Source organism: Streptomyces sp. NPDC000941 (genome assembly GCF_053599555.1).
In genome coordinates, this window is record NZ_JBSFMM010000046.1 from 1 (window position 1) to 56,941 (window position 56,941).

Annotated in this window: 50 protein-coding genes; 33 read left to right on the forward strand and 17 right to left on the reverse strand. The window is 70.4% G+C overall.

The genetic code is table 11. The features are described 5' to 3' along the window. Positions 1-39 precede the first annotated feature (39 nt). The gene (locus tag ACWDSL_RS17190) at positions 40-396 is read right to left on the reverse strand and encodes a carboxymuconolactone decarboxylase family protein (RefSeq protein ID WP_450486122.1); all 357 of its coding nucleotides are present in this window, start codon (positions 394-396) and stop codon (positions 40-42) included. A gap of 194 nt (positions 397-590) precedes the next feature. Between ACWDSL_RS17190 and ACWDSL_RS17195 the strand changes: the two genes are divergently transcribed. Beyond that, positions 591-1,706: an NAD(P)/FAD-dependent oxidoreductase gene (locus ACWDSL_RS17195; protein ID WP_450486124.1), complete on the forward strand. Its 1,116-nt coding sequence runs from the start codon at positions 591-593 to the stop codon at positions 1,704-1,706. 16 nt (positions 1,707-1,722) lie between these two features. Here the strand turns inward: ACWDSL_RS17195 and ACWDSL_RS17200 are convergent, their stop codons facing one another. Further along, complete coding sequence (locus ACWDSL_RS17200; RefSeq protein ID WP_450486126.1) at positions 1,723-3,354, reverse strand: GMC oxidoreductase; 1,632 nt, start codon at positions 3,352-3,354, stop codon at positions 1,723-1,725. A gap of 166 nt (positions 3,355-3,520) precedes the next feature. Here ACWDSL_RS17200 and ctaD point away from each other — a divergent pair, with 166 nt between their 5' ends. The 3 genes from ctaD (at position 3,521) to ACWDSL_RS17215 (ending at position 6,374) form a co-directional block, all read left to right on the forward strand. Further along, the gene (ctaD, locus tag ACWDSL_RS17205) at positions 3,521-5,191 is read left to right on the forward strand and encodes an aa3-type cytochrome oxidase subunit I (protein ID WP_450486128.1); all 1,671 of its coding nucleotides are present in this window, start codon (positions 3,521-3,523) and stop codon (positions 5,189-5,191) included. Between the two features lie 6 nt (positions 5,192-5,197). Then, positions 5,198-5,563, forward strand: a complete 366-nt coding sequence (locus ACWDSL_RS17210) for a hypothetical protein (protein ID WP_450486130.1) — start codon at positions 5,198-5,200, stop codon at positions 5,561-5,563. A gap of 151 nt (positions 5,564-5,714) precedes the next feature. Then, positions 5,715-6,374, forward strand: a complete 660-nt coding sequence (locus ACWDSL_RS17215) for a TetR/AcrR family transcriptional regulator (protein ID WP_450486209.1) — start codon at positions 5,715-5,717, stop codon at positions 6,372-6,374. 17 nt (positions 6,375-6,391) lie between these two features. Here the strand turns inward: ACWDSL_RS17215 and ACWDSL_RS17220 are convergent, their stop codons facing one another. Continuing rightward, positions 6,392-7,054, reverse strand: a complete 663-nt coding sequence (locus ACWDSL_RS17220) for a hypothetical protein (protein ID WP_450486132.1) — start codon at positions 7,052-7,054, stop codon at positions 6,392-6,394. A gap of 8 nt (positions 7,055-7,062) precedes the next feature. Continuing rightward, positions 7,063-7,569 (reverse strand): matrixin family metalloprotease, encoded by a 507-nt coding sequence (locus tag ACWDSL_RS17225; RefSeq protein ID WP_450486134.1) that lies wholly within the window; start codon positions 7,567-7,569, stop codon positions 7,063-7,065. Between the two features lie 196 nt (positions 7,570-7,765). Here ACWDSL_RS17225 and ACWDSL_RS17230 point away from each other — a divergent pair, with 196 nt between their 5' ends. Next, entirely contained in the window at positions 7,766-9,784 is a 2,019-nt protein-coding gene (locus ACWDSL_RS17230; RefSeq protein ID WP_450486136.1) for an AMP-dependent synthetase/ligase, read from the forward strand. A 106-nt stretch (positions 9,785-9,890) separates the two neighbouring features. Here the strand turns inward: ACWDSL_RS17230 and ACWDSL_RS17235 are convergent, their stop codons facing one another. Next, positions 9,891-10,094, reverse strand: a complete 204-nt coding sequence (locus tag ACWDSL_RS17235) for a cold-shock protein (RefSeq protein ID WP_014178671.1) — start codon at positions 10,092-10,094, stop codon at positions 9,891-9,893. A 292-nt stretch (positions 10,095-10,386) separates the two neighbouring features. On the opposite strand from ACWDSL_RS17235, the gene ACWDSL_RS17240 reads away from it, so the two are divergent. From ACWDSL_RS17240 to ACWDSL_RS17265, 6 genes are all read left to right on the forward strand, one after another. Continuing rightward, the gene (locus ACWDSL_RS17240; RefSeq protein ID WP_450486138.1) at positions 10,387-11,319 is read left to right on the forward strand and encodes a menaquinone biosynthetic enzyme MqnA/MqnD family protein; all 933 of its coding nucleotides are present in this window, start codon (positions 10,387-10,389) and stop codon (positions 11,317-11,319) included. A 154-nt stretch (positions 11,320-11,473) separates the two neighbouring features. Then, positions 11,474-13,201: a protein kinase domain-containing protein gene (locus ACWDSL_RS17245; protein WP_450486140.1), complete on the forward strand. Its 1,728-nt coding sequence runs from the start codon at positions 11,474-11,476 to the stop codon at positions 13,199-13,201. 169 nt (positions 13,202-13,370) lie between these two features. Then, complete coding sequence (mqnC, locus tag ACWDSL_RS17250; RefSeq protein WP_450486142.1) at positions 13,371-14,570, forward strand: cyclic dehypoxanthinyl futalosine synthase; 1,200 nt, start codon at positions 13,371-13,373, stop codon at positions 14,568-14,570. A gap of 49 nt (positions 14,571-14,619) precedes the next feature. Further along, the gene (locus ACWDSL_RS17255) at positions 14,620-15,069 is read left to right on the forward strand and encodes an imidazolonepropionase-like domain-containing protein (RefSeq protein WP_450486144.1); all 450 of its coding nucleotides are present in this window, start codon (positions 14,620-14,622) and stop codon (positions 15,067-15,069) included. Between the two features lie 67 nt (positions 15,070-15,136). Then, on the forward strand, positions 15,137-15,829 hold the full coding sequence (locus tag ACWDSL_RS17260) for a demethylmenaquinone methyltransferase (RefSeq protein ID WP_450486146.1): 693 nt from the start codon (positions 15,137-15,139) through the stop codon (positions 15,827-15,829). 104 nt (positions 15,830-15,933) lie between these two features. Further along, entirely contained in the window at positions 15,934-17,340 is a 1,407-nt protein-coding gene (locus ACWDSL_RS17265; RefSeq protein ID WP_450486148.1) for a geranylgeranyl reductase family protein, read from the forward strand. A gap of 22 nt (positions 17,341-17,362) precedes the next feature. Here ACWDSL_RS17265 and ACWDSL_RS17270 read toward each other — a convergent pair whose 3' ends face one another. After that, positions 17,363-18,148, reverse strand: a complete 786-nt coding sequence (locus ACWDSL_RS17270) for a VOC family protein (protein WP_450486150.1) — start codon at positions 18,146-18,148, stop codon at positions 17,363-17,365. Between the two features lie 310 nt (positions 18,149-18,458). On the opposite strand from ACWDSL_RS17270, the gene ACWDSL_RS17275 reads away from it, so the two are divergent. Further along, positions 18,459-18,875 carry a CBS domain-containing protein gene (locus ACWDSL_RS17275; RefSeq protein WP_014178679.1) on the forward strand — a complete coding sequence of 139 codons (417 nt, stop codon included), beginning with the start codon at positions 18,459-18,461 and terminating at the stop codon, positions 18,873-18,875. Between the two features lie 108 nt (positions 18,876-18,983). On the opposite strand, the gene ACWDSL_RS17280 is transcribed toward ACWDSL_RS17275, so the two are convergent. Continuing rightward, positions 18,984-19,820, reverse strand: a complete 837-nt coding sequence (locus ACWDSL_RS17280; RefSeq protein ID WP_450486152.1) for a C40 family peptidase — start codon at positions 19,818-19,820, stop codon at positions 18,984-18,986. Between the two features lie 727 nt (positions 19,821-20,547). Here ACWDSL_RS17280 and ACWDSL_RS17285 point away from each other — a divergent pair. Genes ACWDSL_RS17285 through nuoN form a run of 14 tightly spaced genes read left to right on the forward strand, consistent with a single transcriptional unit; the run spans position 20,548 to position 36,653 of the window. Next, positions 20,548-20,907 (forward strand): NADH-quinone oxidoreductase subunit A, encoded by a 360-nt coding sequence (locus ACWDSL_RS17285; protein WP_089509764.1) that lies wholly within the window; start codon positions 20,548-20,550, stop codon positions 20,905-20,907. A gap of 37 nt (positions 20,908-20,944) precedes the next feature. Then, positions 20,945-21,499, forward strand: coding sequence for a NuoB/complex I 20 kDa subunit family protein (locus ACWDSL_RS17290; RefSeq protein ID WP_385613702.1), 555 nt, complete (start codon positions 20,945-20,947; stop codon positions 21,497-21,499). Continuing rightward, positions 21,496-22,230, forward strand: coding sequence for an NADH-quinone oxidoreductase subunit C (locus ACWDSL_RS17295; RefSeq protein ID WP_450486154.1), 735 nt, complete (start codon positions 21,496-21,498; stop codon positions 22,228-22,230). Before ACWDSL_RS17290 ends, ACWDSL_RS17295 begins: the two co-directional genes overlap by 4 nt. Next, complete coding sequence (locus tag ACWDSL_RS17300; RefSeq protein ID WP_450486156.1) at positions 22,230-23,573, forward strand: NADH-quinone oxidoreductase subunit D; 1,344 nt, start codon at positions 22,230-22,232, stop codon at positions 23,571-23,573. Before ACWDSL_RS17295 ends, ACWDSL_RS17300 begins: the two co-directional genes overlap by 1 nt. A 17-nt stretch (positions 23,574-23,590) precedes the next feature. Beyond that, entirely contained in the window at positions 23,591-24,337 is a 747-nt protein-coding gene (gene nuoE / locus ACWDSL_RS17305) for an NADH-quinone oxidoreductase subunit NuoE (protein ID WP_450486211.1), read from the forward strand. Continuing rightward, a complete protein-coding gene (nuoF, locus tag ACWDSL_RS17310) occupies positions 24,337-25,728 on the forward strand; it encodes an NADH-quinone oxidoreductase subunit NuoF (RefSeq protein ID WP_450486158.1) in 1,392 nt (463 codons plus the stop codon). Before nuoE ends, nuoF begins: the two co-directional genes overlap by 1 nt. Further along, positions 25,725-28,220: an NADH-quinone oxidoreductase subunit G gene (locus ACWDSL_RS17315; protein ID WP_450486160.1), complete on the forward strand. Its 2,496-nt coding sequence runs from the start codon at positions 25,725-25,727 to the stop codon at positions 28,218-28,220. The genes nuoF and ACWDSL_RS17315 overlap by 4 nt, the downstream gene beginning before the upstream one ends. Then, positions 28,217-29,584 carry an NADH-quinone oxidoreductase subunit NuoH gene (gene nuoH / locus ACWDSL_RS17320; protein ID WP_450486162.1) on the forward strand — a complete coding sequence of 456 codons (1,368 nt, stop codon included), beginning with the start codon at positions 28,217-28,219 and terminating at the stop codon, positions 29,582-29,584. Before ACWDSL_RS17315 ends, nuoH begins: the two co-directional genes overlap by 4 nt. Then, entirely contained in the window at positions 29,577-30,188 is a 612-nt protein-coding gene (gene nuoI, locus ACWDSL_RS17325) for an NADH-quinone oxidoreductase subunit NuoI (RefSeq protein ID WP_450486164.1), read from the forward strand. Before nuoH ends, nuoI begins: the two co-directional genes overlap by 8 nt. A 5-nt stretch (positions 30,189-30,193) precedes the next feature. Continuing rightward, entirely contained in the window at positions 30,194-31,141 is a 948-nt protein-coding gene (locus ACWDSL_RS17330; RefSeq protein WP_450486213.1) for an NADH-quinone oxidoreductase subunit J, read from the forward strand. Next, on the forward strand, positions 31,138-31,437 hold the full coding sequence (gene nuoK / locus ACWDSL_RS17335; protein WP_014178692.1) for an NADH-quinone oxidoreductase subunit NuoK: 300 nt from the start codon (positions 31,138-31,140) through the stop codon (positions 31,435-31,437). The genes ACWDSL_RS17330 and nuoK overlap by 4 nt, the downstream gene beginning before the upstream one ends. 15 nt (positions 31,438-31,452) lie before the next feature. After that, complete coding sequence (nuoL, locus tag ACWDSL_RS17340) at positions 31,453-33,348, forward strand: NADH-quinone oxidoreductase subunit L (protein WP_450486166.1); 1,896 nt, start codon at positions 31,453-31,455, stop codon at positions 33,346-33,348. Between the two features lie 3 nt (positions 33,349-33,351). Further along, a complete protein-coding gene (locus ACWDSL_RS17345) occupies positions 33,352-35,001 on the forward strand; it encodes an NADH-quinone oxidoreductase subunit M (protein ID WP_450486168.1) in 1,650 nt (549 codons plus the stop codon). Further along, the gene (nuoN, locus tag ACWDSL_RS17350; RefSeq protein ID WP_450486169.1) at positions 34,998-36,653 is read left to right on the forward strand and encodes an NADH-quinone oxidoreductase subunit NuoN; all 1,656 of its coding nucleotides are present in this window, start codon (positions 34,998-35,000) and stop codon (positions 36,651-36,653) included. The genes ACWDSL_RS17345 and nuoN overlap by 4 nt, the downstream gene beginning before the upstream one ends. An 87-nt stretch (positions 36,654-36,740) precedes the next feature. On the opposite strand, the gene ACWDSL_RS17355 is transcribed toward nuoN, so the two are convergent. Then, on the reverse strand, positions 36,741-37,238 hold the full coding sequence (locus ACWDSL_RS17355) for a hypothetical protein (RefSeq protein ID WP_450486171.1): 498 nt from the start codon (positions 37,236-37,238) through the stop codon (positions 36,741-36,743). 49 nt (positions 37,239-37,287) lie between these two features. Further along, entirely contained in the window at positions 37,288-38,517 is a 1,230-nt protein-coding gene (gene fahA / locus ACWDSL_RS17360; RefSeq protein WP_450486173.1) for a fumarylacetoacetase, read from the reverse strand. Between the two features lie 219 nt (positions 38,518-38,736). Between fahA and ACWDSL_RS17365 the strand changes: the two genes are divergently transcribed. The 6 genes from ACWDSL_RS17365 (at position 38,737) to ACWDSL_RS17390 (ending at position 46,011) form a co-directional block, all read left to right on the forward strand. Continuing rightward, a complete protein-coding gene (locus tag ACWDSL_RS17365; protein WP_450486175.1) occupies positions 38,737-39,993 on the forward strand; it encodes a carboxylate--amine ligase in 1,257 nt (418 codons plus the stop codon). Between the two features lie 55 nt (positions 39,994-40,048). Next, a complete protein-coding gene (locus ACWDSL_RS17370) occupies positions 40,049-41,251 on the forward strand; it encodes an FAD-dependent oxidoreductase (protein WP_450486177.1) in 1,203 nt (400 codons plus the stop codon). A gap of 311 nt (positions 41,252-41,562) precedes the next feature. Then, positions 41,563-42,573 carry a polyprenyl synthetase family protein gene (locus ACWDSL_RS17375; RefSeq protein ID WP_450486179.1) on the forward strand — a complete coding sequence of 337 codons (1,011 nt, stop codon included), beginning with the start codon at positions 41,563-41,565 and terminating at the stop codon, positions 42,571-42,573. A gap of 262 nt (positions 42,574-42,835) precedes the next feature. Next, a complete protein-coding gene (locus ACWDSL_RS17380; protein ID WP_450486181.1) occupies positions 42,836-44,044 on the forward strand; it encodes a LolA family protein in 1,209 nt (402 codons plus the stop codon). Between the two features lie 22 nt (positions 44,045-44,066). Then, positions 44,067-45,089, forward strand: coding sequence for an ABC transporter ATP-binding protein (locus ACWDSL_RS17385; protein WP_450486183.1), 1,023 nt, complete (start codon positions 44,067-44,069; stop codon positions 45,087-45,089). After that, complete coding sequence (locus ACWDSL_RS17390) at positions 45,076-46,011, forward strand: ABC transporter permease (protein ID WP_450486185.1); 936 nt, start codon at positions 45,076-45,078, stop codon at positions 46,009-46,011. Before ACWDSL_RS17385 ends, ACWDSL_RS17390 begins: the two co-directional genes overlap by 14 nt. A 53-nt stretch (positions 46,012-46,064) precedes the next feature. Here ACWDSL_RS17390 and ACWDSL_RS17395 read toward each other — a convergent pair whose 3' ends face one another. From ACWDSL_RS17395 to ACWDSL_RS17405, 3 genes are all read right to left on the reverse strand, one after another. Then, on the reverse strand, positions 46,065-47,051 hold the full coding sequence (locus ACWDSL_RS17395; protein WP_450486187.1) for a M28 family metallopeptidase: 987 nt from the start codon (positions 47,049-47,051) through the stop codon (positions 46,065-46,067). A 298-nt stretch (positions 47,052-47,349) separates the two neighbouring features. Further along, positions 47,350-48,348, reverse strand: a complete 999-nt coding sequence (gene rarD / locus ACWDSL_RS17400) for an EamA family transporter RarD (protein ID WP_450486189.1) — start codon at positions 48,346-48,348, stop codon at positions 47,350-47,352. 195 nt (positions 48,349-48,543) lie between these two features. Beyond that, positions 48,544-49,401, reverse strand: coding sequence for an SDR family oxidoreductase (locus ACWDSL_RS17405; RefSeq protein ID WP_450486191.1), 858 nt, complete (start codon positions 49,399-49,401; stop codon positions 48,544-48,546). Between the two features lie 100 nt (positions 49,402-49,501). On the opposite strand from ACWDSL_RS17405, the gene ACWDSL_RS17410 reads away from it, so the two are divergent. Then, complete coding sequence (locus ACWDSL_RS17410) at positions 49,502-49,918, forward strand: winged helix-turn-helix transcriptional regulator (RefSeq protein WP_450486193.1); 417 nt, start codon at positions 49,502-49,504, stop codon at positions 49,916-49,918. 63 nt (positions 49,919-49,981) lie between these two features. Here the strand turns inward: ACWDSL_RS17410 and ACWDSL_RS17415 are convergent, their stop codons facing one another. From ACWDSL_RS17415 to ACWDSL_RS17435, 5 genes are all read right to left on the reverse strand, one after another. Beyond that, entirely contained in the window at positions 49,982-51,091 is a 1,110-nt protein-coding gene (locus ACWDSL_RS17415) for a 2-oxoacid:ferredoxin oxidoreductase subunit beta (RefSeq protein ID WP_450486195.1), read from the reverse strand. Then, on the reverse strand, positions 51,084-53,036 hold the full coding sequence (locus ACWDSL_RS17420; RefSeq protein ID WP_450486197.1) for a 2-oxoacid:acceptor oxidoreductase subunit alpha: 1,953 nt from the start codon (positions 53,034-53,036) through the stop codon (positions 51,084-51,086). Before ACWDSL_RS17420 ends, ACWDSL_RS17415 begins: the two co-directional genes overlap by 8 nt. 329 nt (positions 53,037-53,365) lie before the next feature. Beyond that, positions 53,366-54,025 carry a response regulator transcription factor gene (locus ACWDSL_RS17425; protein ID WP_014178710.1) on the reverse strand — a complete coding sequence of 220 codons (660 nt, stop codon included), beginning with the start codon at positions 54,023-54,025 and terminating at the stop codon, positions 53,366-53,368. 127 nt (positions 54,026-54,152) lie between these two features. After that, on the reverse strand, positions 54,153-55,493 hold the full coding sequence (locus ACWDSL_RS17430) for a sensor histidine kinase (protein WP_450486199.1): 1,341 nt from the start codon (positions 55,491-55,493) through the stop codon (positions 54,153-54,155). A 165-nt stretch (positions 55,494-55,658) separates the two neighbouring features. Beyond that, entirely contained in the window at positions 55,659-56,867 is a 1,209-nt protein-coding gene (locus ACWDSL_RS17435; RefSeq protein ID WP_450486201.1) for a sensor histidine kinase, read from the reverse strand. Between the last annotated feature and the right edge of the window lie 74 nt (positions 56,868-56,941).

Sequence of the window (56,941 nt, forward strand, 5' to 3'; positions counted from 1 at the left end):
CCGCTCTCGGCCGAGAGCGGGGCGACGCGTTTTATGCGCTCAGGACTTGCTCCGGTGCCGGGCGTCGGCCTCGGCTATCGCCGCGGCATCGGCCTCGGCCAACGCGATGGTGAAGCCGAGCGCCTTGGTGATGTGACTCGCGGCCGACATGACGCGCGCCGTGCCCACGACGGGGGCGATCGCGACGAGAACGTCTTGCAGCTGCTCGGCTGTCAGGTTGGCCTTGACCGCGGGATCGACGTGGGCGAGGTAGGAGATCCCCGGTGCGTCCATGGCGACGAGCGCGGCGAGGCGGGTGAGGATGAGCGTGCGGTCGTCCAGGCTGCAGCGGTCGATCGAGTCGACTGTCATGGCGGCGAGCGTGTCGAGAACGGGCGTTTCCGATGTTGCGGCCATGTCCGTATCGCCTTCCAGTGCTGTACGGAGCCGATGCGCGCCCCCGCTGACCACGGGAATCCCCACGCGTTCGGCGGCTTGCTCCTTCACGGTAAAGGCCCCCTGAGGCTCACGCCTGCTGGGCTGCTCGGGTGAACTTTGCTGGATTGGCAAGAGAGCTGGCCGTTCTGGCATGCGGCGCGCACGGTGGGTGTATGAGCGTGAACAAGGTTTCTGAAGACAAGATTTCCGAAGAGTTCGATGTCGTGGTGGTCGGAGGGGGTGCCGCCGGGCTGTCGGGGGCGCTGACGCTGGCGCGGGCCCGGCGGTCCGTGGTGGTGATCGACTCCGGTGAGCCGCGCAACGCGCCCGCCGCGGGGGCGCACGGGCTGCTGTCGCGCGACGGAGTATCGCCGCTGGAGCTGTTGCGGATCGGCCGGGAGGAGGTGGCCGGGTACGGCGGGCAGGTCGTGTCCGATCGGGCGGTCTGCGCCCGGCGGGTGGCGGGCGGCTTCGTCGTCGAGGCCGGGAGCGGTCGCCGCTTCCGGGCGCGGCGGCTGCTGGTGACGACCGGGCTGGTGGATGAGGTGCCGGAGGTGCCGGGGCTGCGGGAGCGGTGGGGGCGGGATGTGCTGCACTGCCCGTACTGCCATGGCTGGGAGGTCCGCGACGCGCCCATCGGCGTGCTCGCCGTCAGTCCGCTCTCCGTGCACCAGGCGTTGCTGTTCCGGCAGTGGTCGGATCGGGTGACGCTGTTTCTGCACACCGGTGCCGAGTTGGCCGAGGACGACTGGGAGCGGCTGGCCGCGCGGGGGATCGCCGTGGTCGACGGCGAGGTGACGGGTCTCGAGGTGGTGGCGGACCGGCTGGCCGGGGTCCGGTTGGCCTCGGGGCGGCGGGTGCCGGTGGAGGCCCTGGTGGTGGCGACGCGGATGGTGGCGCGCGGCGAGGTCCTGGCGGGCCTCGGGCTGAGCGCGGTGGAGCATCCCATGGGGGTCGGGACGTATGTGCCGTCGGACGCGAGCGGGCTCACCGAGGTGGCCGGGGTGTGGGCGGCGGGGAACGTCACCGACCTGCTGGCCAACGTCCCGGTCGCGCAGGCGGCCGGGTTCCAGGCCGCGGCGGCGATCAACGCCGATCTGGTGGTCGAGGACACCGACGCCGCCGTGGCCCGCCGCAGGTCCGCGGCCCTCCCGACAGCTGGTTCCGAAGCCGTCTCCGGGGGCGTTTTCGGTCCGGCCGATGAGGCCGAGGTCTGCGCGCGGGTCCTGGGCGAGCGCCGGCACGGTCTCGACCCGCTGCCGCGCTCCCAAGGGCCCGCGCGGCCGTAGGAGTGGCGGTGACCCGTCAGCCCACGCCGTCCTCGGCCAGGACGCGGGCCATGGTGCGCTCGGCCAGGGCCGTGATGGTCACGAAGGGGTTGACGCCGATCGAGCCCGGGATGAGCGAGCCGTCGGTCACGTACAGCCTGTCGTAGCCGACGGCCCGGCCGTACGCGTCCGTGGCGCGGCCCAGGACGCAGCCGCCCAGGGGGTGGTAGCAGAAGTCGGCGGCGAAGGCGCGGGTGTCGCCGAAGAGGTCGTAGCGGTAGATGGTGCCGTTGGCGGAGTTGAGGCGGTCGAAGAGGGATTTGGCGGCGGCGACGGAGGGGGCGCTCTGGGTGCCGGTCCAGTTCAGGACGGCGGCGTCCTTGGCCGCGTCGTAGGTGAAGGTGCCGCGCTCGGGGTTCTTGGTGATGGCGAGGTAGAGGCTGGCCCAGGTCTCGGTGCCGGCCGGGAGCGGGGCGATCTCGGCGAAGACGGGGTTGGTGGCGTTGGACCAGTCGTCGATCCCCATCACCGGGATCGTCGACTGGTTGGCGCCGGTCGGGTTCCATATGTGGTTGGCGCGGCCGAGCATGACGTTGCCGTTGCCGCCCCAGCCGCGGCCGATCTGCGGGCTCAGGGCGGGCAGGGTGCCGGTCTCGCGGGCGCGCAGCAGGAGCTCGGTGGTGCCGAGGCTGCCCGCGCCGAGGAAGAGCGAGCGGCAGGAGATCTCGTCGGTGCCGACGACGGCGCCGGTGTCGTCGAGGCGGTCCACGGTCAGGACGTACGTGCCGTCGGCGGCCCTGCGGATGGCGCGGGCGCGGCTGAGGGTGCGGATGGTGACGTTCCCCGTGCCGAGGGCCGCCGCGAGATAGGTCTTGTCGAGGCTGCGCTTGCCGAAGTTGTTGCCGTAGATGACCTCCTGGGCGAGGGCGGACTTGGTGGCGGTCCCGGCGGCCTCGCGCTGCATGTAGTCGAAGTCGTACACATTGGGGACGAAGACGGTCTTCAGGCCCGCCGTTTTCGCCTGGTCGCGGGAGACGCGGGCGTACTTGTACCACTCAGTGGACTCGAACCAGGCGGACGGGACGGTGGCGGCGCCGAGCATGCGGTTGGCGAGCGGGAAGTACGTGGCGTACATCGCATCGGCGTCGACCTGGGGCAGCACCTCCTGGAAGTACGCGCGGGACGGGGTGACCGCCATGCCCCCGTTGACGAGCGACCCGCCGCCGACGCCGCGTCCGACGTAGACGGACATGTTGGGGAAGCGGACGCGGTCCAGGACGCCGGGGTAGGGCGTGATGTCCTTGTTGATGACGTCCAGCCACAGGAAGGTGGCCAGCGGCGCCTCGGTTCTGGTCTTGAACCACATGGAGCGCCGGTCGGGCGCGGTCATCGAACAGTAGACCTTGCCGTCGGAGGCCGGGGCGTTCCACAGCCGCCCCATCTCCAGGACCAGGGTCTTCACGCCTGCCTCGCCGAGCCGCAGGGCGGCGACCGCCGCGCCGTAGCCGGAGCCGACGACGACGGCGGGGGCGTATTCGGCGCTCGCCGTGGGGGTGGGGCGGTCGGCGGCGGCCGCCGGGGAGAGGGCTATCCGGGTGAGCCCGAGGGCCGCGGCGCCGCGCAGGGCGGCCAGACCAAGAATGTGACGACGCGTCAGATTTGCTGTCATGCTCGCATCATGTGCGGAGTCCTGGGTTCCGCCCATACTGCTCACACATGGTCTTTTATAGACCACTCCTGTCACACGCCCACCAAAGGGTCATAGTCGCCTCTTCCGCCCCAGCCGCGTTATGAACGTCGGACGCGTAGGGCATAGGGCGTCGGGTGGAGGAGCGATGGCGGTAGAGGCGAGGCGGGCGGAGCAGCGGGAGCCCGAGCGGGAAAGCCGGAACAGGGTCGGCACGGTCATCATCAGTTGGCTGACCACGACCGATCACAAGAAGATCGGCAACTTGTACATGGTGACGTCCTTCGTCTTCTTTCTCTTCGCCGGGCTGCTGGCGATGGTGATGCGGGCGGAGCTGGCGCGGCCGGGTACCCAGCTTGTCTCCAATGAGCAGTTCAACCAGGCGTTCACCATGCATGGCACGATCATGATGCTGATGTTCGCGACACCGCTGTTCGCGGGCTTCACCAACGCCATCATGCCGCTGCAGATCGGCGCCCCGGACGTGGCGTTCCCACGGCTGAACATGTTCGCGTACTGGCTCTATCTCTTCGGCTCGCTCATCGCGGTGGCCGGATTCATCACCCCGAACGGGGCCGCCGACTTCGGCTGGTTCGCGTATACGCCGCTGTCGGACAAGGTGAATTCGCCGAATCTGGGCGGCGATATGTGGGTCATGGGGCTCGCCTTCTCCGGGTTCGGCACGATCCTGGGCGCGGTCAACTTCATCACCACGATCATCTGTATGCGCGCCCCGGGGCTGACGATGTTCCGGATGCCGATCTTCACCTGGAACGTCCTGCTCACCAGCGTGCTGGTGATCATGGTTTTCCCGGTGCTGGCCGCGTCCCTTTTCGCGCTGGAGGCGGACCGTAAGTTCGGGGCGCGGGTCTACGACCCGTCCAACGGTGGTGCGGTGCTATGGCAGCATTTGTTCTGGTTCTTCGGCCATCCCGAGGTCTATATCATCGCGCTGCCGTTCTTCGGGGTGATCACCGAGATCATTCCGGTGTTCAGCCGCAAGCCGGTATTCGGCTACGCGGGTCTGGTGGCCGCGACCGTCTCCATCGCCGGTCTTTCGGCCACGGTGTGGGCGCACCATATGTTCGTCACCGGGGCGGTGCTGCTGCCGTTCTTCTCCTTCATGTCCTTTCTCATCGCGGTGCCCACCGGGGTGAAGTTCTTCAACTGGGTCGGGACGATGTGGAAAGGGTCGCTGTCCTTCGAGACACCGATGCTGTGGTCCATCGGATTCCTCGTCACCTTCCTGTTCGGCGGGCTCACCGGGGTGCTCCTGGCCTCGCCACCCCTCGACTTCCATGTCAGTGACAGCTATTTCGTGGTCGCCCACTTCCATTACGTCGTCTTCGGGACCGTGGTTTTCGCGATGTTCGGCGGATTCTACTTCTGGTGGCCGAAGTTCACCGGAAAAATGCTGGACGAACGGCTCGGGAAAATCCATTACTGGACGCTGTTCACCGGTTTCCACACCACCTTCCTCGTCCAGCACTGGCTCGGCGCCAAGGGAATGCCGCGGCGCTACGCCGACTATCTGGCCGCGGACGGATTCACCGGGCTGAACACCATCTCGACCATCGGAGCGTTTCTGCTCGGCATGTCCACTCTCCCGTTCCTCTACAACGTCTGGAAGACCGCCAAATACGGGGAGAAGGTGACCGTGGACGACCCCTGGGGATACGGCAGATCGCTGGAGTGGGCGACCTCCTGTCCGCCGCCGCGGCACAACTTCCTCGCCCTCCCCAAGGTCCGCAGCGAATCCCCCGCCTTCGACCTGCACCACCCCGACGTCGCCGAGTCGTTGCAGCGCGAGCGGGCGTAGGCACACGTGCCCGATCCCTATGAGATCGAGTCGGGCATCGCCCGGCTGGAGGGCTATCTGCTGTGCGAGAGCGAGCTCGGCGACGCCCGGGCGGAGGCCGAGGCGTTCGCCGGGCGGCTGGCCTGGCTCACCGCCGCCCAGCGCGAGGAGGTGGTCCGGCTGTACACCGAGGAGCGCGTCGAGCTCTCCCGGCGCATGCTGCGCCGCATCGTCGACCGCTGCGAGGAGCTGCGCGCCGAGTACACGGCGCGCTACGACGAACTGCGGCGGCGCCTGGTGTGCCGGTGCGTCGCGGGGATCCTGGTGGCCATGACGGCTCTGGCGGTCGTGGGCGCCGTCGCGCTGTGGGCGGCCCTGGGCGTGACACCATGATCCTGATCTTCCGGAACTGATGTGAGGGGTCTTCACCAGCCTTAGGCTTGACGGCGGCCAGGCGACCTGGAGACCCCGCGACCGAGGGGTGCCGGGCGGGCAGGGGCGAAGGGGGGCGGCCGGCGTGGGCAGGGCGACGAAGAGCAGGCGGATGCCGAGGGCGGTGCGCGAGCAGCAGATGCTCGACGCGGCCGTACAAACCTTCGCGCGGCGCGGCTACAGAAACGCCTCCATGGACGACATCGCCGAGCAGGCGGGGGTCTCCAAGCCGCTGGTTTATCTGTATCTGAACTCCAAAGACGAGCTGTTCGCGGCGTGCATCCGGCGGGAGGCCGACTCGCTGGTGGCGGCGATACGGGCGGCCGTCGAGCATGACGCGCCCGCCGACCGCCGGCTGTGGAGCGGGCTGCACGGCTTCTTCACGCACACCGCCGAGCACCCGGACGGATGGGCGCTGCTGCACGTCCAGGCCCGTACGCACGGCGATCCCTTCGCGCGGGAGGTCGCCGCGATGCGGGCGGAGATCGTCGAGTTCGTCACCCATCTGCTCCGGGCGGCCGTGCGGGAGAACGGATGCGGGGTGGCGCGGACGGGCCGGATGACCGGTGGCGAGGCGGCCGGGCTCGCGTATGCGCTGGTGGGCGCGGCGGAGTCGCTGGCCGAGTGGGCGGGCGACCGGGCGGGCGACCGGGCGGGCGGAGGGCCTTCGGCCGAGGAGGCGGCGGCCACGCTGATGAACTTCGCCTGGGCGGGTCTTGGCAACCTGCTGCGGGGCGAGGGCTGGTCGCCCGGCGAGCACGTAGGGGCGTAGGGGCGTAGGGGCGGCGCTCAGCCGATGTGGGCCCTGGCGTACAGCGCCGAGGGGTCCTTGGCCCGGGAGACCGCCGAGGGGTGCGTATGCCGCTGGGCGGTGGGGTGCGCGACGCCTTTCTCCCACACCGTGGACATATCGGTGCCGCTGTCCGAGCCGCCTTCGGCGGGGGACAGGTCCACCGGGTGGAAGTTGGACGGGGCGGTGTGCCAGCCGTCCGGGGCGAGCCGGGTGGCCAGGACATAGGTCCTGCCCACCTCGAGCGCCGGGGCCTCGCCCACCACGACCCGCTGCCGCCGCAGCGGGTCGTCGCCGCCCTCCTGGGCGACCCGTACGCTGCCGCTGACCTCGCCCTTGAGGGTTTTGCGCACCTCGACCCGGTAGGTGGTCCACAGCAGCCGGTCGCCGTTCGTACGCCGCAGTCCCTCGCGCGCCGTGACCTTGCCGATGAACACGTCGTCGGCCCAACCGGAGGCGAATTCCGGGGTGTCGAGCCGTACCGCGTAGGTGGGGTGGTAGTGGGTGGTGCCATACGGGACGGTGAACCACGCGGCCGCGCCGCCGCCGAGGGCCAGGAGGGCCGAGCCGAGCGCGATCGCTTTGGTGCGCGCTCCTGCGCGCGCCCTGCGCTTCGGATGCGCCGTGCGCGCTGCTCCGCTGGGGTGAAGTTCGGTGAACACGGCGCCGTTCACCCCCAGATGGCCCGGTAGGCCGCGATGTCGTCGGCCGACGGGGTGATGGCGGTGCGGGTGTCGTCGCAGTACATGACCGCGCCGGTGGCGGTGTGGTGCCCCAGCTTGAGCGCATGGCCGAGTTCGTGGGTGACCACGCCGTTCCTGGTCTCCGCGGAGTAGTCCTTCAGGAAGTGGTCGTTGAGGACGATGTCGTCGGAGCCGAGGTCGTGGGGCTCCCACAGACCGGACCAGCCGACGTCGCTGCGGTCGACGTCGCTCGCGTCCACATCCGCGTACGCCGTGCCCGTATCCGGCCGGACGTCGACCTTGCCCAGCGCGTTCCAGGCGGCGCGCGCCCGGTCCCACTCCGCCGTGTACTTGGTGTGCAGATCGTAGGTCAGCTCCGAACCGTCCACGGATCCGGCGGTGTTCGGGGCGTCCTCGCAGGCCGCGGAGGCCGGGGGAGCGGGCAGTCCGGCGCACAGCCCCACCGTCAGCGACGCGGTCGTCAGAAGGCGCACAGGGAGACGTACAGGGAGGCGAACGGGGACACGTATGGGGAGGCGTATCGCCATGGGCACTTGCCCCTCGTCGGTGTACGGCCCGAGGGCATCACCGTAGACAGGCACCGCCACCCGGCGCACTCGCACAGGTCTTCCCGGGGGAATCAAAGGATGATTACTCTGAAGTAACGTTACTGATGGGTCAGGAGTCGTCATGCCACAGCGGTCAGTACGTCCCGCGCCCACCCCTGCGCCCGCCCTCACCCCACCCGAACTGCAGGCCGCGGGCGGCCGGATACGGCAGGCCGCCGTCCCCCCGCTCGCCCCGCCCGTCACCCGCGGCAGTCTGGCCGACATCCCCTTCGACAACGCCGCCCAGGCCCCCGCCGACCCCGTCCTCAGCCGGGTGAACCCGGACGGCAGCTGGCGGGAGGTCACCGCCGCCGCGTTCGCCGCCGAGGTGCTGGCCTGCGCCAAGGGGCTGATCGCGCACGGTCTGCGGCCCGGCGACCGGCTGGCGATCATGGCCCGCACCACCTACGAGTGGACGCTGTTCGACTTCGCCGCCTGGGCCGCCGGGCTGGTCACCGTCCCCGTCTACCCCACCTCCTCGCAGGCGCAGACGCACTGGATCCTGCGGGACTCGGGCGCCGCCGCCTGCGTCGTCGAGAGCGTGGAGCAGTCGCGGCTGGTCAGCGCCGTACGGCGGGAGCTGCCCGACCTCGCCCATCTGTGGCAGTTCGACGCGGGCGCCGTCGCCAAGCTGGACGCGGCCGGGCGGGCGATCCCGGACGAGGAGGTGGCGCGGCGGCGGGCCGGCCTGGGGCCAGGCGACCTCGCGACCATCGTCTACACCTCGGGCACCACGGGCCGCCCCAAGGGCTGTGCGCTCACCCACGCCAACTTCTTCGCCGAGGTGGACAACGCCATCGAACTGCTCCACCCGGTCTTCAAAACGGTCAGCGACGAGCCCGCCGCCACCCTCCTCTTCCTGCCGCTGTCGCATGTCTTCGGGCGGATGATCGCGGTCGGCTGTCTCCGGGCCCGGGTCCGGCTAGGCCACGCCCCCAGCCTCCGCACCGAGGACCTGCTGGCGGGCCTGGCCGGATTCCGGCCGACCTTCCTGCTGGCCATCCCCTATGTGCTGGAGAAGGTCCACAACAGCGGACGGGCGACGGCCGAGCGGATGGGCCGGGCCGGCGCCTTCGACCGCGCCGCCGGGGTGGCCCGGCGGTACGGCGTGGCGCTCGAGGAGGCCCGGCGCGGCGGCAGCCGCCCGGGGCCGGTGCTGCGCGCCGCCCACGCGCTGTACGAACCGCTGGTCTACCGCAAGATCCGGGACGCGCTCGGCGGCAAGGTGCGCTACGTGATCTGCGGCGGCTCCCCGCTCGGCCGCCGCCTCGCCGCCTTCTACGCGGGCGCGGGCATCGAGATCTTCGAGGGCTACGGCCTGACGGAGACGACCGCGGCCGCCACCGTCACACCCCCGCTGCGCCCGCGCCTGGGCACTGTGGGCTGGCCGCTGCCCGGCAGCGCGGTGCGGATCGCGGAGGACGGCGAGGTGCTGCTGCGCGGCGGGCAGGTCTTCTCCGGCTACTGGGACGCGCAGTTGGGGCGCGCCGTGCCCGAGGGCGGCCCGGAGACCTGGTACGCCACCGGTGACCTCGGGGCGCTCGACGACGAGGGCTATCTGACCATCACCGGCCGTAAGAAAGAACTGATCGTCACATCGGGCGGCAAGAACGTGGCCCCCGCCCCGCTGGAGGACCGGCTGCGCGCCCATCCGCTGGTCGGTCAGTGCATGGTGATCGGCGACAACCGCCCGTATGTGACGGCGCTGCTCACCCTGGACCCGGACGGGCTGGCGCACTGGCGGCGGATGGCGCAGCGGCAGGCCGTGCCGATCCGTCGGCTGGTCACCGACGAACTGCTGCTCGCGGAGGTCAAGCGCGCCGTGGACGACGCCAATGAGCTGGTCTCGCGCGCCGAGTCGATCCGCCGCTTCGCCGTGCTGCCGGTGTCGTTCACCGAGGAGTCCGGGCATCTGACGCCGTCGCTGAAGCTGCGGCGGGCGGCGGTCGCCCGGGACTTCGCCGAGGAGATCGAGACGCTGTACGCGGCGGAGAACGCGAAGAACGCGAAGAACGCGAAGAACGCGAAGAACGCGAAGAACGCGAAGAACGCGAAGAACGTGAAGAACGCGGATGACACAGAAAACAGTGCCGGTATCTGAAGTGAATAAACGATTAAGTGAATAGGGAAGATTTCAAGGTCGAAAACAAGGCAGGAGCCCCGGCCCCCGCCGAAGCGGAAGCCGGGGCTCCTTGGGTACTGCTTAATCAGGCCGCGCTGACGTTCTCCGCCTGCGGGCCCTTCGGGCCCTGGGTGACGTCGAAGGTAACGGCCTGGTTCTCCTCAAGGGAGCGGAAACCAGACGCGTTGATCGCGGAGTAGTGAACGAAGACATCGGGGCCGCCGCCGTCTTGGGCGATGAAGCCGAAGCCCTTCTCGGCGTTGAACCACTTGACGGTTCCGGTAGCCATAAGCCCTCCTTGGGCCAAAGGGTTGCCCTGCTCCAGAACCTGCAAGAAGTCTGAAAATCTACAAAAGCCCGCGGTTACATGCTCCGCAGGCTTTGTACTGCAAGGAAACCAAACTGCAACTTGCGGCGAGCTTAGCACGCTGCGTGTGTGCGGGGAAGGAGCCGAAGATCACGAATTCGAGGGGTTTCCCTGGTCAGCCGATTGGATAGGACCCCAGGTCGGAGCGGACTGCCCCGGCCCTGCGGCGGCCCCCGCCGCCGCCGTGTGCGACACGCGGGGCTAGCCTCCGTATGTGGACAATTCACCGAGTTCCCCCGCCCGGAGTACATACGACGCCACGACCGCCGCAGGCGGTGCCCACCCGCCCTGCCGCCGGACCCGGCCGAGGGTCGGCCACATCCAGTACCTCAACTGTCTGCCCCTCTACTGGGGCCTGGCGACCAGTGGCGCCCTGCTCGACGTCGAGCTCACCAAGGACACTCCGGACGCCCTCAACGACAAGCTGGTCCGCGGCGATCTCGACATCGGCCCGATCAGCCTGGTGGAGTTCCTGCGCAACGCCGACGACCTGGTGGCGCTGCCCGATATCGCGGTCGGCTGCGACGGGCCCGTGATGTCCTGTGTGATCGTCTCGCAGCTGCCGCTCGAGCAGCTGGACCGGGCCCGGGTCGCCCTCGGCTCCGCCTCGCGCACCTCCGTACGGCTGGCGCAGCTGCTGCTCGCCGAGCGCTACGGGATCACCCCCGACTACTACACCTGCCCGCCGGACCTCAGCCTGATGATGCAGGAGGCGGAGGCGGCGGTGCTGATCGGCGACGCGGCGCTGCGCGCCAATCTGCACTACGCCCCGAAGCTCGGCCTCCAGGTCCATGACCTGGGGCAGATGTGGAAGGAGTGGACCGGGCTGCCGTTCGTCTTCGCGGTGTGGGCGGCGCGCCGCGAGTACATGGAGCGGGAGCCGGAGATCGTCAGCAAGGTGCACGAGGCGTTTCTCGACTCCCGGGACCTGTCCCTGGTGGAGGTCACCAAGGTCGCCGAGCAGGCGGCGCGCTGGGAGGCGCTGGAGGCGCCGGTCCTGGAGCGCTACTTCACCACCCTCGACTTCAGCCTGGGCGAGCGCCAGTTGGAGGGCATCGCCGAGTTCGCGCGCCGCACCGGCCCGGTGGCCGGCTACCCCGCCGACGTACGGGTGCGCCCGGCGGACCTGGGCTCCCGTGCCGGGTGAACCGGGCGACATGGCTGTCTGAGCGCCCTGGAACGCCCGTCCGACCGCCCTGGGCAGCGGTGTAACGGCTTGGTGCGCATCGGGTCCCGCTCCCGGCGGTATGTCAGGGGCAGGACCTAAGCTGGAGCGGCGCAGGCGAGGGGGGAGCGACGGGATGGAGCCGCTGGGAGCGGAGGATCCGCAGGTCATCGGCGCATACCGACTGCTCGGCCGGCTCGGCTCGGGCGGTATGGGCCGGGTCTTCGTGGGGCGTAGCGCGGGCGGCCGGACCGTGGCCGTGAAGGTCGTGCACGCACACTTCTCGCTCGACCACGAGTTCCGCGCCCGGTTCCGCCGTGAGGTGGAGGCCGCGCGGCGGGTCGGCGGGGAATGGACCGCGCCGGTCCTGGACGCCGATCCGGACGCGCGCGTCCCGTGGGTGGCCACGGGCTATGTCGCGGGCCCGTCCCTGAGCCAGGCCATCGCCGACGAGGGGCCGCTGCCCGAGCCGTCCGTACGGGCCCTGGGCGCGGGGCTGGCGGAGGCGCTGGTCGCCGTGCACGCCCTGGGCCTGGTCCACCGCGACGTCAAGCCGTCCAACGTGCTGCTCGCCCTGGACGGCCCGCGCCTGATCGACTTCGGCATAGCGCGGGCCACGCAGGGCACGGTGTCCCTGACCTCGACCGGCGCCTCGATCGGCTCGCCCGGCTATATGGCGCCCGAGCAGATCCTGGGCAAGGGCGTGGACGGTGCGGCCGACGTCTTCTCGCTCGGCGCCGTGCTGGCGTACGCGGCGACGGGCGAGCCGCCCTTCCCGGGCGACAGCTCGGCCGCGCTGCTCTACAAGGTGGTCCACGAGGAGGCCCGGCTCGGCCGCGGGCTGACCGGGGAGCTGCGGGACCTGGTCGCCGCCTGCCTGGCCAAGGACCCGTCCGCCCGGCCCACCCCGGAGCGGATCGTCAGCCGCCTCGCCCCGGACGGGGGCGCCTCGGACCTGGTGCGGCCGGGGTGGCTGCCCGGGCCGCTGGTCGAGCGGGTGAGCCGGCGGGCGGTGGAGCTCCTCGACCTGGACGCGTCGGCGCCCGCCGTCCCCGCGGCCACGCCGGCGGCTCCGCAGACCCCCGGGGCCCCGCCCGCCCCGGTGATCCTCACGGCTCCCGGGACCCCGGCGGCGTCGGCGCATACGCCCGCCACTCCCCTGGGTGCGTTCGGCCCGCCGGACCCGTCGTACGGCGGCCCGGCCCGGGCCGCCGCGCCGGAGGGCCGGGCTCCCGGCGCGCCCGCCCCGGCAGAGGGACAGCCGGCCGAGGGACAGTCGGCCGGGGGGCGCAGGTTCGCGCTGTCCGCCGCCATCGGAGGCAGGAAGCGGCCCAAGGCGCTCAGCTGCACGCTGGTGCTGTCGATCGCGGGCGCGCTGGCCGCCGCCACGACGGCGGCCGTCGTGTTCCATGTGCTGCCGGGCACCGGCGGGGACGAAGGCAAGAACGACTCCGCCGCGACCAAGAGCCCGGGGCCCAGCGCGACGGACCACGCCGGCGACAGCCCCGGCCAGGGCGTGCCCAAGGCGTTCCTCGGGACCTGGAAAGGCGACCTGACGACCGACTCCGGCGCTCCCGGGGGCGAGCTGACCATCACCATCCGCCAGGGAAAGCCGGGGGACAGGGTCGCCAGTGGCAGGGTCGAGCTGTTGGTGCTCCGCTGCGACAGCAGCTGGAAGCTGGTCTCGGCCACCTCGACCGCGCTGGTCCTCGACTCGCGGGTCAAGAAGGACGAGAGGCAGACGGGCTGTAGCACCGGCTCGTCCGATGAACGGTTCACGCTCGCCTCCAACGGCTCGCTGCGCTACAAGACGGCGGACGAGGAGGGCGGCAACCCGAGCGGCACCCTGCGCAAGGTGAACTGACCGCCCGTTCCGCGCCCCGCTGAAGGGCCGCCACGGAGCCGCCACAGAGGCCGCCGCAGAGCCGCCACGGAAGTCACCACGGAGGCCACCGTGGGGCCTCGGCGTAGCGCCGTGAGGGCTGGCGTACGCTGGGGCAGTCCGTCCGCAACCCGCCGAAAGGGACGCCCCGGTGACCGAGAACGCATCGCTTCAGGCCGTCCTCGACCGCGCCGCCGCCGGGGGCCGTATCACCCCGGAGGAAGCGCTCGACCTGTACCGGTCCGCCCCGTTGCACGCGCTCGGCGCCGCCGCCGACGCGGCCCGCCGCCGCCGCTACGCGGGCGTCGAGCACATCGCGACGTACATCATCGAGCGGAACATCAACTACACCAACGTCTGCGTGACGGCCTGCAAGTTCTGCGCCTTCTACGCCGCGCCCAAGGACACCGCCAAGGGCTGGACCCGCGACCTCGACGACATCCTGCGCCGCTGCGCCGAGACCGTCGAACTCGGCGGCACACAGATCATGTTCCAGGGCGGCCACCACCCGGACTTCGGGGTGGAGTACTACGAGCAGCACTTCTCGGCCATCAAGAAGGAATTCCCGCAGCTGGTGATCCACTCGCTGGGGGCCTCCGAGGTCGAGCACATGGCCCGGATCTCCGGCGTCTCGGCCGAGGAGGCGATCCGCCGCATCCACGCCGCGGGCCTGGACTCCTTCGCGGGCGCGGGCGCCGAGCTGCTGCCCGAGCGGCCGCGCAAGGCCATCGCGCCGCTGAAGGAGTCGGGCGAGCGCTGGCTGGAGATCATGGAGACCGCCCATAACCTCGGGGTCGAGTCCACCTCCACGATGCTCATGGGCACCGGCGAGACGAACGCCGAGCGGATCGAGCACATCCGCATGATCCGCGATGTGCAGGACCGTACGGGCGGCTTCCGCGCCTTCATCCCGTACACCTACCAGCCCGAGAACAACCACCTGAAGGGGCAGACGCAGGCGACCATCTTCGAGTACCTGCGGATGCTCGCGATCGCCCGGCTGTTCCTCGACAACGTGGCCCATATCCAGGGTTCCTGGCTGACCGTCGGCAAGGAGGCCGGTCAGCTGTCGCTGCACTACGGGGCGGACGACCTCGGCTCGGTGATGCTGGAGGAGAACGTGGTCTCCTCGGCGGGCGCCCGGCACCGGTCCAACCGGATGGAACTGCTCCACCTCATCCGTACGGCGGGGCGGGTGCCCGCGCAGCGCGCCACCACGTACGAGCACCTGGTCGTGCACGACGACCCGGCGAACGACCCGGTCGACGACCATGTCGTCTCGCATCTGTCGTCGACGGCGATCGAGGGCGGCACCGCCCACCCGGAGCTCAAGCTGATCGACGCCTCTTGAGACGCCTCTTGATAGGTCTGCCGATAAACCTCCTGATACGACACTTCTGATGCTCACCCTCCACGCGGCGCCCCTCGTCCGGCTCACCCCCGACGACGCGGCGCCGCTGCGTGACGCAGCCGTCGCGGTCGACGGCGACCGGATCGCGGCGGTCGGGCCGCTGGACGAGCTGCTCCGGGCGTATCCGCGGGCCCGGGTGCGCCACTGGCCCGGCACGCTGGGCCCGGGCCTGGTCCACGACGCGCCGGTGCCCGACGCGCCCAGCCCGCGCGAGCGGATCCACGCGCTGCTCCGGCTGGGCGCGACGGCCGTCGTCGCGGCGCGGGTCACCGACCCCGAGCTGCTGGCGGCCGCGCGGCGGGGCGGCGTCGCCGTCCTGGACCGGCCGCGCCCGTCCGCGCTGGTCGAGACCGGCCGGGCGGACCTCGCGGCCTTCGACGCGGACGGCGAGTGCGTGGCCACGGTGCTGGCCGGCCGGCTGGTGCACCGCCGCCGCTGAACCGCCGCTGAACGACACGGGCGGGGCCCCGCGCGGGGCGTGCCGACGCCAGGTGAACAATGGGGGCGTGACCCGAGCATCCCTGGACAAGCAGCCGCACGAAGTCGCCGCGATGTTCGACGACGTGGCGGCCAAGTACGACCTCACCAACGACGTGCTGTCGCTCGGGCAGGCCCGGCTGTGGCGCAAGGCCGTGGCGCGGGCCGTCGCCGCGCGCCCCGGTGAGCGCGTGCTCGACCTCGCCGCCGGTACGGGCACCTCCTCGCTGCCGTTCGCAGCCGCCGGCGCGTACGTCGTCCCCTGCGACTTCTCGCTCGGCATGCTCCGGGAGGGCAAGCGGCGCCATCCGCGGCTGCCGCTCACGGCGGGCGACGCGACCCGGCTGCCCTTCGCCGACGGGGTCTTCGACGCCGTCACGATCTCCTTCGGGCTGCGCAACGTCCAGGACACCCAGGCCGCGCTGCGCGAGCTGCTGCGCGTGACCAGGCCCGGCGGCCGCATCGTGATCTGCGAGTTCAGCCACCCCACCTGGCGGCCGCTGCGCACCGTCTACACCGAGTACCTGATGCGCGCCCTGCCGCCGGTCGCGACCGCGGTCAGCAGCAGCCCTGACGCGTACGTCTACCTCGCCGAGTCGATCCGGGCCTGGCCCGACCAGGCCGGTCTGGCCGCGCGGCTGGGCAAGGCGGGCTGGGCGAAGGTCGCCTGGCGCGATCTGACGGGCGGGATCGTGGCGCTCCACCGGGGCATCAAGCCGTAACCACTGGCGCCGTCAGGCCGTAACCACCGGGGCGTCAGGCCGTAACCACTGGCGCCGTCAAGCGGTCGCCACCGCGGCGTCAGGCGATCGCGGCGTCAAGCCGGATGCGCGGCAGGCACGACCAGGGGTGGCCCTCCGTATCCGCCGGAGCACGCCACATAGACTGCAACCGTCCAGTGCCCGGCGCGACCGGCACGCCGTTACCGAGCCTTCGGGAGACCCGCGTGAGCGAGACCGCATCCACGGAGCGGACCGCCGATGTCATCGTCGTCGGCGCCGGGCCCGCCGGCTCCACCACGGCGTACTACCTCGCCAAGGCCGGCCTGGATGTGCTGCTGCTGGAGAAGACGGCGTTCCCGCGCGAGAAGGTGTGCGGCGACGGGCTGACCCCGCGCGCCACCAAGGAGCTCGTCGCCATGGGCATCGACGTCTCCGAGGAGGCGGGCTGGCTGCGCAACCGGGGTCTGCGGATCATCGGCGGCGGGGTGCGGCTCGAGCTCGACTGGCCGGAGCTGGCCTCATACCCGGACTACGGTCTTGTCCGCAAGCGCGACGACTTCGACGAGCAGCTGGCGCGGCAGGCCCAGAAGGCCGGCGCCCGGCTGCACGAGCGGTGCAACGTGGGAGCCCCGGTCATCGACGACCGTACGGGCAAGGTCATCGGTGTCCAGGCCAAGCTCGGCGTGGAGAAGACGCCGGTCACCTTCCACGCCCCGCTGGTGGTCGCCGCGGACGGCAACTCCACCCGGCTCTCGCTGGCCATGGGGCTGCACCGGCGCGAGGACCGGCCGATGGGCGTGGCGGTGCGTACGTACTTCACCTCGCCCCGCCACGACGACGACTACCTGGAGTCCTGGCTGGAGTTGTGGGACCGCCGCGGCCCGCAGGACCGGCTGCTGCCCGGCTACGGCTGGATCTTCGGCATGGGCGACGGCACCAGCAACGTCGGCCTCGGCGTGCTGAACACCTCCGGGTCCTTCAAGGAGTTGGACTGGCGCGAGGTGCTCAAGGCGTGGTGCGCCTCGATGCCCGAGGACTGGGGCTACACCCCGGAGAACATGACCGGCCCGATCCGCGGCGCCGCCCTCCCCATGGCCTTCAACCGCCAGCCGCACTACACCCGGGGGCTGCTGCTGGTCGGCGACGCGGGCGGCATGGTCAACCCGTTCAACGGCGAGGGCATCGCCTATGCGATGGAATCCGGTCGGATCGCCTCGGACGTCATCGTCCAGGCTCACGCCCGCGCCACCGCCGCCCGCCGCGAACTGGCCCTCCAGCGCTATCCGAAGGTCATCAAGGACACCTACGGCGGCTACTACACGCTGGGCCGCGCCTTCGTGAAGCTGATCAGCAATCCGACGGTCATGAAGCTGGCGGCCCAGCGCGGTCTGACCCACCCGATGCTGATGCGGTTCACGCTCAAGCTGATGGCCAACCTCACCGACCCGACGGGCGGCGACGCGATGGACCGCATCATCAACGGCCTGGCGAAGGTGGCCCCGAAGGCATAGCGAGGGCGCCGGTTCAAGCCGCTCAGGCGGCCGTCGCCGGATTGGCGCTCGTGATGACGGCGAAATGCGCGCCGGCCGGGTCGGCCAGCCAGGCCATACGGCCGATGTCCTCGGCCGTCGTGGCGGGCATCAGCACCGACGCGCCGAGCTTTTCGGCCCGGGCGACAACCTGGTCGCAGTCCGCCACCTCGAAGTACGGCAGCCACTGCGGGACGTCGTGCCCCTGCTGGAGCGGCGCCATGCCGCCGAAGGAGCCCTCACCGCCGGGCCCGGCGGTGGAGAGCACGGTGTAGGTCCCGCCGGAGAACGACATCTCCTCGGCGGTCCAGGCGAACACCGTGTGGTAGAAGGCGATCGTGGCGACCGGGTCGGCGGTGTGCAGCTCCACCCAGCACAACGTGCCCTGCTCGGTGACCGCTTCGAGGCCCTGGGTCTTGCCGGGCTGCCAGACGGCGAACCGGGCGCCGCCGGGGTCGGTGAACTGGGCCATCCGCCCCTCGTCGAAGACGTCGAACGGTTCGGTGCGCACCGTGCCGCCCGCCTCCGCGATCAGCGCGGCGGTGCCCGAGGCGTCGGTGGTGTGGAAGTACGGCGTCCAGGCGGGGCGCGCGCCCTCCTCGTGGAGCGGGCCGAGTGCCGCTATGGTCTTGCGGTCCTTCTTGAAGAAGCCGTAGCCGCCCGCCTCGGGACCGGCCGACTCCGAAGTCCAGCCGAACAGGCCGGTGTAGAAGGCGGCGGCCGTGTCGGTGTCGGGAGTGCCGAGGTCGAGCCAGTTGGGGGCGCCGGGGACGTAGTCGGTGGTGAGCATGTGTGCTCCTTCGGCGGATCCTGGTGAGCCGGGGTCGCCGGGGCCGGATCCCGCGCCGCCGCGGGGCTGTGGCCGCCCCGGCAGTTCTCAGTCTGGCACCGGGCACCGGAGGCCGCCGCTGGGAGGCCGGGGCGGGCCGGGGTCGGGTCCGGGGCCGGCCGGGAGGGCTTTGCGGGCGGCGCCGGTCGCGAGGCGCCCGGGGCGGTGGTGACATTGAAGGAGAGGGGGGCGCCGTGGCGCCGGCCGCGGTGACACCGGATCGGGCCCGCGGGTCGGTTCCGCCGGCGGTGGGCCGTCAGGAGGACACACCATGACCAAGGCCGCAGACATCATGCACCCGGGCGCGCAGTGGATCCCCAAGTCCCAGACGGTGGACCGCGCGGCCCAGCTGATGCGGGACCTGAACGTCGGGGCGCTGCCGATCGCCGATGAGAACGAGCGGCTGTGCGGCATCCTGACCGACCGCGACATCGTCGTCGGCTGTGTCGCCGAGGGCAAGGACTGCTCCAGGACGACGGCGGGGGAGCTGGCCAAGGGCACGCCGCGCTGGATACCGGCCGATGCGGACGTCAGCGATGTGCTCCGGGAGATGGAGCAGAACAAGATCCGCAGGCTGCCGGTGATCGACAAGAACAAGCGGCTGGTCGGCATCATCAGCGAGGCCGATCTGGCCCACCACCTCACCGAACCCCAGATCGCCGAGTTCGTGGAGAAGGTCTACGCATAGGCCCACGCCTGACGCCGGTACGGAATGAGGCCGCCGCCCCGGACGCCGACTGACGTACGGGAAGGCGGCCCCATTTCTGCTCGGCTCGCGATTCTGGGCTCTCCGGGCCTAGAGGAGGCGGACGGCGCCGGTCGGCGGGTCGTAGCTCAGCGGGCGCTCGACGATGCCGGTGCTCGGGTTCTGGGCGCCGATGAACTTGCCGTCGCCGATGTAGACGCCGACGTGGTACGCGCTGCCCCGGCCGCCCCAGTAGAGCAGGTCGCCGGGCTGGAGGTTGTCCAGCGATACGGCGGTGCCCTGGTTGGACTGGTCCTGCGACACGCGCGGCAGGCTGATGCCGATCTGGTTGAAGGCGGCCTGGGTCAGGCCGGAGCAGTCGTACGAGGAGGGGCCGCTGGAGCCCAGCACGTACGCCTTGCCCAGCTGGGCCTTCAGGAAGCTGATCACCGTCGCGGCATTGCCGGTCGCCTTCGTCGCGGTGGACGTGGCGTTCGACGTGGCCTTGGACGTCGCGGTGGAGAGGGTGGTGCGCTCGGCGGCGCGGGACGCCCGCTCGGCCTTCTCCTGGGCCGCACGGCGGGCGGCGGCCTTGCGCGCCGCCTCCTTGGCCTCGCGCTCCTTGCGGTCGGCCTCGACCTTGGCCTTCGTCGCCGCGGTCTTGGCCTTGGCGGCGGCCTGGTCCTGCTGCGCCTGGAGCTGGTAGTCGAAGGCCGCCTGGTGGGTGGCGTCGGCGGACTGCGCCGCGGTGCTCGCCAGAGTGTCGCCGAGGGTCGGCATCTCGAGGGTCGTCTCGGCGGCGGCCGGCTCGGCGGCCAGAGCGGGTGCGGCGGCGCCGGCGACCGCGAGCGTCAGAAAGCCACCGGTGACCCCGGTGCGGAGTGCACGCGTGGGGGCGGCGGCACGGCGGGGCTTCCGGTGGCTGGGTATGTGTGCGGTCTGGGACATGGGTCCAACGGCTATCAGGGGTCGTAGGCCGGGATCAAGAAAAGTGGCGTGCGCCACATTTGACGTGTACACGTCTGAAATTGCGGGTTCTCGATCTTGTTCCGGGGTCCTGGCGCCGTGTCCGAATTTTTCGATCATGCCCATACGCACGGCATTTGGCGGCCCTGGCGGGCTCCCGTGCGGCCTACCATCAACCCGACTGGTGCACCAAGGATTCCCGTCAAATTGAGATCCACAACCTTTCGCGGGGTGGGATACCTCACTCCCGAACCCGGCTCGTGAACGAAAGCGCGTAGTAGCGATCAAGGGGCGGCGGGGCGGCGGCGGGTCGGGGTGACGGCGTCGCGGTCCGCGACCGGGTCACTCATCGGGATGGATGCCTCATATCAGACGGAAGGGTTCATCGCAAATTTGCGTGTAGGTACCATAGCTTGTAAAGAGCGCAAGCCGCTCACCTGTGGCGACGGATCCGTATGTCACGTCTCGTGATCGATCGGATGCTTCGAGTGCAAGATCACTTCTCATCCGACTTCATGATCCTTCGTCAGGTGGTGGAGATCACAAAGACGTTGTTGCACCCCGTGTCGCAGATCACATACCGGCGGGCATAGGATGCAGCGAAACGGGCTTGTGAACTGCCTCACATGTGCGCGATCTTCGTGAGTGCGGTCCGCGCAGTCCGTGTGGTCCGCCAACCAGTCATCGTCGACTGAAGGGAGCGAGGACGGTGAACGCATACGCGCCCATCCTCGTACTGGGAGCCCTCGGGGCAGGCTTTGCGATCTTCTCGGTCCTCATGGCCACGATCATCGGCCCCAAGCGCTACAACCGGGCCAAGCTCGAGGCCTATGAATGCGGCATCGAGCCGACGCCACATCCGGCCGGCGGTGGGCGCTTCCCCATCAAGTACTACCTGACGGCGATGCTCTTCATCGTCTTCGACATCGAGATCGTCTTCCTCTACCCCTGGGCGGTCACCTTCGACGCCATGGGGCTGTTCGGGCTCGTGGAGATGCTCCTCTTCGTGCTCACCGTCTTCGTCGCCTACGCGTATGTGTGGCGACGCGGCGGCCTGGAGTGGGACTAGCGGCCTGGAATGGACTGAGTGAGAGGAGAACCGTCCCATGGGTATCGAAGACAAGCTGCCGAGCGGCTTCCTGCTGACCACCGTGGAGCAGGCGGCGGGACTGGCGCGAAAGTCCTCCGTCTTCCCGGCCACCTTCGGGCTCGCCTGCTGCGCCATCGAAATGATGACCACCGGCGCCGGCCGCTATGACCTGGCCCGCTTCGGTATGGAGGTCTTCCGCGGCTCGCCCCGACAGGCCGATCTGATGATCGTGGCCGGGCGGGTCAGCCAGAAGATGGCCCCGGTGCTGCGGCAGGTCTACGACCAGATGCCGAATCCGAAGTGGGTCATCTCGATGGGCGTGTGCGCCTCCTCGGGCGGCATGTTCAACAACTACGCGATCGTGCAGGGCGTCGATCACATCGTCCCGGTCGACATCTATCTGCCCGGCTGCCCGCCGCGGCCCGAGATGCTCTTGGACGCGATCATCAAGCTGCACCAGAAGATCCGCGAGGAGAAGCTCGGCGTGAACCGCGAGCGCGCGGCCCGCGAGGCGGAGGAAGCGGCGCTCAAGGCGCTCCCGACGATCGAGATGAAGGGGCTGCTGCGTTGACTGAGGCTAATGGGGTCAACCCCGACAAGGACCTCAACGCCGAGAACCTGCCCGGCAGCCGCGGCGACCAGGGCGAGCCCATCCGCGTCCAGCGCGGCATGTTCGGCGCCAACAACGGCGGCGACACCTCGGGCTACGGCGGCCTGGTGCGGCCCGTACGGCTGCCCGGCGCGGCCTCCCGGCCGTACGGGGGCTGGTTCGACGAAGTCGCCGACGAACTCGAGGGCGCGCTCGAAGAGCAGTCGCTGGTCCCGGAGAACGCGATCGAGAAGACCGTCGTGGACCGCGACGAGCTGACCTTCCACATCGCGCGCGAGCATCTGCCGACGGTGGCCAGGACCCTGCGCGACGACCCGGCGCTCCGCTTCGAGCTGTGCACGGGCGTCAGCGGCGTCCACTTCCCCGGCGACAAGGGGCGTGAGCTGCACGCCGTCTACCACCTGCGCTCGATCACCCATAACCGGTTGATCCGGCTGGAGGTGAGCGTCCCCGACAGCGACCCGCACCTCCCGTCGATCGTCGACGTCTATCCGACCAACGACTGGCATGAGCGCGAGGCGTACGACTTCTTCGGCCTGGTCTTCGACGGACATCCCGCGCTCACGCGGATCATGATGCCCGACGACTGGCAGGGCTTCCCGCAGCGCAAGGACTATCCCCTGGGCGGTATCCCCGTCGAGTACAAGGGCGCCCAGATCCCGGCTCCGGACCAGCGGAGGTCGTACAGCTGATGTCTGCCACCCACGCAACCCCCTCCGCCTCCTCCGCCTCCACGCGCGAGACGACCGAAGGCACCGTCTACACCGTCACCGGCGGTGACTGGGACGAGGTCGTGGCCGCAGCGTCCCGGGCCGACGACGAGCGGATCATCGTCAACATGGGGCCGCAGCACCCGTCCACCCACGGCGTGCTCCGGCTGATCCTGGAGATCGACGGCGAGACGGTCACCGAGGCCCGCTGCGGCATCGGCTATCTGCATACCGGGATCGAGAAGAACCTCGAATTCCGGAACTGGACGCAGGGCACCACCTTCGTGACCCGCATGGACTATCTGACGCCCTTCTACAACGAGGCCGCGTACTGCCTGGGCGTCGAGAAGCTGCTGGGCATCGAGGATCAGGTGCCGGACCGGGCCTCGGTCATCCGGGTCATGCTGATGGAGCTCAACCGGCTCTCCTCGCATCTGGTGGCGATCGCCACCGGCGGTATGGAGCTCGGTGCGACCACCATCATGATCTACGGCTTCCGTGACCGCGAGATGATCCTGGACATCTTCGAGCTGATCACCGGCCTGAGGATGAACCACGCGTACATCCGGCCCGGCGGGCTCGCCCAGGATCTGCCGCCCGGGGCGGTCGACCAGGTGCGCGCCTTCGTGAAGAAGATGCGCAAGAACATGCCCGAGTACGACAAGCTCGCGACCGGGAACCCCATCTTCAAGGCCCGGCTGCAGGACGTCGGCTATCTCGACCTGGCCGGCTGCATGGCGCTCGGCATGACCGGACCGATACTGCGGGCCACCGGGCTGCCGCACGATCTGCGCAAGTCCCAGCCGTACTGCGGCTATGAGAACTACGACTTCGAGGTCCCCACCGCTGACACCTGCGACGCCTACGGCCGCTTCCTGATCCGGCTGGAGGAGATGCGCCAGTCGCTGGGGATCGTCGAGCAGTGCCTGGACCGGCTGGCGCCGGGACCGGTCATGGTCGAGGACAAGAAGATCGCCTGGCCGGCGCAGCTGGCGCTGGGGCCGGACGGGCTCGGCAACTCCCTCGACCACATCAAGAAGATCATGGGCACCTCGATGGAGGCCCTGATCCACCACTTCAAGCTGGTGACCGAGGGGTTCCGGGTCCCGCCGGGGCAGACGTACACGGCCGTCGAGTCGCCCAAGGGCGAGCTGGGCGTGCACATGGTCAGCGACGGCGGCACCCGCCCGTTCCGGGTGCACTTCCGCGACCCGTCCTTCACCAACCTGCAGTCCGTGGCGGCGATGTGCGAGGGCGGCCAGGTCGCCGACGTGATCGTCGCCGTGGCGTCCATCGACCCTGTGATGGGAGGCGTCGACCGGTGAGCGATGTGCAGCTGGGAATGCCGCAGCTCCCCGCCCCCGACTACCCGGCCGAGGTCCGGGCACGGCTCGAGGCGGATGCCGAGGAGGTGATCGCCCGCTACCCCGACAGCCGCAGCGCGCTGCTGCCGCTGCTGCACCTGGTGCAGTCGGAGGAGGGCCATGTCACCCGCACCGGGGTCCGGTTCTGCGCCGAGGTGCTGGGGCTGACCACCGCCGAGGTCACCGCGGTCGCCACCTTCTACACCATGTACCGGCGGAAGCCCTCCGGCGACTACCAGGTGGGGGTGTGCACCAACACCCTGTGCGCGGTGATGGGCGGCGACGCGATCTTCGAGGCCCTGCAGCGCCATCTGGGCGTCGGCAACGGAGAGACCACCGACGACGGCAAGATCACCCTTGAGCACATCGAGTGCAACGCGGCCTGCGACTACGCGCCCGTGGTGATGGTCAACTGGGAGTTCTTCGACAACCAGACCGTGGACTCCGCCAAGCAGATGGTCGACGACCTCCAGGCGGGCCGCACTGTCGAGCCGACCCGCGGCGCTCCGCTGTGCACCTTCAAGGAGACCGCGCGCATCCTCGCCGGATTCCCCGACGCGCGCCCGGGCGCGGTCGAGGCGAGCGGCAGCGCCGGCCCGGCCTCGCTGGTGGGGCTGCGGCTGGCCAAGGGCGAGGCGGCCCCGGGCCGCGTCGTATCGCCCAGGTCCGCGGACTTCCCGCCGGACGAGCAGGCGTCCGGCCGGGTCGCTGAGGAGGGGGAGTGATGACCGTGACCGTCGAGCGGGGCGAGAGCAGCCCCGAGAAGCTGCTGGCACCCGTGCTGTCCTCGTTCTGGGACGAGTCCAAGTCCTGGAGCATGGAGACCTATCTGCGCCACGACGGGTACGAGGGCATGCGCAGGGCCCTCGCCATGGCACCCGACGATGTGATCGCGCTGGTGAAGGACTCGGGGCTGCGCGGCCGCGGCGGTGCGGGCTTCCCCACCGGGATGAAGTGGCAGTTCATCCCGCAGGGCGACGGCAAGCCGCACTACCTGGTCGTCAACGCGGACGAGTCGGAACCCGGCACCTGCAAGGACATCCCCCTCCTCTTCGCCAATCCGCACGCCCTCATCGAGGGCATGATCATCGCCTGTCATGCCATCCGCTCCCAGCACGCCTTCATCTATCTGCGCGGTGAAGTCGTGCCCGTGCTGCGCCGGTTGCACGAGGCCGTACGCGAGGTGTACGAGGCGGGCTACCTCGGCAAGGCCGACGCGCGCAGGCAGAAGCTGGGGCTGGCCGATCTGCCCGATCTGCCCGATCTCGAGATCACCGTGCACGCGGGCGCCGGCGCGTACATCTGCGGTGAAGAGACCGCGCTGCTGGACTCCTTGGAAGGGCGGCGCGGCCAGCCGCGGCTCCGGCCTCCCTTCCCGGCGGTCGCGGGTCTGTACGCGTGCCCCACTGTCGTCAATAACGTCGAGTCCATCGCGTCGGTTCCCGCCATCCTCACCAAGGGCAAGGAATGGTTCCGGTCGATGGGCAGCGAGAAGTCCCCGGGCTTCACGCTCTACTCGCTGTCCGGGCATGTCGCGGCCCCCGGCCAGTACGAGGGCCCGCTGGGCATCACCCTGCGGCAGCTACTGGACATGAGCGGCGGCATCCGGCCCGGTCACCGGCTGAAGTTCTGGACGCCCGGCGGCTCGTCGACGCCGCTGCTCACCGAGGAGCACCTGGACGTCCCCCTCGACTACGAGGGCGTGGGCGCTGCCGGTTCGATGCTCGGCACCAAGGCGCTGCAGTGCTTCGACGAGACGACCTGTGTGGTGCGCGCGGTGACCCGCTGGACCGAGTTCTACGCGCATGAGTCCTGCGGCAAGTGCACGCCCTGCCGCGAGGGCACGTACTGGCTGGTTCAGCTGTTGCGCGACATCGAGGCCGGCAAGGGCCGCATGGAAGACCTCGCCAAGCTGGCCGACATCGCCGACAACATCAACGGCAAGTCGTTCTGCGCGCTGGGCGACGGCGCCGCCAGCCCCATCTTCTCCTCCCTGAAGTACTTCAAGGAGGAGTACGAGCAGCACATCACCGGTGGCGGGTGCCCCTTCGACCCCGCCAAGTCCACCGTATGGGCCGACGATCCGAGCTCCACTCACCTGGGGGTGACCGCATGACCGTGACCACCAATGCACCCTCCGGAGGCGGAGAGGCAGCGGTGCCACGCGAAGATCTGGTCTCTGTCACCATCGACGGAATCGAGATCTCCGTCCCCAAGGGGACCTTGGTGATCCGCGCGGCCGAGCTGCTCGGTATCGAGATCCCCCGCTTCTGCGACCATCCGCTCCTCGACCCGGCCGGCGCCTGTCGCCAGTGCATCGTCGAGGTCGAAGGTCAGCGCAAGCCGATGGCCTCCTGCACGATCACCTGCACCGACGGGATGGTGGTCAAGACCCAGCTCACCTCGCCCGTGGCCGAGAAGGCGCAGCGCGGTGTGATGGAGCTGCTGCTGATCAACCACCCGCTGGACTGCCCGGTCTGCGACAAGGGCGGCGAGTGCCCGCTGCAGAACCAGGCCATGTCCGCCGGGCAGGCCGACAGCCGCTTCGAGGGCCATAAGCGCACCTTCGCCAAGCCGGTGCCGATCTCGCCGCAGGTGCTGCTGGACCGCGAGCGGTGTGTGCTGTGCGCGCGCTGCACCCGGTTCTCCAACCAGGTCGCGGGCGACCCGATGATCGAGCTGCTGGAGCGCGGCGCCCTGCAGCAGGTGGGCACGGGCGAGGGCGACCCGTTCGAGTCGTACTTCTCCGGCAACACCATCCAGATCTGCCCGGTGGGCGCGCTGACGTCGGCCGCCTACCGCTTCCGCTCCCGCCCCTTCGACCTGGTCTCCTCGCCGAGTGTGTGCGAGCACTGCTCGAGCGGCTGCGCGACCCGCACCGACCACCGGCGTGGCAAGGTCATGCGGCGGCTCGCGGCGGACGACCCCGAGGTCAACGAAGAGTGGATCTGCGACAAGGGGCGCTTCGGCTTCCGCTACGCGCAGCTCCCCGACCGGCTCACCACTCCGCTGGTGCGCGACCGGGAGACGGGCGAACTGGAGCCGGCGAGCTGGCCCGAGGCGCTGGAGGCGGCGGCCACCGGCCTGGCCGCGGCCCGCGGGCGCGCGGGCGTGCTGACCGGCGGCCGGCTCACCGTCGAGGACGCGTACGCGTACGCGAAGTTCGCCCGCGTCGCCCTGGACACCAACGACATCGACTTCCGGGCCCGGGCGCACAGCGCCGAGGAGGCCGACTTCCTGGCCACCCAGGTGGCGGGCCGGGGCCGCGACCTGGACGGCGGCGGCCTGACGTACGCCGCGCTGGAGAAGGCCCCGGCCGTCCTCCTGGTCGGCTTCGAATCGGAGGAGGAGGCGCCCGGCGTCTTCCTGCGGCTGCGCAAGGCCCACCGCAAGCACGGCCAGCGCACCTTCTCACTGGCCACCCACGCCACCCGTGGCCTGACGAAGGCGGGCGGCACGCTGCTGCCCGCGGCCCCCGGCACCGAGACCGAGTGGCTGGACGCGCTCGCGGGCCGCACCGGCCTGGACGCCGACGGGGAGCGGGCGGCCGAGGCGCTGCGCCTCGACGGCGCGGTGATCGTCGCAGGTGAGCGGCTTGCGACCGTACCGGGCGCGCTGACCGCCGCCGTACGGGCCGCCGCCGCCACCGGCGCCACGCTGGTCTGGATCCCGCGCCGGGCGGGGGAGCGGGGCGCCATCGAGGCGGGCGCGCTCCCCGGGCTGCTGCCCGGCGGCCGTCCGGTCGTCGATCCGCGGGCCCGCGAGGAGACCGCCGAGGTCTGGCGCGTCGCCGAACTGCCCGCCCGGACGGGCCGGGACACCGGCCGGATCGTCGAGGCTGCCGCCGACGGCGAGCTCGGCGCGCTGGTGGTCGCGGGCGTCGAGATCGCCGATCTGCCCGACCCGGCGCGGGCCGCCGAGGCCCTGGAGACGGTCGGCTTCCTGGTCAGCCTGGAGCAGCGGCCCACCGAGGTCACGGCGCACGCGGACGTGGTGCTGCCGGTCGCGGCGGTCGTCGAGAAGGCGGGCACCTTCCTCAACTGGGAGGGGCGGGCCCGGCCGTTCGAGGCGGCCATCAAGCCCGACCAGATGACCCGCCGCCATGTCCTTCCGGACGCCCGGGTGCTGCACATGCTGGCCGACGCCATGGATGTGCCGTTCGACCTGCCGGACGTCCAGGCCGTACGGGACGAGCTGACGCGGCTCGGCACCTGGCCCGGCTCCCACGGCATCGGGCCGATGGAGACCGGCGGGCCGCTGCCCCGTCCCGGCGAGGGCGAGGCGCTGCTCGCGGGCCACCGGCTGCTGCTGGACCAGGGCCGGCTCCAGGAGGGCGACGCGGCGCTCGCCGCGACCCGCCACGCGGCGGTCATCCGGCTGTCGGAGGCGACCGCGGAGGAGGCGGGGCTGCGCGACGGGGAGCCCGTACGGGTCACCGGCCCGGCCGGGTCGCTCCAGCTGCCCCTGGCGGTGACGGCGATGCCCGACCGGGTGGTCTGGCTGCCGCTGAACTCGACGGGCGGCGGCGCGTACCACGACCTGGGCGCGCGTCCCGGTGAACTGGTCAAGATCGGCGCTCCCGCGACCGAACCGGAGGTGACCTCATGAACCTGAGCTACCTCGCCGCAGAAGACCTGTCGATGTTCGGCCGCGACCCCTGGTGGCTGATCCTGATCAAGGCGGTTTTCTGCTTCGCCTTCCTGATGGTGACCGTGCTGATCTCCATCGTCATGGAGCGCAAGGTCGTCGGCTGGATGCAGCTGCGCATCGGCCCGAACCGGCACGGCCCCTGGGGCATGCTCCAGTCCCTGGCCGACGGCGTGAAGCTGATGCTGAAGGAAGACATCGTCGTCAAGGGCGCGGACAAGGTCGTCTACGTCCTGGCGCCGGTCGTCGCGGCCATCCCCGCCTTCATGGCGGTCGCGGTCATCCCCTTCGGCCCGGCCGACAACGAGATCTCGATCTTCGGGCAGCGCACCACGATGCAGCTGACCGACCTGCCGATCGCGATCCTCTACATCCTGGCCACCGCCTCGGTGGGCATCTACGGCATCGTGCTGGCGGGCTGGTCGTCCGGTTCCACGTATCCGCTCCTCGGCGGCTTGCGTTCCTGCGCCCAGATGATCAGCTACGAGATCGCGATGGGCATGTCCTTCGCGGCGGTCTTCCTCTACTCCGGGTCGATGTCGACCTCCGAGATCGTCAACTCCCAGCACGACCGCTGGTACGCGCTGCTGTTGCCGGTCTCCTTCATCATCTACATCATCGCGATGGTCGGTGAGACCAACCGCGCGCCCTTCGATATGCCGGAGTCCGAGGGCGACCTGGTCGGCGGCTTCAACACCGAGTACTCGTCCATCAAGTTCGCGATGTTCATGCTCGCCGAGTACATCAACATGGTCACCGTCTCGATGGTCGCGGTCACCCTCTTCCTGGGCGGCTGGCGGGCGCCATGGCCGATCAGCACCTTCTGGGAGGGGGCCAACCACGGCTGGTGGCCGATGCTCTGGTTCGTCGGCAAGGTCCTCTCGTTCCTGTTCGCCTTCGTCTGGATCCGCGGCACGCTGCCGCGGGTGCGCTACGACCAGTTCATGAAGCTGGGCTGGAAGGTCCTCATCCCGGTCTCCATGGTCTGGCTGATGCTGGTCGCGACCGTGCGGGCGCTGCGCAACGAGAACTACGACTACCAGGACATCGTGCTGTACGTCGGCGGCGCGGTCCTCGTCCTGTTGCTGCTGTCGTTCGTCGTCGACATCTTCCGCGACAGGGAAGCGCGGGCCGAGGCGGAGGCGGAGGCCGACGGCGGCCCGGAGCCCGCCTTCGACCCGATGGCGGGCGGCTTCCCGGTGCCACCGCTGCCCGGCCAGACCCTGCCGCCCGCACCGCGCCGACGCCCGCGACACGACCGCGAGCTGATTGTCAGTGGCGGGCCCGACACTGTCAGTGACGGAAAGGAGGCCGACGGTGTCTGACTTCCAGAACCCGGTGGCCGGCTTCGGCGTGACCTTCAAGGCCATGTTCAAGAAGCGGCTCACCGAGCAGTACCCCGAGGAGAAGAAGCCGACCGCGCCCCGATTCCACGGACGCCACCAGCTCAACCGCCATCCGGACGGGCTGGAGAAGTGCGTCGGCTGCGAGCTGTGCGCCTGGGCCTGCCCGGCGGACGCGATCTATGTGGAGGGCGCGGACAACACGGAGGAGGAGCGCTACTCCCCGGGTGAGCGCTACGGCCGCGTCTACCAGATCAACTATCTGCGCTGCATTCTGTGCGGCCTGTGCGTGGAGGCGTGCCCGACGCGCGCGCTGACCATGACCAATGAGTACGAGCTCGCCGACCGGACCCGCGAATCGCTCATCTACACCAAAGAGGAGCTGCTCGCGGGGTTGGAGGAGGGCATGGTCGACTCCCCGCACGTCATCTACCCCGGCATGGACGAGCAGGACTACTACCGAGGTCTGGTGACCGAGGCCGCGCCCGGGACGGTGCGCCAGGTGGCGGTCAGCAAGGGCGAGACCGCGCCCGAGGACGCGGCCGATGACGCCCCGGAGGGAAAGCAGCAGGAGGTGCAAGCGTGAGCAGCATGCTGGCCGCCGCCACGAGCACCACCTCAACCGGCGAGGCGGTGCAGTTCTGGGTCCTCGCCACCGTGGCCGTGATCGGCGCCCTGGGCACGATCCTGATGCGCAAGGCCGTGCACAGCGCCCTGTGCCTGGCGGGCACCATGATCGTTCTGGCGGTCTTCTACCTGGCCAACGGCGCGTACTTCCTGGGCGTCGTCCAGATCGTCGTCTACACCGGCGCGATCATGATGCTCTTCCTCTTCGTCGTCATGCTGGTCGGCGTCACCGCCGCCGATTCGCTCAAGGAGACGCTGAAGGGGCAGCGCTGGCTCGCCGCCCTGTGCGGGCTCGGGTTCGGCATCCTGCTGTGCGCCGGGATCGGCAATGCCTCGCTGAAGAGCTTCAAGGGCCTGGGCGAGGCCAACTCCGGCGGCAATGTGGAGGGCCTGGCCCGCCTGATCTTCACCAAGTACGTCTTCGCCTTCGAGATCACCGGCGCGCTGCTGATCACCGCGGCGGTCGGCGCGATGGTGCTGACCCACCGCGAGCGTACGGAGCGCGCGCTCAGCCAGCGTGAGCAGGCCGAGCGGCGAGTGCGCACCGGTACGCAGGTGCCGCCGCTGCCCGCGCCCGGCGTCTACGCCCGGCACAACGCGGTGGACATCCCCGGTCTGTTGCCCGACGGCACGCCCGCCGAGCTCTCGGTCAACGCGACGCTGCGCGGCCGCGGCCAGATCCGGGACGTCTCCGGGAAGGCGCTGGCCCAACTGGCCGCCCTGGAGCAGCGCTCGGCGCGCTGGCTGGGGCGGGACGCCAAGGGCGGCAAGGGCGCGGGGCGCCCCGGGGGCGCGAAGGGCGCCGGGGGTGCCGAGGGCGCCGAAGGCGCCGACCGCCACGACAGTGCCAACGGCGCGGCAGGTTCGGGCGGCGCCGATCATCCGGAGGACTCGAAGGGGGTCGCCAAGTGAACCCGGTCAACTACCTGTACCTGGCCGCCCTGTTGTTCACCATCGGCGCGGCCGGGGTGCTGATCCGGCGGAACGCGATCGTCCTCTTCATGTGCGTCGAGCTGATGCTGAACGCGTGCAACCTGGCGTTCGTCACCTTCTCCCGGATGCACGGCAATCTCGACGGCCAGATCATCGCGTTCTTCACGATGGTCGTCGCGGCCGCCGAAGTCGTGGTCGGCCTCGCGATCATCGTGTCGGTGTTCCGCGCCCGCCATTCGGCCTCGGTCGACGACGCCAGCCTGATGAAGCTCTAGAAGGGTCGCGTTCACGTGGAGAACCTCATCGGATTGCTTGTCGCGGCCCCGCTGCTCGGCGCGGCCCTGCTGCTGTGCGGGGGGCGGCGGCTGGACGGCAAGGGCCATTTGCTGGGCACCGCGCTCGCGCTCGCCTCTTTCGTGATCGGGGCGGTGCTCTTCGCGGACATGCTCGGCCGGGACGAGCGCGACCGGGCCCTGCACAGCCATCTGTTCAGCTGGATCCCGGTCGGCGGCTTCCGGGCGGACGTCGCCTTCCAGCTCGACCAGCTGTCGATGACCTTCGTGCTTCTGATCACCGGTGTGGGCGGCCTGATCCACATCTACTCGATCGGCTATATGGAGCACGACGAGCGCCGCCGCCGCTTCTTCGGCTATCTCAACCTCTTCCTCGCGGCGATGCTGCTGCTCGTCCTCGCCGACAACTACCTGCTGCTGTACGTGGGGTGGGAGGGCGTCGGCCTCGCCTCGTATCTGCTGATCGGCTTCTGGCAGCACAAGCCCAGCGCGGCCACGGCGGCGAAGAAGGCGTTCATCGTCAACCGGGTGGGCGACGTCGGCCTGTCGATCGCCATCATGCTGATGTTCACGACCTTCGGCACGTTCGCCTTCGCCCCGGTGCTCTCGAACGCCACCGAAGCGGGCGAGGGCAAGCTCACCGCCATCGGGCTGATGCTGCTCCTGGCGGCCTGCGGCAAGTCGGCCCAGGTGCCGCTGCAGTCCTGGCTCGGGGACGCCATGGAGGGCCCGACCCCGGTCTCCGCCCTGATCCACGCGGCCACCATGGTGACCGCGGGCGTCTATCTGATCACCCGCTCGGGCGCGATCTTCAACAACGCGCCGGACGCGCAGACCGCGGTGGTCACCGTCGGCGCGGTGACGCTGCTCTTCGGTGCGATCGTCGGTTGCGCGAAGGACGACATCAAGAAGGCCCTGGCGGGCTCGACCATGTCGCAGATCGGCTACATGATCCTGGCCGCCGGGCTCGGCCCGATCGGCTATGTCTTCGCGATCATGCACCTGGTCACCCACGGCTTCTTCAAGGCGGGGCTCTTCCTCGGCGCCGGCTCGGTCATGCACGGCATGAACGACGAGGTCGACATGCGCAAGTACGGCGGCCTGCGGAAGTACATGCCGGTCACCTTCGTGACCTTCGGGCTCGGCTATCTCGCGATCATCGGCTTCCCGGGGCTTTCCGGCTTCTGGTCCAAGGACAAGATCATCGAGGCGGCCTTCGCCAAGGGCGGTACGGAGGGCTGGATCCTGGGCGGCGCGACGCTGCTCGGCGCCGCCATCACCGCGTACTACATGACCCGCGTGATGCTGCTGACCTTCTTCGGCGAGAAGCGCTGGGAACCCGACGAGCAGGGCAATGAGCCACACCCCCACGAGTCGCCGAAGTCCATGACCATTCCGATGATCGTGCTGGCCTTCGGATCGGTCTTCGCCGGCGGGCTGTTCAGCCTCAACGACGCGTTCCTGAAGTGGCTGGAGCCCGTCACCAGCCACAGCCACGGGGACTCCCCGCTCAGCGCCGCCACCGTCACCGCCGGGACCATGGTCGTCCTGCTGATCGGCGTCGCGATCGCCTGGCTGCAGTACGGGCGCCGGCCCGTTCCGCGCACCGCACCGCGCGGCAGCCTGCTCACCCGGGCCGCCCGGCGCGACCTGTTGCAGGACGACTTCAACCACGTCGCCCTCGTCAAGCCCGGTGAGTATCTGACCCGCGGACTGGTCTATGTGGACCACAAACTGGTCGACGGCGTGGTCAACGGCACCGCGGCCTCGGTCGGCGGCCTCTCCGGGCGGCTGCGCAAGCTCCAGAACGGCTACGCCCGTACGTACGCGGTCTCGATGTTCGGCGGTACGGCGGTGCTCATCGCCGCGACCCTGCTGATGAGGGCGGTCTGAGTCATGTCATTTCCTCTGCTGACGGTCACGGCCGCGGTGCCCGCGCTGGGCGCGGTCGCCACCGCCGCCGTGCCCGCCGTCAAGCGCGCCGCCGCCAAGTGGGTTGCGCTGGGCTTCTCGCTGGCCACGCTCGTCCTGGCGGCGATCGTGCTGGTGCGCTTCGACCCGGACGGCGCCCACTTCCAGCTCACCGAGTCCCACCCTTGGATCAATGACTTCGGCGTGCGGTACGAACTGGGGGTGGACGGCATCGCGGTCGCGCTGATCGCGCTGACCGCGGTCCTCATCCCCTTCATCATCCTGGCCGGGTGGCATGACGCCGACCCGCTGGAGGAGGCCAACCCCAACCGTCGCTGGCGGCCCACCCAGGGCTTCTTCGCGCTGATCCTGATGGTCGAGGCGATGGTGGTGATCTCCTTCGAGGCCACCGACGTCTTCGTCTTCTACATCTTCTTCGAAGCCATGCTGATCCCGATGTACTTCCTCATCGGCGGCTTCGGGGACCGGGCCGGAGGGCGGTCCGAGGAGGAGTCGGCCACCCAGCGCTCGTACGCCGCCGTCAAGTTCCTGCTCTACAACCTGGCGGGCGGCCTGATCATGCTGGCCGCGGTGGTCGGCCTGTACGTGGTCACCGCCGACGACCTGGGCACCGGCACCTTCTCGCTGCAGCAGATCACCGACGCCCGGGCCGCGGGCACCCTGGACATCGCGACCGGCACCGAGCGGCTGTTGTTCCTCGGCTTCTTCTTCGCCTTCGCCGTGAAGGCGCCGCTGTGGCCGCTGCACACCTGGCTGCCCAACGCGATGGGGGAGGCCACCTCCCCCGTCGCCGTGCTGATCACCGCGGTGGTCGACAAGGTCGGCACCTTCGCGATGCTCCGCTTCTGCCTCCAGCTCTTCCCGGAGGCCAGCAAGTGGGCCACGCCGGTGATCCTCGTCCTCGCCCTGATCAGCATCATCTACGGGGCGCTGCTCGCCATCGGCCAGCGGGACATCAAGCGGCTGATCGCATACGCCTCGATCTCCCACTTCGGCTTCATCATCCTCGGCATCTTCGCCATGACGACGCAGGGCCAGGGCGGAGCCACCCTGTACATGGTCAACCACGGCATCTCGACCGCCGCGCTGATGCTGGTGGCCGGATTCCTGATCACCCGCCGCGGATCGCGCCTCATCGCCGACTACGGCGGGGTGCAGAAGGTCGCCCCGGTGCTCGCCGGCACCTTCCTGATCGGCGGTCTGGCCACCCTGTCACTGCCCGGCCTGGCGCCGTTCATCAGCGAATTCCTGGTCCTGGTCGGCACGTTCAGCCGCTATCCGGTGCTCGGCATCATCGCGACCGTCGGCATCGTGCTGGCCGCGCTGTACGTCCTGGTGCTGTACCAGCGCACCATGACCGGCCCGGTGAAGGCCGAGGTGCGGGGCATGCCCGATCTGAAGGTGCGCGAGCTGGTGGTGGTGGCGCCGCTGATCGCGCTGCTGATCTTCCTCGGCGTCTACCCGAAGCCGCTGACCGACATCGTCAACCCGGCTGTCGATCACACGCTGTCCGTGGTGGACAAGAAGGATCCCAAGCCCGATCACCCCGTCACTGACGCGGGCTGGTTCAGCTACAGCCCGATGCACGACCGTGATTCCGGAGGTGCCAAGTGAGCCATGCGGCCACTGTCCACAGCCTGTGGACGACAGCGGCGGTGTCGCCCCCCGACAAGATCCCGACGCCGCATATCGAGTACGGCCAGCTGGCGCCCACCCTGATCGTCCTCGGCGCCGCGATCGTCGGGGTGCTGATCGAGGCCCTGCTGCCGCGCCGCCATCGCTACGCCGCCCAGCTCTTCGTCTCCGTGGTCGCCCTGGCCGCGGCCTTCGCCGCCGTCCTGGGCCTCGCGGCCGGGGACTACGGCACGAGCAAGGCGCGCATCGCGGCCATGGGCGCCATCGCGGTCGACGGACCCGCGCTCTTCCTGGAGGGCACGATCCTCCTCGTCGCGCTGGTCGCGGTCTTCACCTTCGCCGAGCGGCGGCTCGACCCGGCGGCCCACGGCAATCGCGTCGACTCCTTCGCCGCGCAGGCGGCCGCCGTCCCGGGCGGAGACGCCGAAAAGGCCGCGGTCAAGGCGGGGTTCACCACCACCGAGGTCTTTCCGCTGCTGCTCTTCGCGGTGGGCGGCATGCTCATCTTCCCCGCCGCCAACGACCTGCTGACGCTCTTCGTGGCGCTGGAGGTCTTCTCGCTCCCGCTGTATGTGCTGTGTGCGCTCGCCCGGCGCCACCGCATGCTCTCGCAGGAGGCCGCCGTCAAGTACTTCCTGCTCGGCGCCTTCTCGTCCGCCTTCCTGCTCTTCGGGATCGCGCTGCTGTACGGCTACGCGGGCACCGTCACCTACGGCGGGATCGCCGATGTCGTCGACGGCACGGTCCGCGAGGTCACCCCGGCGCTCGCCGGGACCATGGGCAATGACGCGCTGCTGCTCATCGGCGGCGCGATGGTGCTGATGGGCCTGCTGTTCAAGATCGGTGCCGTCCCCTTCCACATGTGGACGCCGGACGTCTACCAGGGCGCCCCGACCCCGGTGACCGGCTTCATGGCGGCGGCGACCAAGGTCGCGGCGTTCGGCGCGCTGCTGCGGCTGCTGTACGTCGTACTGCCGGGGCTGCGCTGGGACTGGCGGCCGGTGATGTGGGGGGTGGCGATCGTCACCATGCTGGGCGGCGCGATCGTCGCGGTCACCCAGACCGATGTGAAGCGGCTGCTGGCCTACTCCTCGATCGCCCACGCCGGCTTCATCCTGGCCGGTGTCATCGCCATGACGCCCGACGGCATCTCCTCGGTCCTCTTCTACCTCGCCGCGTACTCCTTTGTGACCCTCGGCGCGTTCTCCGTGGTCACCCTGGTCCGCGACGCGGGCGGCGAGGCCACGCATCTGTCCAAGTGGGCCGGGCTCGGCCGCCGTTCGCCCCTGGTGGCCGCGGTCTTCGCGGTCTTCCTGCTGGCCTTCGCCGGAATCCCGCTGACGAGTGGTTTCGCGGGGAAGTTCGCGGTCTTCAAGGCGGCGGCCGACGGGGGCGCAGGGCCGCTGGTGGTGATCGGTGTGATCTCCTCGGCGATCGCGGCGTTCTTCTACATCCGGGTGATCGTCCTGATGTTCTTCAGCGAGCCGCGGACGGAGGGCCCGTCGGTGGCGGTGCCGTCCCCGCTGACCTCGGCGGCGATCGCGATCGGCGTCGCGGTGACGATCGTGCTGGGCGTCGCCCCGCAGTACTTCCTCGATCTGGCCGGCCAGGCGGGGGTCTTCGTACGCTGAGCGCCCGTCGCCTTGTGCGGCCGCTCGGCGGCCGACCGCCCGGTCCCCCGTGTGGGGGCCGGGCGGACGCGCTTCAGGGCCGTCAGGTCAGCCGCCGGTGATGCCGCCGACGCTCTCCAGACCGGGGATGTCGGTCGGGATGTTGGTCGGGATGTCGGCGGGGGTGGTCACCTTGGTGAAGGTGTCGTTCATGCCGGCGTCCCAGCTGACCTTGAGGGTCTTGCCGTCCGCGCTCGCCGTCACCTTGCCCATGGTGCGGTCCGTGTTGCCGTCGGCGCACTCGAGCATCAGCATCTTGTTGCCCATGTCGGCGTACTCGCCTTTGCACTGGTGCTTGCCCGCGATCAGGGCCGCCTTCTGGCCGCTGATGGACAGGATCATCGCCTCACCGCCGGACTTGGACATAAAGGCGCCCGACACCTTGCCGCCCGCGCCCCCCTCCGCAGGGGCGCTCGACTGCTCGCTCGCCGGGGCCTTCGTCGACGGGTCCGACTTGCTGTCGCCCCCGTCGCTGTCGCTGCCGCATCCGGTCAACAGCAGGGCGGCCGCGGCCGCCGCACCGGCGATGCGCACTGCCTTGATCACGTGTTTCTCCTCGGTTGTGGGGACGGGAACACGACAAGCTAGCAGCCGCTCAGGGCGTGGACGGGACGACGCAACCGGTTACTTCCCCTAGTGCGACACGGTTGTTACCGGGGCCCGGGGCCCAAGCGGTGAGGGTCACCTCGTCGCCGTCCTCCAGGAACGTCCGCTCGCCGTCGGGCAGTCGCAGCGGGTCGCGGCCCGACCAGGTCAACTCCAGCAGACAGCCGCGCTGATCGGGCTCGGGGCCGCTGACCGTTCCGGAGGCGAAGAGGTCGCCGGTGCGCAGCGAGGCGCCGTTGACCGTCATATGCGCGAGCTGCTGGGCGGCCGTCCAGTACATGGCCGCGAAGGGCGGATGGGAGACGGGGTGGCCGTTGATGGCGACCTCGATGCGCAGGTCGAGCCCGCCCGGCTCGGCGGAGTCGTCGAGGTAGGGGAGGAGCGGGACGTCGCGGGTGGGCGGGGCGGTACGGGCGGCGGCGAGGGCGTCCAGCGGGGTGATCCAGGCGGCCACGGAGGTGGCGAAGGACTTTCCGAGGAAGGGGCCGAGCGGGCGGTACTCCCAGCTCTGGATGTCGCGCGCGGACCAGTCGTTGAGCAGGCATACGCCGAAGACGTGGTCGTGGAACCCGGAGAGCGGCACCGGTGTATTGAAAGGTGAAGGGGCACCGACGACGAAGGCGACCTCAGCCTCGAAGTCGAGCCGGCGTGTGGGGCCGAACGGGGGGAGTGCGGAATGGCCGGCGGGCGGGCGGAGTTGGCCGCGGGGGCGTACGACGGGCGTGCCGGAGACCACGACCGTGCCCGCGCGCCCGTGGTAGCCGATGGGCATGTGCTTCCAGTTGGGGGTGAGCGGTCCGCCCTCCGGGCGGAAGATCCTGCCCACATTGGACGCGTGGTGCTCGCTGGCATAGAAGTCGACGTAGTCGGCGACTTCGAAGGGCAGATGGAGCGTGACGGTGGTGAGGGGGTGCAGAAGGGGCTCGATGGCGGACCGGTGCGCCGACTCGGTCAGCCAGCCGCGCAGCTCTTCTCGTACGGCCTGCCAGACCGGACGGCCCGCGGCCATCAGCGGATTGAGCGTCGGATGGCCGAGCAGCGCGGCGTGCGGGGAGCCGACGGCGGCCGCGGCGGCGCCCGCGTCCAGCACATGGTCGCCGTAGCGGACCCCGATCCGGCGCAGGTCAGGGGCATCGGGGGTGGTGAAGACGCCATAGGGGAGGTTGTGCGGGCCGTACGGATCGTCATGGGGCAGGTCGAGCGGGCTCAGTGGTGGCATGGGTGTGCCTCGCCTTCTCGTCGTCGCCGGGGGCTGCGCGGGATCACCGGCCCACACCCTACGGGGGCGGGCGCACGAAGGGAGGACTGTACCGACTGTTACCTAAAGGGATAGCAATGTCCGGATAGTCTTGCCCTGGTCATCAATTCCCCAGTAGCGTCCTTAATCGGGTCACGCACGGTGGGGGGGCCACTGCGCTGCGGTGACCGAGGGGGACTCGTGGCGAGCAGTGACGTGCCGTTCGCGGTGGACCGCACGGTGCCCGGTCTGATCGTGAAGATCGGCGACTACCCGCTGCACCACGGGGGCGTCGGCGCCATCCGGTCCCTGGGCCGCCTGGGCATCCCCATGTACGCCGTCACCGAGGACCGTTGGACTCCGGCCGCGCTCTCGCGCTATCTGGAGCGGGCCTTCGTCTGGCCGACCACCGGCATGGAGCGGCCGGAGCGGCTGGTGGAGGGGCTGCTGCGGATCGGGCGGGCGATCGGGCGGCCGGCCGTCCTGCTGCCGACGGACGAGGAGGCGGCGGTGCTGATCGCCGAGCACGCCGACACCCTCGCCGGGGAAGGTCGTTTCCTCTTCCCGCGTGCGGAGCCCGGTCTGCCCAGGCGCCTGGCCAGCAAGCAGGGGCTGTACGAGCTGTGTCTGGACCACGACGTGCCCACCCCCGCCGCGGCGTTCCCCGATTCGTACGCCGACGTCAAGGAGTTCGCGGCGACCGCGCGCTTCCCGGTGGTCGCCAAGAACCGGGAGGCGTTCGAGCGGCGCAGAAGGCCGGCGGTCGGCGGCACCACGCGGATCACCGGGCCGCGTGAGCTACTGGCGCTGGCGGCCGGGTGGGGTCCGCGGCCCGGGGTGATTCTGCAGGAGTATCTGCCGAGAGAGGAGGCCGAGGACTGGATCGTGCACGCCTACGTCGACGCGGAGAGCACGCCACTGGCGATGTTCACCGGGGTCAAGGTGCGGTCCTGGCCGCCGCATGCGGGCATGACGGCCTGCGCCTATGCGGTGGACAACCCAGAGCTGGCGGAGCTGGCCGCCCAGTTCATCAAGCGGATCGGCTTCTCCGGGATCGTCGATCTGGACTGGCGCTTCGACCGGCGGGACGGGCGGTACAAACTGCTCGACTTCAACCCCCGTATGGGCGCGCAGTTCCGGCTCTTCGAGAGCGAGGCGGGGATCGATGTGGTCCGCGCCCAGCACCTGGACCTGACGGGGCGCAAGGTCCCGGAGGCCGAGCGGCGCGCGGACCGGCGGTTCGTCGTGGAGAACATCGACCTGCCCGCGCTGCTCGCCTACCGCCGCAGCGGATACACCACCCCGCACGCGCCCGCCCGTGCGAGCGGGACCGAACTGGCGTGGGCCGCGCGCGACGACATGAAGCCGTTCTTCACGATGCTGGCGCGCTGTGTGCGGCCCGGCGCGGTCCACCTGTACCAGCGGTGGCGCGCCACCAATAGGTCGCGCCACCAATAGGTCGCGCCATGAGTAGGTCGCACCACGAGTAAGTGATGTCTCGGGGAGGGGACTTGTGAACGATCCGGTAGCAGTCATCGGGGCCGGTCCTTACGGCCTGTCGGCGGCGGCCCATCTGCGTGCGCGCGGCCTGTCGGTCCGCGTCTTCGGGACACCGATGGTGAGCTGGCGTGAGCACATGCCGGCCGGGATGCTGCTCAAATCCACCCCGGTGGCCTCGAATATCGACGCCCCGCAGGTGGGGCACACACTGCTCGACTTCTGCTGTGCGGAGGGCGGCAAGCGCTATGAGTCGGACTGGGACATCATCCCGGTCGAGACCTTCGCGCGGTACGGGTTGTGGTTCCAGGAGCGGCTGGTGCCGGAGCTGGAGCGGGTGCGGGTGGTGTCGGTCGACCGGCGGGGCCGCCGGTTCGAGCTCAAGCTGGACTCGGGGGAGCAGTTCGCCGCGCGCGCCGTGGTGGTCGCCAGCGGGCTGGCCGGGCTCGCCCATCTGCCCGCCGAGTTCGCCGCCGCCGTCCCCGACGGGCCCTCTCCCACCGGGCCCGTCTCGCACAGCTCACAACACCGCGACCTGCGGCGGTTCGCCGGGCGTGAGGTGGTGGTGGTCGGGGCCGGGCAGTCGGCGCTGGAGTCCGCGGTGCTGCTCGCCGAGGCGGGCGCCGCGGCGGTGCGGGTGGTGGCGCGGGGGCCGCGCGCGGTCGCGTTCGGCGCGCCGCCGGACCGTCAGCCGCGGCTGCGCCCCGAGTCGCCCTTCGGGCGCGCCTGGTCGCTGTACGCGCTCTCGCACCACGCCGCGGCCTTCAGGCGGCTGCCCGCACCGGCCCGGCGGTATCTGGTCCGCACGGTGCTGGGGCCGCTGGGAGCCTGGTGGCTGCGGGAGCGCTTCGCGGGGCGGGTGCAGGTCACACAGGGGCAGCGGGTCACCCGGGTGGAGGTGGGGAGCGGCGGGCGCGTGGCGCTCTCCCTGCGCGGTGGCGGGCGCGCCGGTGAGCTGGCCGCGGACCATGTGATGGCCGCGACCGGTTACCGGATGAATGTGGCGGCGCTGGGCTTCCTCGGGCCGGAGCTGAGGGCCGAGGTGGTGAGCAGGGCGGGAGGGCCGTGGCTGGACGCGGGCTATGGCTCCTCCGTACCGGGCCTGTACTTCACCGGGTTGCCCGCGGCGGCGAGCTTCGGGCCGGTCATGCGCTTCGTCTGCGGCACCGAGTACGCCTCGCCCCGGCTGGCGAAGGCGGTGGCGCTGGCCCATGGGTGACGGTCGGTATGGCCACCCGCCCGAGGGAGCTGTGTCGGCCGCGGATGGCACAGCCGATCACGGATTGACCGACTGTTGATCAGTGATCGACCCAGAGTCGATCACTGAATGATCGGGGACCTGAACACGTTTGATCTGCCGGTGAGCGCGGAGAATGTCGTGGGGGGCCGGTCGGCAGAGCGCCGGAAGTGATAGCTCGCACAAGGCGGGAAGGCGCCCATGGTGATCGCCAGCCGACCGGATACGCTGCCTTTAGTGGAGACAGCGACACATCGACATTGCGTGTGACCGCAGGCAGACAGGAGTACCCCGTGAGCGTCGTCGGGCCCATCGGGCTGAGCGTGCGGGACCGGACTCTGGAAGCCGATACCCAGGCCGGGCTGACAGCCGTCGAAGAGGGCCTGCTGGAGGCCACGAAGAGCGACGTGCCGTTCATCACCGGGGCGGCCCAGCATCTGATGCGGGCGGGCGGCAAGCGGTTCCGGCCGCTGCTGGTGCTGCTCGCCGCGCAGTTCGGCGACCCGTACGCGCCCGGGGTGGTGCCCTCGGCCGTCGTGGTCGAGCTGACGCACCTGGCGACGCTCTACCACGACGACGTCATGGACGAGGCGGACGTCCGCCGCGGTGTGGCCAGCGCCAACGCCCGTTGGGGCAACTCGGTGGCGGTGCTCACCGGCGACTTCCTGTTCGCCCGCGCCTCGCACATCCTGGCCGATCTGGGCCCGGAGGCGGTGCGGATCCAGGCCGAGGCGTTCGAGCGGCTGGTGACCGGGCAGATCCTGGAGACGGCGGGGCCGAGGGACGGCCAGGACCCGATCGAGCACTACCTGGATGTGCTCCAGGGCAAGACCGGCTCGCTGGTCGCGGTCTCCGGGCGGTTCGGCGCGATGATGTCGGGGGCCGACGAGTCTGTCGTCAGCATCCTCACCCAGTACGGCGAGCGGCTGGGCATCGCCTTCCAGTTGGCCGACGACGTACTGGACATCGCCAGCGACAGCCATGAGTCGGGCAAGACCCCCGGCACCGACCTGCGGGAGGGCATCGCCACCCTCCCCGTGCTCCATCTGCGGGCGCAGGCGGAGGCGTCCGGCTCCGCCGAGGACCGCGAGCTGTGCGAACTGCTGACCGCGGACCTCAGCGACGACGGGCTCCACGGCGAGGTGCTGCGGCGGCTGCGCGTCCACCCGGCGCTTGAGCAGGCCCGCCAGGACACCCTGCGCTACGCGGAGGAGGCTCGCGCGATGCTGGCGCCGCTGCCCGAGGGGGCGGCGAAGGCCGCGCTCGAGGGGCTGTGCGACGCGGTGGTGCACCGGGCCGGCTGACCGCCTCCGCCTTCCCCGCTGCCGTCCGCGCCCTCGTCCTCCGGCTGCCTCGGCTCAGGATTCCGGCTTCTTCGGTTCAGACCTGCGGCGCATCGGGTCCTACCTCAGGGGTACCCAGAGGTGATCCTGTCGGCTGACGCGCCGAGACGGTCGATTTGGTGGGATTGAAGGACCACCACATGGCGGTATCGGGTGACAATGGCCCGAGAGGTGGACGAGTGCGAGGCTGACAACCGCCGCCGACGACGGAGGTAGAGCACATATGGCACGGATCCGACCGACACAGGTCGCCGACGACGGTTTCTGGGATGAGGACCGACCGAAAGGGCGCCGTAAAGCCGTCCGGTACGCCGCCCCGGTGGCGGTGGCCGGCATCGCGGCGGCGACGATCGGGCTGGTCCCGGCCCTCGCCAGCACCGGGTCGCCCGATCTGCCGAAGATCACGGCAGAGGAGCTGATCAGCAAGATCGCCGCATCGGACGCCGAGCAGCTGTCCGGCTCGGTGAAGATCACGACCGATCTGGGCATACCCTCCCTGCCCGGAGGCATCTCGCTCGGCGACCTCGCGGGCGGACAGCAGGGGAAGGGCGACGCCGCGCCGGAGTCCAAGCTCGCCGAGCTCGTATCCGGCTCCCACACCCTGCGGGTGGCCGCCGACGGACCGGAGCGGCAGCGGGTCTCGATCATCGAGAAGGCCGCCGAGTACAGCGTCATCCACAACGGCGACGAGGTGTGGGCGTACAACAGCGCCGACAACTCCGTTTACCACGCCAAGTCCCCCGAGAAGGCTGCCAAGGGCGACCACCGCCGGGAAGTGCCCGAGGACCTGAGCGGCCTCACCCCGCGGGAGGCCGCCAAGAAGGCGCTCGCCGCCGTGGACGACACAACCCAGGTCAAGGTCGACGGCACCGCGAGGGTCGCCGGACGGGACGCCTACCAGCTGCTGATCCGTCCGAAGCAGAAGGATTCCACGGTCGGCTCCATCCGTATCGCCGTGGACGCGCACAACTGGGTGCCGCTCAAGTTCACCCTGGAGCCCAAGAGCGGTGGCAAGGCGGCGATCGATGTGGCCTTCACCGAGGTGGACTTCGGCAAGCCCAAGGCGAGCGCCTTCCGCTTCACCCCGCCCAAGGGCGCCAAGGTCACCGAGGAGGGCCGCGCCGAGCACAAGGCCAAGGCCAAGGGCGAGGAGAAGGGCCTGCGCGAGCTGTCCACGTTGAATGTGGTCGGTAAGGGCTGGGACTCGGTGGCGCGTCTTGACCTCCCCGGCGGCCTGCCCGCCAGTGCGAGCGGCGGGGGCGGGCCCAGCGAGTTCCTGGGCGGCCTGGGCAAGAAGGTCAAGGGGGACTTCGGCTCGGGCACGGTGCTCAGCACCCGCCTGGTCAATGCCTTGATCACCGATGACGGCAAGGTGTTTGTCGGCGCGGTTGACAAGAGTGCCCTGATCGACGCCGCGGACACGGCCAAGTGACCGCTTGACGAAGGGGGAGCCCGTGGAGGAGCCGTCCGCCGAGGACACGGCCGGGGCGCCGACCGCCCGCGCGACGGGCGCGGCGGTGGAGACCCGCGGGCTCACCAAGCGCTACCGAGGCGGACAGCTCGCGGTCGACGGGCTGGATCTGACCGTGCCGCGCGGCAGCGTCTTCGGCTTTCTCGGGCCCAACGGCTCGGGGAAGACGACGACCATCCGCATGCTCATGGGTCTGATCGAGCCCACCGCGGGAAGAGCCCGGGTGCTCGGCGCGCCCATGCCGCGCGCCGCCCGCAGCGTGCTGCCCAGGGTCGGGGCCCTCATCGAGGGCCCCGCCCTGTACCCCTTCCTGAACGGCCGGGACAATCTGATCCGCTTGGACGCCGCCGACCCCACCGCCGACCCGCGCACCCGGGCCGCGCGGGTCTCGGCCGCTCTGGAGCGGGTGGGCCTCTCGGCCGCGGCGCGTAAGAAGGCCCGCGCGTACTCCCTCGGCATGAAACAGCGCCTGGGCCTGGCCGCGGCTCTCCTCCAGCCGCGGGAACTGCTCGTACTCGACGAGCCGACGAACGGCCTCGACCCGCAGGGCATGCGGGAGATCCGCGCGCTGGTGCGCGAGCTCGCCGAGGACGGCACCACCGTCTTTCTCTCCTCCCACCTCCTGGATGAGATCGAACAGGTGTGCACTCATGCGGCGGTCATGGCCCAGGGCAGACTCATCGCCCAGGGCACCGTCGCCGAGCTGGCGGCCGGCAGCCGCGGTCGGCTGTCCGTCACCACCCCGGACCCCGCGGACGCGGCCCGCGTCCTGAAGGAGCATGGGGTGACGGACATCGTGGTCCTGGACGAGCGCGTCACGGGGGAGCTGCCCTCGGCCGGGCCCACTTCCGCCTCCGGCGAGAGCGCCCCGCCGTTCGACCTGGCGGACCTCAACGCCGCCCTCGTACGCGCAGGGGTGCGGGTCCGGGCCTTCGGAGCGGAGCGGGCCTCGCTCGAGGACGCCTTTGTCGCACTGACCGGGGAGGGCTTCGATGTCGCAGGCTGAGATCAAAGCTGAGGCCAAAGCTGAGGCCAAAGCTGAGGTCAAAAGGGCTGCCGGGGCGCCGGCCCGGCAGCCGAGCCCGCTGTGGACGCTCGCCCTGTTCCGCAGCGAGCTGGGCACCACCTTCCGCCGCTGGCGGACCATCGCCCTGCTCGGCGTGCTCGCGGCCATCCCGATCCTCATCGGAATCGCGGTGAAGATCGAGACGAGCGACGGCGGCTCGTTCGGCGAGGGGCACGGGGGAGACGGTCAGGGCCCCGCCTTCTTCTCCCAGATCACCAACAACGGCCTCTTCCTGGTCTTCGCCTCGCTGGCGGCGACGCTGCCCGTCTTCCTGCCGATGGCCATCGGCGTGATCGCCGGTGACTCCATCGCGGGCGAGGCGGGCTCGGGCACGCTGCGCTATCTCCTGGTCGCACCGGCCGGGCGGACCCGTCTCCTCCTCGCCAAGTTCACCACCGTGATCGCCTTCTGCATGGTCGCCACGGGTGTGGTGGCCGCGGCCGGACTGGCGACCGGGGCGCTGCTCTTCCCCCTCGGCGATGTCACGCTGATCTCGGGAACCACCGTCTCGTTCACCGACGGACTGCTCAGGACCCTGGCGGTGGCGGGCGTCGTGGCGTGCTCCCTCATCGGCATCGCGACGGTGGGCCTGTTCATCTCGACCCTCACCAGCAGCGGGATCGCGGCCATGGCGGCGACCGTCGGGCTGCTGATAACGGTGCAGATCCTGGACACCATCCCGCAGCTGCACGCGATCCAGCCGTATCTGTTCCCGCATTACTGGCTGTCCTTCGCGGACGTCCTCCGGGACCCGGTCTACTGGGACCAGCTCATCAAGAACTTCGAGCTGCAGGCCCTTTATGTGGCGGTGTTCGGCTCGGCCGCCTGGGCGCGGTTCACCGCGAGGGACATCACGGCCTGAGCCGAGCCGAGCCGTACTACGACGGCTGGGCTCGGCGTCGGCTGGGCTCGGCGTCAGCTGCTGAGGGCCCAGATGGCGTACGCGATGGCGTCGGTGTTGAGGTCCAGCGCGGTGTCGTTGATGTTGCTCGAGGTGTCGCAGGACCGGTGGTAGCAGCGGTCGAACGCCTGGCCGGAGGTGCCGCCCCACTTCTGGGCCTGGGCGGCGGTCTTGGTGTAGTCGGCGCCGCTGAACAGCCCGCCCACCGGTACGCCCACGTTCTTGAACGGCGCGTGGTCGGAGCGCCCGTCGCCCTCCGTCTCGATCTCGGTGGGCACGCCCTTGGTCGCGAAGAAGTCCTTGAACACGGACTCGAGGCGCGCGTCGTCGTCGTAGACGAAGTAGCCCGGGTTGGGCGAGCCGATCATGTCGAAGTTGAGATACGAGTCGATCTTCCCGCGATTCGCGGTCGACAGGCTGTTCACGTAGTACCGGGAGCCCACCATCCCCAGCTCCTCGGCGCCCCACCAGCCGAACCGGAGGTGCTTCGTGGGCTGCAGCCCCGCCCTGGAGACGGCGAGCGCGGTCTCCAGGACGCCCGCCGAGCCCGAGCCGTTGTCGTTGATCCCGGGGCCGGCGGTGACGGAGTCCAGATGGGCGCCCGCGAACACCACGTTGTCGGCGTCGCCGCCGGGCCAGTCGGCGATGAGGTTGTAGCCGGTGGCACCGCCGGAGGTGAACTGCTGCACGGTGGTGGTGAATCCGGCCGCGTCGAGCTTGGCCTTGATGTAGTCGAGCGAGGCCTTGTAACCGGGGCGGCCATGGGCGCGGTTGCCGCTGTTGGCGGTGGCTATGGACTGCAGCTGGCTCAGGTGGGCCTTGACGTTGGCGACCGGGATGTCGGGCGCCGCGAGGGCGGCCGCGGCCGCCGGGGCCGGCGTCGGTCCGGCCGGTGGCAGCGGCGCGGCGGGCGCCGCGGTGGCCAGGGCCGCGACGATCGCACCGGCCGCTGTGGCGGCGGTGGCGGCCCGGCGTATCAAGGATCTTCCGGTTGACGACATGGGGGGTCTCCGAATTCCGAACGAGGACAGGACGGAATGAACGTGTCGCTGTGTGGTGCACGCACCCGGTGGGGCGGGGAGCGCTGTAGCGGTGGCACGGTGTAGCGGTGGCACGTGGGTGCGGAGTGTCGCAAAGGCAGATGCTCCGGGTCCGGTTGACGCCGCGTCAAGGGCATAAACCGGACACCAGCCGCCGCATATCGATCCCGTGCGCCCTTTTACGGGCGTGACCGCCGCGCCCCCCTGCCGGTCCTCAGCAGGGCTTCAACAGATCCTCAGCAGGTCCTCAGCAGGTCCTTTAGCCGAGGACGGGGTCCTCGGCCGCCGTGCCGCCGTTCTGCGCCGTCGCCGCGGCGGCCCGCGCCGAGGCCGCGCGCAGCTGTGCCCGCGCCCGGCGGGCCGTACGCAGCGCGTCCCAGGTGAGCAGGGCCAGTGCGAGCCATACGAGAGAGAAGCCCGCCCACCGTTCGGGCGGCATGGACTCGTGGAAGACGATGACCCCGAGCGCGAACTGGAAGATCGGGGCGATGTACTGCAGCATCCCGATCGTCGACAGCGGCAGCCGTACGGCCGCCGTCCCGAAGCAGATCAGCGGCACCGCGGTGATCAGCCCGCTGCTCGCCAGCAGCGCCGAGTGCCCGGCGCCCTCGCTGCCGAAGGTGCTGTCCCCGCGCGCGGTCAGGAAGATCACGAAGCCGAGCGCGGGCAGGAACTGGACCGCGGTCTCGGCGGCGAGCGATTCCAGTCCACCCAGCCCGATCCGCTTCTTGACCAGGCCGTAGGTGGCGAAGGAGAAGGCGAGGGTCAGCGCGATCCAGGGCAGTGAGCCGTAGCCGACCGACAGCACGGCCACGGCGGCCACGCCGACGCCGACCGCCACCCACTGCACCGGCCGCAGCCGCTCGTGCAGCAGCAGAACGCCGAAGCCGATGCTGACCAGGGGGTTGATGAAGTATCCGAGCGAGGTCTCGACGACATGGCCGCTGTTGACGCCCCAGATGTACAGGCCCCAGTTGACGGAGATGACGGCCGCCGCGATCGCGATCATCCCCAGCCGCGCGGGCTGCCGCAGCAGCGGACGTATCCAGGACCAGCGGCGCAGCACGAGCAGTACGAGGACGACGGCCAGCAGCGACCACACCATGCGGTGGGCAAGGATCTCGACGGCCCCGGCGGGCTCGAGCAGCGGCCAGAAGAGGGGGACCAGGCCCCACATGCCGTAGGCGGCGAAGCCGTAGGCGAGTCCGCTGCGCTGCTCAGGCTGGCTCTCCGGCTTCACATGTCCTCCCGGCGGCATGGCGACCTGTCGAAGGTAGCGCCGAAGCGGCCCGCCTGTCATTTACGTATCGTCATACGGTCATGACAAGCGGGCCGCTGCGCGGTCGCCGGGGGGTTTGGGGTGCTCAGCCCCGGCTCAGCCCGGGCGCTCAGCCCGGGCGCTCAGCGCGGGCGCTCAGCGCGGGCGCTCAGCGCGGGCGCTCAGCGCGGGCGCTCAGCCCTTGAGGGCCGCCGCGACCGAGTCCGCGATCGGGGTGGTCGGCCGGCCGATGAGGCGGGAGAGGTCGCCGGGGGTGCCGGCCAGTCGGCCGCGGGAGATCGCGGCGTCGACGTCCACCAGGATCTCGGCCAGCGGCTCGGGAAGGCCGGCGCCGGTCAGGATGGCCTTGTGGGTCTCGGCCGGCACGGGGCCGTACGTGATCTCCTTGCCGGTCTGCTTGGCGATCTCGGCGGCGTACTCCTCGAAGCTCCAGGCGGTGTCGCCGCTGAGCTCGTACGCCTTGCCCTCGTGGCCCTCGCCGGTCAGCACTTCGACGGCGGCGGCCGCGTAGTCGGCGCGCGAGGCGGAGGCGACGCGGCCGCCGGCCGCGTTGTTGACGACGGCGCCGTGCTCCAGCACGGGGGCCAGCTGCTCGGTGTAGTTCTCGTGGTACCAGCCGTTGCGCAGCAGCGCGTACGGCAGGCCGGAGGCCTGGATGGCCTGCTCGGTGACCTTGTGCTCATCGGCCAGGGTGAAGTCGGCCGCGGGGCCGCCGAGGACGCTGGTGTACGCGAGCAGGGCGACGCCCGCCTCCTTGGCGGCGTCGATGACGGCCTGGTGCTGCGGAACCCGCTGGCCGACCTCGCTGCCGGAGATCAGCAGCACCTTGTCGCCGGCGGCGAAGGCGCCCTGGAGGGTTTCGGGTCGGCTGTAGTCGGCGATGCGCAGCTGTACGCCGCGCGCCGCGAGGTCGGCCGCCTTGTCGGCGTCCCGCACCACGGCCACGATCTGGTCCGCGGGGACCTTCTCCAGCAGGCCCTCGACGACGAGGCGGCCGAGGTGGCCGGTGGCTCCGGTGACGACGATGCTCATGTCTGTTTTCTCGCTTTCATCCTCTTGGTATCGGTCTGTGAACCACCCTAGTCTCAGCGCTAACCATTTGAAAGTACCCACTTTGAAGTAAGGTACGGGCATGTCAGTTAGTGAAAAGGTCACCGCGAAGACGCAGGGCGTGCCGATAGGCGGCCCCGAGGCCGCCATGTGCCCGTCACGACTGGTGCTGGAGCATGTCACCAGCCGCTGGGGCGTCCTTGTCCTCGGCGTGCTGATGGACGGGACGCACCGCTTCAGCGAGGTGCGGCGCGCGATCGGTGGTGTCAGCGAGAAGATGCTGACGCAGACCCTTCAGACCCTGGAGCGGGACGGCTTTGTGCACCGTGAGGCGTATCCCGTCATTCCGCCGCATGTGGACTACTCGCTGACCGAGCTCGGCGAGGAGGCGGCCCGGCGGGTGTGGGCGCTGGCTCAGTGGACGAATGAGAAGGTCCCGGAGGTCTTGGCCGCCAGAGAGGCGTACGACGCCGCCAAGGCCCCCGTTGCCAAGGCATAAAAGCGGGTGCCCGCCCGGAGCGCCGTCAGACGCTCCGAGCGGGCACCCTCCCGCGTACGCAGGTCAGCCGACGACCGTCCAGGTGTCGTGGCCGGTGAGCAGGGCGCCGAGGTCGCCCTTGCCCTTCTGCTCCACGGCGGCCTCGAGTTGGGTGGTCATCTCGGCCTCGTAGACCGGGCGGGCGACATTGCGCAGCACCCCGATGGGGGTGTGGTGCAGGGTGTCGGGGTCGGCGAGGCGGGTCAGCGCGAAGGCGGTGGTCGGCGAGGCGGCGTGCGCGTCGTGGACCAGCACCCGCTCGGTGCCCTCCCGGGTCACATCGATGACCTTGAGGTCGCCGGTGGCCGGGTCGCGGACGACGCCCTTGGAGCCGAGGCCGTCGCCGCCGTCCTCCTCGCTGAACGGCGCGCCGAAGCGGATCGGCTTGCCGTGCTCGAGACGGATGACGGCCTCCAGCGCCTGGTCCCTGTCCTTGAGGACTTCGAAGGCGCCGTCGTTGAAGATGTTGCAGTTCTGGTAGATCTCCACCAGCGCGGTGCCCGGGTGGGCGGCCGCCTCCCGCAGCACCTGGGTGAGGTGCTTGCGGTCGGAGTCCACGGTGCGGGCGACGAACCCGGCCTCGGCGCCCAGCGCGAGCGACAGGGGATTGAAGGGCGCGTCGAGCGAGCCCATCGGCGTGGACTTGGTGATCTTGCCGACCTCGGAGGTCGGGCTGTACTGGCCCTTGGTGAGACCGTAGATCCGGTTGTTGAACAGCAGGATCTTCAAGTTGACGTTGCGGCGCAGCGCGTGGATCAGGTGGTTGCCGCCGATGGACAGCGCGTCGCCGTCACCGGTGACCACCCACACCGACAGATCGCGGCGCGAGGCGGCCAGGCCGGTGGCGATGGCGGGGGCGCGGCCGTGGATCGAGTGCATCCCGTACGTGTTCATGTAGTACGGGAAGCGGGAGGAGCAGCCGATGCCGGAGACGAAGACGATGTTCTCCTTCGCCAGGCCGAGTTCGGGCATGAAGCCCTGCACGGCGGCGAGGACCGCGTAGTCACCGCAGCCGGGGCACCAGCGCACTTCCTGGTCGGACTTGAAGTCCTTCATGGTCTGCTTGGCGCCGGCCTTCGGCACCAGTGAAAGCGCGTCGACGGAGGAGAGCCCTTCCGCGATCGTCTCAGTCATCGATGGCCTCCTTAAGGGCCGTCGCAAGCTGCTCGGCCTTGAATGGCAGCCCCCGCACCTGGGTGAAGGAGCGGGTGTCGACCAGGTACTTGGCGCGGAGCAGGGTGGCGAGCTGACCGAGGTTCATCTCGGGCACGACCACCTTGTCGTAGCGGGCCAGCACCGCGCCGAGGTTCCCCGGGAAGGGGTTGAGATGGCGCAGATGGGCCTGGGCGATGGCGTCTCCGGCGGCGCGGACCCGGCGCACGGCGGCGGTGATCGGCCCATAGGTCGAACCCCAGCCCAGCACCAGCGTGCGGGCGTCGCCGGTGGGGTCGTCCACCGTGATGTCCGGCACCTCGATGCCGTCGACCTTGGCCTGCCGGATGCGCACCATGTGCTCGTGGTTGGCCGGGTCGTAGGAGATGTTGCCGGTGCCGTCCTGCTTCTCGATACCGCCGATGCGGTGCTCGAGACCGGGGGTGCCGGGCACCGCCCAGGGGCGGGCCAGCGTCTCGGGGTCGCGCTTGTACGGCCAGAAGACCTCGGTGCCGTCGGCCAGGGTGTGGTTGGGGCCGCTGGCGAACCGGACCCGCAGATCCGGCAGGTCCTCGAGGTCCGGCACCCGCCACGGCTCCGACCCGTTGGCGAGGTAGCCGTCGGAGAGCAGGAAGACGGGGGTGCGGTAGGCCAGCGCGATACGCACCGCGTCCAGCGCCGCGTCGAAGCAGTCCGCCGGGGTCTTGGGGGCCACGATCGGCACCGGGGCCTCGCCGTTGCGCCCGTACATCGCCTGCAGCAGATCGGCCTGTTCGGTCTTGGTGGGCAGACCGGTCGACGGGCCGCCCCGCTGGATGTCGACCACCAACAGCGGCAGTTCCAGGCTGACCGCGAGCCCGATGGTCTCCGACTTGAGCGCCACGCCGGGGCCGGAGGTGGTGGTCACCGCGAGCGCCCCGCCGAAGGCGGCGCCCAGCGCCGCGCCGATGCCCGCGATCTCGTCCTCGGCCTGGAAGGTGCGCACGCCGAAATTCTTGTGCCGGGACAGCTCATGCAGGATGTCCGAGGCGGGCGTGATCGGGTACGAGCCCAGGAACAGCGGCAGATCCGCCTGGTGCGAGGCGGCGATCAGCCCGTACGACAGCGCCAGATTGCCGGAGATATTGCGGTATGTCCCCGGGGGGAACGCGGAGGAGGCGGGCGCCACCTCGTAGGAGACCGCGAAGTCCTCCGTCGTCTCGCCGAAGTTCCAGCCGGCCCGGAAGGCGGCCACATTGGCCTCGGCGATCTGCGGCTTCTTGGCGAACTTCTGGCGCAGGAACTTCTCGGTGCCCTCGGTCGGGCGGTGGTACATCCACGACAGCAGACCGAGCGCGAACATGTTCTTGCTGCGCTCCGCCTCCTTGCGGGACAGCCCGAACCCCTTGAGTGCTTCGACGGTCAGCGTCGTCAGCGGTACTGGGTGGACGTTGTACCCGTCCAGCGAGCCGTCCTCGAGCGGGCTCTGGTCGTAGCCGACCCTCGCCATCGGGCGCTTGGTGAACTCATCGGTGTTGACAATGATCTCCGCGCCGCGCGGCACATCGCCCAGATTGGCCTTCAGCGCGGCCGGGTTCATCGCCACCAGCACATTCGGCGCGTCGCCTGGGGTGAGGATGTCGTGATCGGCGAAGTGCAGCTGGAAGCTCGACACACCGGGGAGGGTGCCGGCAGGGGCCCGGATCTCGGCCGGGAAGTTCGGCAGCGTGGACAGGTCATTGCCGAATGACGCCGTCTCCGAGGTGAACCGGTCACCCGTGAGCTGCATACCGTCGCCCGAGTCACCAGCGAACCGGATGATCACCCGGTCCAGACGGCGGACCTCTTTGCCGCCGTCCGACGCTCGCTGTCCCCCGACGAGCGTCTGCCCGTCCTGCTGATCGGCTGGTTCGGCCTGCTCGGCCGGGCTACTGACCTGGCTGGTCACTGATTCGGACCTCCCTTGAGGCGGCGCTCGTGGACATCGGTGCCGACCGGTTGTCCCATCGCCATCGTACGTCGGTAAGGGTCGCCTTCCCTGACCGGATCGCATAATGGACGCCCTGACACTGCCCCTTTATGCGGTGAATTGTCATGCTCTGCATGCGCCCCCGTGCTCATGTCGAGCGATACTCCCCTTTCGGTCTTTGGACGTACGACGGATGTACGACTGCCAATCGACCAGGCCGGGCCGGACCGGGCCGGGCCGGACCCGACCAGCCTGGCCCGGACACCCCATGCCCGTCTTACATCCCGCGCTGTCTCACGAGCCGAGACTCACGAGTCGAGATACGTCAGCACCGCGAGCACCCGGCGGTGATCCCCCTCGCTCGGCGACAGGCCGAGCTTCAGGAAGATGTTGCTGACGTGCTTCTCGACCGCGCCATCGCTCACCACCAACTGCTTGGCGATCGCCGAGTTCGTACGGCCCTCGGCCATCAGACCGAGAACCTCCCGCTCACGCGGGGTGAGCCCGGCCAGCACGTCCTGCTTGCGGCTGCGCCCCAGCAACTGCGCCACGACCTCCGGGTCCAGCGCCGTGCCGCCCCGGGCCACCCGCACCACGGCGTCCACGAACTCCCGGACATCGGCCACCCGGTCCTTGAGCAGATAGCCGACGCCACGGCTGTTGCCGGCCAGCAGCTCCGTGGCGTACTGCTCCTCCACGTACTGAGACAGCACCAGCACACCCAGTCCGGGGTGGTCGCGGCGCAGCCGGACCGCCGCCCGTACCCCCTCGTCGGTATGGGTCGGCGGCATTCGTACGTCCGCGACCACCACATCCGGCAGCGCGCCCCCGTCGGCCAGCTCCTGGACCGACTTCACCAGCGCTTCCGCGTCGCCGACCCCCGCGACCACCTCATGACCGCGGTCGGTCAGCAGACGGGTCAGCCCCTCCCGGAGCAGCACCGAATCCTCGGCGATGACCACCCGCACCCTGTCCTCCACAGCCCGCCCCCACTCGTCGGTTTCTCGGCCCCCAGCATCCCAGGGATCGGACCCGCCCGAGGCCCCGGCACGCTCACCGGGACGGGGTGCGACGGAGTGGCGATGGGCCCGCGGGTCACCTCCGCCAGGGGAGCTCGGCGGTGACGGCGGTCGGGCCGCCGGCCGGGGAGTGCACGACGAGAAGGCCGTCGACCGCGTCAAGCCGCTCGGCCAGCCCGGCGAGCCCCGACCCGGTCCGGGCATCCGCCCCGCCCCGGCCGTCGTCCGAGACCTGCAGCATCACCCGGTCCTCGGAGCGCCACACATCCACGGCGGCCGTCCGGGCGCCGCTGTGCTTGCTGATGTTCTGCAGCAGCTCGGAGACGGTGAAGTAGGCGATCCCCTCGATGGCGGCCGCCGGCCGCTCCGGCAGGTCCACCGTCACCGCGACGGGCACGGTGCAGCGGGCCGCCAGAGCGGACAGGGACGGGCCAAGGCCCCGGTCGGTGAGGATCGCCGGATGGATGCCGCGCGCGAGGTCGCGCAGCTCCTGGAGGGCCAGCTTCACCTCGCCATGGGCCTCGTCGACCATCGCGGCCGCCGCCTCCGGGTCCTCCTGAAGCTTCTCCTTCGCCAGCCCCAGGTCCATGGCGAGGGCGACCAGCCGGGCCTGCGCCCCGTCGTGCAGATCGCGCTCGATACGGCGCAGATCGGCCGCCGCCGCGTCGACCACCGTGCCCCGGTCCGACTCCAGCTCCCACACCCGCTCCGCGAGCCGCGAGGGGCCCAGCAGCCCGGACACCAGCAGCCGGTCGACCGAGGTCAGCCCCCGTATCACAAACGGCGTCCCCACCAGCAGCAGCGCTCCGGCGACGCTGGTCACGGCTATCTCGAACGGGGTGTCGAGGAAGAAGCCGCGGCCGTCGACCTCGAAGAGCTGTATGCCCTGCTGATCGCTGTAGGTGGGGAGGACCCACTGCCACAGCGGATAGCTCACCAAGGCCCAGGCGTTCACCCACAGCGCCAGCGACACGGCGAAGGCGAAGATCGCCCACGGGAGATGGATCACCGAGTAGAGGACATGGCGCCAGGAGGCGCCGCTCCTGAGCAGCGCGCCCACCCAGGCGAACGGACCCGACTTGCGCGACCCGCGGGTCACCGCCCGCACCGGCTCGGGGTCGGCGACCTCCAGCCGCAGCAGCCCGCGCGCTCTGGCCCGCTCCACGGCCCCGAGCGCCCGGCAGCCCGCCAGGGCGACCCCGAGCACCGGTATGCCGAGGAAGGTGACCAGGAGTCCGAAGCCGAGCGCGAGCATCGTGACCGCGTAGCAGAAGGTGAGCAGGGCCATCGGGAGGCTGAGCATCAGATACAGGAACTCGCGCCAGACGCGGGCCTTGAAGGGTGCCCGCAGCGCCGCGGGCACCAGAGAGCCGCGGGGCTCGGCTTCCGGCCCGTACGGTTCGTATGCGGTGGCCATCTCTCGTCCGTCCTCCGAGGGGTGGGGCGTGGCGCCCGTGCTGCGGTGCGTACATCCAGACTCCCGGAGCGCGCCCGGTCGGGCCATGGAGCAGGTAGGCGTCTTGACCGTGGGGCTAGCCCTACCGCCGGGGTAGCCCTGGGCATACCACCGGACCGGCCCTGGCTAGGCCCGCGCGGCTCCGCGGTCGCGCCACGGCAGCTCGGCGGTCACGGCCGTCGGGCCGCCCACCGGCGAATCCACCGTGAACAGGCCGTCGACCGACCCGAGCCGTTCCGCGAGCCCGGCCAGACCGCTGCCCCTGTCCGTGCTCGCGCCGCCGTGCCCGTCGTCCCGCACCTGGATCAGCAGCCGCCCGTCCGACCGCCACACCTCGACGGTGGCCGTCCGGGCGCCGCTGTGCTTGCTGATGTTCTGCAGCAGCTCGGAGACGGTGAAGTAGGCGATGCCCTCGATGGCGGGCGCGGGCCGCTCCGGCAGGTCCACGCCGACCTGCACCGGCACCGTGCAGCGCGCCGCGACCGACGACAGCGCCGCGTCCAGGCCCCGGTCGGTCAGCACCGCCGGGTGGATGCCCCGGGCGAGGTCGCGCAGCTCCTGGAGGGCCAGCTTCACCTCGCCGTGCGCCTCGTCGACCATCGCGGCCGCCGCCCCCGGGTCCTCGAGCACCTTCTCCTTCGCCAGGCCGAGACCCATCGCGAGGGCGACCAGCCGGGCCTGCGCCCCGTCGTGCAGATCGCGCTCGATACGGCGCAGATCGGCCGCCGCCGTGTCGACCACCGTGCCCCGGTCCGACTCCAGCTCCGCGATCCGCCGCTCCAGCTCGTCGGAGGGGGACAGCAGCCCGCGCACCATCGCCCGGTCGGCGTTGGTCAGGCCCCGGGCGATCCAGGGCAGCACGGGCCAGGCGAGGAAGAGGGAGAGCAGGGTGACGCAGAAGGTGGCCACCGCCCAGGGCAGCCGCATGAAGGAGTACAGCGTGGTCCGCCAGCCCACCGGGTCCCGCAGCCGCGTCCACAGCCAGGAGAAGAAGCCGCCGTCCGCGTGGTGCCGCAGCCGGCTCGGCTCGTCGACGCGCACCGAGAGCAGCGCGCGGGCGCGACGCCGCTCGAACGCGCCGTACAGCCGGCTGCCGCGCAGCCCCAGGGCCAGCAGCGGCAGCCCCACCACGGTGATCGCCAGCCCCAGGCCCATGACGAGCCACACCAGGGAGTAGACGAAGCCGAGAATGCCCATGGGCAGATTGGCGAGGAGGTGGGCGATCTCCTTCCAGGTCTGCGCGGGAAAGCCGAAGGCGGGCGGCCGGGGCAGCCGCTCGTAGCCCTGGCCGCCCTGGCCGCCCTGGTCGTCCTCGTCGGTTGAACTCACGGTCATACGGCCAAGATTGCCCGGCCCGCCCCCGCCCCGCCATGGGGTACGTCGCCGTGCCCGGGTAGGGGTAACCCCAC

Excerpts from the sequence above, each read along its gene's own strand:
- ACWDSL_RS17415 (WP_450486195.1), bottom strand. The coding sequence starts at position 51,091 with ATGACTGAGACGATCGCGGAAGGGCTCTCCTCCGTCGACGCGCTTTCA.
- ACWDSL_RS17230 (WP_450486136.1), top strand. The coding sequence starts at position 7,766 with ATGCCACAGCGGTCAGTACGTCCCGCGCCCACCCCTGCGCCCGCCCTC.
- rarD (WP_450486189.1), bottom strand. The coding sequence starts at position 48,348 with ATGCCGCCGGGAGGACATGTGAAGCCGGAGAGCCAGCCTGAGCAGCGC.
- ACWDSL_RS17435 (WP_450486201.1), bottom strand. The coding sequence starts at position 56,867 with ATGACCGTGAGTTCAACCGACGAGGACGACCAGGGCGGCCAGGGCGGC.
- ACWDSL_RS17255 (WP_450486144.1), top strand. The coding sequence starts at position 14,620 with ATGCTCACCCTCCACGCGGCGCCCCTCGTCCGGCTCACCCCCGACGAC.
- ACWDSL_RS17200 (WP_450486126.1), bottom strand. The coding sequence starts at position 3,354 with ATGACAGCAAATCTGACGCGTCGTCACATTCTTGGTCTGGCCGCCCTG.
- ACWDSL_RS17215 (WP_450486209.1), top strand. The coding sequence starts at position 5,715 with ATGCCGAGGGCGGTGCGCGAGCAGCAGATGCTCGACGCGGCCGTACAA.
- ACWDSL_RS17410 (WP_450486193.1), top strand. The coding sequence starts at position 49,502 with ATGTCAGTTAGTGAAAAGGTCACCGCGAAGACGCAGGGCGTGCCGATA.
- ACWDSL_RS17280 (WP_450486152.1), bottom strand. The coding sequence starts at position 19,820 with ATGTCCCAGACCGCACACATACCCAGCCACCGGAAGCCCCGCCGTGCC.
- ACWDSL_RS17245 (WP_450486140.1), top strand. The coding sequence starts at position 11,474 with ATGGAGCCGCTGGGAGCGGAGGATCCGCAGGTCATCGGCGCATACCGA.
- ACWDSL_RS17380 (WP_450486181.1), top strand. The coding sequence starts at position 42,836 with ATGGCACGGATCCGACCGACACAGGTCGCCGACGACGGTTTCTGGGAT.
- ACWDSL_RS17265 (WP_450486148.1), top strand. The coding sequence starts at position 15,934 with ATGCGCGGCAGGCACGACCAGGGGTGGCCCTCCGTATCCGCCGGAGCA.
- ACWDSL_RS17275 (WP_014178679.1), top strand. The coding sequence starts at position 18,459 with ATGACCAAGGCCGCAGACATCATGCACCCGGGCGCGCAGTGGATCCCC.
- nuoF (WP_450486158.1), top strand. The coding sequence starts at position 24,337 with ATGACCGTGACCGTCGAGCGGGGCGAGAGCAGCCCCGAGAAGCTGCTG.
- ACWDSL_RS17430 (WP_450486199.1), bottom strand. The coding sequence starts at position 55,493 with ATGGCCACCGCATACGAACCGTACGGGCCGGAAGCCGAGCCCCGCGGC.
- ACWDSL_RS17235 (WP_014178671.1), bottom strand. The coding sequence starts at position 10,094 with ATGGCTACCGGAACCGTCAAGTGGTTCAACGCCGAGAAGGGCTTCGGC.
- ctaD (WP_450486128.1), top strand. The coding sequence starts at position 3,521 with ATGGCGGTAGAGGCGAGGCGGGCGGAGCAGCGGGAGCCCGAGCGGGAA.
- ACWDSL_RS17315 (WP_450486160.1), top strand. The coding sequence starts at position 25,725 with ATGACCGTGACCACCAATGCACCCTCCGGAGGCGGAGAGGCAGCGGTG.
- ACWDSL_RS17270 (WP_450486150.1), bottom strand. The coding sequence starts at position 18,148 with ATGCTCACCACCGACTACGTCCCCGGCGCCCCCAACTGGCTCGACCTC.
- ACWDSL_RS17405 (WP_450486191.1), bottom strand. The coding sequence starts at position 49,401 with ATGAGCATCGTCGTCACCGGAGCCACCGGCCACCTCGGCCGCCTCGTC.
- nuoH (WP_450486162.1), top strand. The coding sequence starts at position 28,217 with ATGAACCTGAGCTACCTCGCCGCAGAAGACCTGTCGATGTTCGGCCGC.
- ACWDSL_RS17300 (WP_450486156.1), top strand. The coding sequence starts at position 22,230 with ATGTCTGCCACCCACGCAACCCCCTCCGCCTCCTCCGCCTCCACGCGC.
- ACWDSL_RS17330 (WP_450486213.1), top strand. The coding sequence starts at position 30,194 with ATGCTGGCCGCCGCCACGAGCACCACCTCAACCGGCGAGGCGGTGCAG.
- nuoE (WP_450486211.1), top strand. The coding sequence starts at position 23,591 with ATGCCGCAGCTCCCCGCCCCCGACTACCCGGCCGAGGTCCGGGCACGG.
- ACWDSL_RS17395 (WP_450486187.1), bottom strand. The coding sequence starts at position 47,051 with ATGTCGTCAACCGGAAGATCCTTGATACGCCGGGCCGCCACCGCCGCC.
- ACWDSL_RS17345 (WP_450486168.1), top strand. The coding sequence starts at position 33,352 with ATGTCATTTCCTCTGCTGACGGTCACGGCCGCGGTGCCCGCGCTGGGC.
- ACWDSL_RS17195 (WP_450486124.1), top strand. The coding sequence starts at position 591 with ATGAGCGTGAACAAGGTTTCTGAAGACAAGATTTCCGAAGAGTTCGAT.
- fahA (WP_450486173.1), bottom strand. The coding sequence starts at position 38,517 with ATGCCACCACTGAGCCCGCTCGACCTGCCCCATGACGATCCGTACGGC.
- ACWDSL_RS17190 (WP_450486122.1), bottom strand. The coding sequence starts at position 396 with ATGGCCGCAACATCGGAAACGCCCGTTCTCGACACGCTCGCCGCCATG.
- ACWDSL_RS17290 (WP_385613702.1), top strand. The coding sequence starts at position 20,945 with ATGGGTATCGAAGACAAGCTGCCGAGCGGCTTCCTGCTGACCACCGTG.
- ACWDSL_RS17390 (WP_450486185.1), top strand. The coding sequence starts at position 45,076 with ATGTCGCAGGCTGAGATCAAAGCTGAGGCCAAAGCTGAGGCCAAAGCT.